Here is a 57,490-nt window from a genome sequence, read left to right as displayed (position 1 = left end):
CCAGCCCGGCACCGCGCCGATCGTGCCCAGATGGGCGAGGTCGAAGAGCGAGGTGTCGGAGACGATCACGTCGTCCTCGCCGCGCACCCAGGTCACCGGTGGCTTCGCGGGGAGCCCGGCGAGAGCGGTGTGCAGGTCGTCGAGGCGGAAGTGGGTCGGGGCAAGGCAGTTGAGCACGCCGCGCGTGCCCGGGGCGACGCCGGGCCAGGCCTCGCTGGGCTTGCTGTCACCGGGGTAGTGGTCGTCGCCGAGCCGGGTGCTCAGCATCGCCTCCACGTAGTCGTCCTCCCGGTCCGGCCGTACCGGCGGCCGGACGTAGCAGCGCGCGAGGACGCTGCGGGGCGAGAGCGGTGACTCCTCGCCCCGGTCGCCCTCCGCCAGCCGCCGCACGAACTCGGGGCTGGCTGTGCCACCGCCCGAACCGGCCCCGTCCGGCGCGTTGAGACGGCCCTCCACCCCCCTGGTGCCGCCGAAGCCGTACGGGGACACCGGGTTGACGAGTGTCAGGGACCGCACCAGGGTGGGCCGGTCCCGCATGTATTGCAGCACCACACCACCGCCCATGGACCAGCCGACGAGGTGTGCGCGCTCCATATGCAACGCCTCAAGGAGTGCCGCCAGGTCGTCGGCGTAGTCGCGCAGCCCACGGGTGGCGTCCACCGGCAGCGGATCGGTGCCGCCGAACCCGCGCAGGTCGACCGCGACCGGGCGGTAGCGCTCGGGCAGGGCGAGCATGGCGTCCTGCCAGAAGGCGGACGAGGAGACGTTTCCGTGCACGAAGACGACCGGTTCGCCCGCGCTCCTGGAGGCGTCCTCCAGGATGTGCTGGGTGAGCCGGGCGGTCGGTACCCGACGTGCGGTGAGCGGGGGCATACGGCCGTCCTTCGACTTCGGGCTCTCCTGCGGAGGCAGTGGTGGGGATGCGGCGGGACGGTGACGGGCTCAGCCCAGCCAGGTGGCGACCTGGGCCTGCGAGGCGCTGTCCCAGCCCAGTTCGAGGTGGTTGGCGCCGGTCACGGTCGCCTTGCCGCCGACGGTGGCGACACCGGTCGTGTCGAGCGCGCTGGAGACGAAGACGACCCCGTCGCTCGGGCCCCGGTTCTCGTTGAAGATGCCCACGACGTCGGGCGAGCCGCCCGCCAGCAGGTACGTGGTGACGGAGGCGGGGACTCCGGCCCGCTGCAACGGGACGACGAGCGAACCCGCGTCGATGGCCGGCTGGATGCCGTCGCCGGCCGTGTAGAAGCCCTGGCCTCCGTAGTACGTCGTGTACCAGTCCTGCGCCGCCTGGTCGACGCCGTACACGCCGTCCCAGCGGGCCAGCATCTGCCGCTGCCCGGGGTAGTCGTCGTAGCCGCCGGAGGGCGTCATGGAGAACTCGGGGTGCGCGGTGTAGGTCCCGTAGCAGGTCATCCGGGAGTGCGGGGAGGGCGCGTTGATCTTGCCGCCGCACTCCGGCCAGATCGAGAAGTCGTGCGCCCAGCCGTGGGCGTACGGGTAGTCGAAGCCGCCGTTGGGGCCGCCGAGCGTGATCAGCTTCCGTACGTCACCGGCGTAGGCGCGCCCCCAGGCCGGCTTGAGGGACGAGACGTACGCGCGCGCGGAGAGCTCCCCCTTGCTCCAGCCGACCAGATCCACGCGGGCGATTCCCAGCTTCGCCCTGATGAGGGCGACGGCGTCCCCGACGGCCTGCGCCTGCATCAGGTTGTCGCCCTGCTTGTGGGCGAAGCCGATGGCGAAGACACGGTGACCGCGGGCCGCGAGGTACTGCATCATCCCGGTCGAGGGGCACGACAGGGCGCCGCAGCCGTAGCCGCCGGACTCGCCGGGGTTGGCCCAGGCCCGGTCGGCGGAGTCGTTGGCACCGTGCACCAGCAGGACGGGGGTGGCCTTCGCGCCGGTGTTCCAGCCGGGCGCCGAGTAGAGCAGGAAGCGGTCCGAGGTGGGACGGGCGACGCCTCCGAAGTACGTGACCCGGACGCCGTCCTGGTTGCCCCGCCCGTCCGGCGGATAGCCCTCGGCGCCGGGCGTCTGGAAGCCCGGGGTGGTGTCGCGGTAGCGCTCGACCCTCTCCCAGCCGTTGGTGACCGTGCCGGAGCCGTAGGAGGCCTCCAGGGACAGGTACGAGGGCGGGGCGGCGGTGCCGCTCCCCGCGGCCGTGGCCCCGGCGGTGGCGGTGCTCGTGGTGGTGGCCGTGCTTCCGGCGGTCGCGGCCCCTCCGGACGCCAGGAGCGCGCCGAGTGCCGCTGTCACGGCCAGAGCCGCTCTCCATCCCCCACGGTGTCTGCTGCGCACGTCCGGGCCCCCTTGCCTAGGCTGATCTGGCTACGACCCTGACGCTAGGCAGGCGGTACGGGAGTACGGGATGTGTGCGCACCACATAAGCGGACCGGCGGGTATGGGGACGCTCACTTGGGGAGCCATCGGCCGGGGCCGGAGGGGCGGGTAGCCCGGCCGGCCGCGCACGGGATGCCCGGGTGGCGCCGAGCGGGCAGGGTGACGGTACTGACCGCCGTACCACCCGCCGTACTCCGTACAGACGAGGACCGCCCATGTCCGTGCCTGTGTCCCCGCCCGCGCCGCGCCCCGCCGAGCCGTCCCCGTCCACGGCCCGGCGCTCGCCCCGGCGGCGATCGGCGCCCGCCGGGCGGCTCGCCCTCACCGGCGGGGCCGCGCTCCTCGCGCTCGCCGCCTCGGCCTGCGCCAACCTCGACCGTACGGCGGTCGGCACCTTCTCGTACGCGACCTCGGCGGAGCGGGTCGTCAAGATCGGCAGTCCGCCCGTCAAGGGCTGTCACCGGATGGCGCCGACGGGTGCGACGGCTGTCCACAACAACACGCTGGCGGACGTCCGCCTGTACCGGACCCTTGACTGCCGCGGCAAGGAGATGACGTACGTCCCGAGCCGCCTCGGCGACAACATCGCCCCCAACACACCGCCCTGGCGCAGCTACGCGTTCGTGCACTGACGGCGCGGGGGCCACTGCCGGACATCCCGCCCGTCCGGCCGCCGGGTCACAGCTCGAACCATCCGTGGCCGCCGTACCAGTGCCCGCCCGCGAGCAGATGGCCCGCGACCGCGCGTTCCACGGCGGTCCGCTGGAGCAGGGTCTCCACGGGCAGGTCCGGATCCCCGAAGACGAAGAAGACCGGAGTTCCGTCGTCCGGATCCGTCTCCCGGTACGGGATGTGGAACCGGCGCTGGAAGCGGACGATGTTCGACCGCTCGGGCAGGTATCTGTCCAACTGTGTGTCCAGCAGCCATGAGTGGCAGACGGCGACGCGGTAGGACTCCTCCGGGTAGTGGAGCGCGAAGAAGTCCTTGGCCAGCGCGAGGGAGGCGTCGCACGCCTCGGGCGTCAGCGGTCCGCGGCAGCCCGGGATGTGGATGCTGAGGCACGGGTCTCCGGGGCCGACCGGCAGCCCGGCGGCCCGCACCGCCTCTCCGGTGCGCCGGCCCAGCCGGGCGCGCTGGAACTGAAGCCGTCCCAGTTGGTAGAGCTCACCGCGAAAGTGGTGCCAGAGCCAGTGCGGCGCCATCAGGCCGGTGCTGCCGTGGCGCCGGCGGGTGAGGGCGAGGCAGCGTCCGAGGTCGGCGAGGGTGCGGCGGGCGATGTCCGCGGGCACGGCCCGTTCCTCGTGGTACGCGCGCGTATGCGGCAGTGCGGCGAGCAGCGTGAGGACGGGGAAGAGACGCCGGACCGCCGCCCCCGCCCCTTGTGCTCCCCCCAGATCCTCCGGAACCGGGGGAAGGTCCGGCTGGAATCCCACGTTCCCGATCTCCCGGACGAGCGCCCGCACGGACTCCCCCAGCAGCCTGCGGGCGTCCGGGTCGCCCTCCATCCGCCGCGCGACGCCCACCAGTTCGTCGATGTCCTCGTGTGGCACGGCGAGGTCGAGCAGCGTCTCGGGCAGCTCGTCCCCCGCCGGTAACCGGGCGTCCTCGTCCACCATGCGCGTCACCCTATGCGGGACACGGGTGAGGAAGGGGCGGATCACCCCGGAAGCCGGCTCACACCGGACCGCTCGAACCAGCCACCTCACGGGTAAAATCTCCCTGGAAGAGGCGATGGCCATGCGCACTGGGAGTGAACCCTCGACCGCACGCAGTCCGCTGCGGATGCGGTTCTGGCTGAGCGTGTGGGGTCTGATCTGGGCCCTGGCGGGCACGGCGGGCTTCGCCCTGGAGGGCCGCCCCGGGTGGACGGCCGCGTGCGCGGCCCTCGCCCTGCTGGTCACCATCGACCTGGCGATGATCGTTCACCACATCCACCAGGGACCCCACTACCAGCCGGGCCCGGACATCCCCCCGTACGAGCCGCCGCGACGGCGTTAGCCCTCGTCCGTGTCGAACCGGGCCGCCTCCACGTACTCCGGCTTGGGGTCCAGGGCGGCGGCGAGGCGGAAGTGGCGGACGGCCTGGTCCGGCCGGGCCGTCCGTTCGTAGGTGCGGGCCAGGGCGAAGTGGGCGAAGGCGTTGTCTGGTTCGCGCTCCAGGACCAGCTGGAACTCCAGCTCCGCCGCGCGCAGTTGCGCCGAGGCGAAGAACGCGCGGGCGCGCAGGAGACGGGCCGCGGTGTTCTCCGGGTGGGCCGCGATGACCGAGTCGAGGAGCTTCACCGCGCCGCGAGGGTCCCGGGCGGCCAGCAGCTGCTCCGCCGCGCGGAAGTCGATGACGTGCGTTTCCGGGGTGCTCTCGGCCACGGTCGAGTCCTTTCCCTCGCTGCGCGTTGACAACGCACTGCCCAGTTCCCGTATTCCGTACTCCTTCTCTCCGTCACGGAGTGCCAGGCCCGCTCACAGCGCGGCGACCGCCAGGATCAGGCCCACTGCCGCTACGGCGGCTCCCGCCGCTATGAACGTACGGTCGAGGCCGGTTCGTTCCCGGCCCAGCAGAACGACCTCGCGCGGGTCGGCCGGGTCGTAGGAGAGGTGGACGCGGCCGCCGGGCGTCAGCGGCTCGCGGCGCGTGGGCGGTACGGGGGACGGCAGCTCCAGGACGCGGCCGTCGGCCGTCTCGTACTGGAGGAGGGGGCGCCCGGACCCGGGCGGGGCGGGCTTGACCAGCGCCCAGACGGCGTCGCCCGCCGCCGCGAGGCGCCGGGTCTCGCGCAGTCCGTACGCACCGGCCAGCAGCGCCACCAGCCCGCCGAAGACCGTGAAACCCGCCAGTACGAAGAGCACACCGGGATCGTAATCCCGGGAGGCGCGGCGGTGCGGCGATTTGAGACTTCCCGCCGACGGGTCCTAGCGGGCGTCGGCGCGCTCCACGAGCTCGGCCCACACCTTGGCGACCTGCGGCTCCAGCGCCTCCAGGGGGCCGTCGTTGTCGATGACCAGATCCGCCACGGCGAGGCGCTGTGCACGCGTCGCCTGGGCCGCCATCCGGGCCTCGGCCTCGGCCTTCGCCATGCCGCGCAGCCGGGTCAGCCGGTCGAGCTGGGTTGCGGGCGCGGCGTCGACGACCACCACGAGGTCGTACAGGGGCGCCAAGCCGTTCTCGGTCAGCAGCGGAACGTCGTGGATCACGACCGAGTCCGGGCCCGCGGCCGCCTCCAGCTCCGCCGAGCGCGCGCCCACCAGCGGATGGACGATGCCGTTCAGGACCGCGAGCTTCGCGGGGTCGGCGAAGACGATCGCGCCCAGGGCGGGACGGTCCAGGGTGCCGTCCGCCGCGAGGATCCCGCCGCCGAACGCCTCGACCACCGCCGCCAGGCCCGCCGTTCCGGGCTCGACGACCTCTCGGGCGATCTTGTCGGCGTCGATCAGCACCGCCCCGTAGGAGACGAGCATCCGCGACACTTCGCTCTTGCCGGCGCCGATTCCGCCGGTCAGGCCCACCTTCAGCATGAGCGGCAGCCTAGGGGATACCGCCGACGCCATCGGTAAGAGGTCCGCGGGTGGCACGACCCGCGGACCTCTCGCCGACTACGGCGGTCATCGCCCGGCCCTCGTCAGAGGTCTCCCTCGCGCTCCGCGAGGAACCGCTCGAACTCCCGGCCCAGTTCGTCGGCGGACGGCAGGTCCGCCGGTTCGGCCACCAGGTTGCCCCGGGTCTCGGCGCCCGCGACCGCGTCGTACTGGTGCTCAAGTCCCTGCACCAGCGTGACGAGTTCCTCGTCGCCCTCGCCGATCTGGCGCTCGATCTCCGTCTGGGTGCGCTGCGCCTCGGTGCGCAGCCCGTGGGCGATGCTCGGCAGCACCAGGCCGGTGGCGGCCGTGATCGCCTCCAGGGCGGTCAGCGCCGCGTCCGGGTAGGCGGAGCGCGCCACGTAGTGCGGGACGTGCGTGGCCACGCCGAGGACGTCGTGCCCGGCCTCCATCAGGCGGTACTCGATCAACGACTCGGCGCTGCCGGGCACTTGCGCCTCGTCGAAGGGCGAGCGGTGACCGGGCATCAGATCGGTGCGATTGCCGTGCGGCGTGATGCCGACGGGGCGGGTGTGCGGAACGCCCATCGGGATGCCGTGGAAGTTGACCGAAAGGCGTACGCCGAGGCGCTCCACGATCTGCCGTACGGCGACCGCGAACCGCTCCCACTCCACGTCCGGCTCGGGGCCCGACATCAGCAGGAACGGCGCGCCCGTGGCGTCCTGCACCAGGCGCACCTCGATCGCGGGCGTCTCGAAGTCGGCCCAGCGGTCCCGCTTGAACGTCAACAGCGGTCGGCGGGCGCGGTAGTCGACGAGTCTGTCGTGGTCGAAGCGGGCCACCACCTGGTGGGGCAGGCTGTCCAACAGCTTCCCGACGATCTGCTCGCCGGTCTCACCCGCATCGATGTATCCGTCGAAGTGGTACAGCATGACCAGGCCGGCCGACTCCTGCGCGAGCGCCATGTCGACGACTGCGAGGCCCTTCGGCTCCCATTCGTACAAACCCTGCGGATCAAGCACGATTACCGCTCCTCCTCGTGTTCGTAGGGAAGAACGCCCCATGCGACAGCGGCATTCCCGCGCGCGTCCGTTTCACATGCTGTTCTCACTGCGGCCGGTGCGGGACCCCGGCCGCGATTTCCGGCCGCTGGTCCGGACCTTGACATGCCCACACGGAAGGCGTCCCGCAGGGCCGTGGGGCGGGAACGAGTAAGGCCCGCTCCCCCATGGGGAGCGGGCCTTACCTTCGGCTATCTACCGACCGGGGTCAGAGCGTCAGCTCTGGCCGCCCGCCAGCTTCTCGCGCAGGGCAGCCAGGGCCTCGTCCGACGCCAGGGCGCCGGAGTTGTCGTCCGACTCCGAGGAGTACGAACCACCCGAGATGCCGGCACCGGCGTTGCCACCGGCGGCCGGGGCGGCAGCGCCCTCGGCAGCGGCGGCCTCGTCGGCCTCGCGGGACTTGATGACCTGGGCCTGGTGCTGCTCGAAGCGCTGCTGCGCCTCGGCGTACTGGCCCTCCCACGCCTCGCGCTGGGTCTCGTAGCCCTCGAGCCAGTCGTTGGTCTCGGGGTCGAAGCCCTCGGGGTAGATGTAGTTGCCCTGGTCGTCGTAGGACGCGGCCATGCCGTACAGGGTCGGGTCGAACTCGACCGACGCCGGGTCGGCACCGAAGGACTCGTTGGCCTGCTTCAGGGACAGCGAGATCCGGCGACGCTCGAGGTCGATGTCGATGACCTTGACGAAGATCTCGTCGTTGACCTGGACGACCTGCTCCGGGATCTCCACGTGGCGCTCGGCCAGCTCGGAGATGTGGACCAGGCCCTCGATGCCCTCGTCGACGCGCACGAACGCACCGAACGGAACGAGCTTGGTGACCTTACCGGGGACGACCTGCCCGATCTGGTGCGTACGGGCGAACTGCTGCCACGGGTCCTCCTGCGTCGCCTTCAGCGACAGGGAGACACGCTCGCGGTCCATGTCGACGTCGAGGACCTCGACGGTGACTTCCTGGCCGACCTCGACAACCTCGGACGGGTGGTCGATGTGCTTCCAGGACAGCTCGGAGACGTGCACGAGACCGTCGACGCCACCCAGGTCCACGAAGGCACCGAAGTTGACGATCGAGGAGACGACGCCGGAGCGGACCTGACCCTTCTGCAGGGTGGTGAGGAACGTCTGGCGAACCTCGGACTGGGTCTGCTCGAGCCAGGCGCGGCGGGACAGGACCACGTTGTTGCGGTTCTTGTCCAGCTCGATGATCTTCGCCTCGAGCTCCTTGCCCACGTAGGGCTGGAGGTCGCGGACACGACGCATCTCGACGAGAGAGGCCGGCAGGAAGCCACGGAGGCCGATGTCGAGGATGAGACCACCCTTGACGACCTCGATGACGGTACCGGTGACGATGCCGTCTTCTTCCTTGATCTTCTCGATCGTGCCCCAGGCACGCTCGTACTGAGCGCGCTTCTTGGACAGGATCAGACGGCCTTCCTTGTCCTCCTTCTGGAGAACCAGGGCCTCGATCTCGTCGCCGACCTTGACGACCTCGTTCGGGTCGACGTCGTGCTTGATCGAGAGCTCGCGGCTCGGGATCACGCCTTCGGTCTTGTAACCGATGTCGAGCAGGACCTCGTCCCGGTCGACCTTCACGATGACGCCGTCGACGATGTCGCCGTCGTTGAAGTACTTGATCGTCTCGTCGATCGCGGCGAGGAAGGCTTCCTCGTTACCGATGTCGTTGACCGCTACCTGCGGAGTGGTAGAGGTGGTCTCGGTGCTGCTCGTCATGTGGGAAAGGGCTCCGGTTACGGACAGAAAGTCGTAGGTACTGCCACGCCGAGAGCCCGTATCGCCTCTGCAGAAGCCGGACAGCCTGGGAAGCGCCTATCCGGGTCGGTCCGGATGGCGCCTCGACAACCGAGGGGACATACAACAGATGGAAGCGCGCCTGCTAGGTCTGAGGTGCGCAGGCTCGCAGCGCAACTTGTAGCATACGGGGGCAGCCGGACAGGGTCAATGCGCGAAGGCGCACACCCGGGGAGGATCCCCGCATTCCCGGCACAACTGAGGTTCTCCGAGGCCACGCTGACCCATAAAGGCCCAGCAGAAGTCGTTGGGCCGAACACGTGCTCGCGCTCTGCGCAAACTACAACGACGGACACGATGATCCAAGAGTACGAGGCCGAATACGAGCCGGACGCGACGCGGCGTGACGCCGACGACGCGGAGAGCAGCCGGGCGAGCCGGGGCTGGTGGGACCGGAACGCCGACGAGTACCAGACCGATCACGGAGCGTTCCTCGGGGACGACCGTTTCGTCTGGGGCCCCGAGGGGCTGGACGAGGCGGACGCGGCGCTGCTCGGCCCGGCGGAGTCGCTGAAGGGGCGGGACGTCCTGGAGATCGGCGCCGGGGCGGCCCAGTGCTCGCGCTGGCTGGCCGCCCAGGGCGCCCGGCCGGTCGCCCTGGACCTCTCGCACCGCCAGCTCCAGCACGCCCTGCGCATCGACGGCGGAACGATTCCGCTGGTGGAGGCGGACGCGGGCGCCCTCCCCTTCGCGGACGGCTCCTTCGACCTGGCGTGCTCCGCGTACGGGGCAGTCCCGTTCGTCGCGGATCCCGTGCGGGTCTTCCGTGAGGTGCGGCGGGTGCTGCGTCCCGGCGGCCGCTGGGTCTTCAGCGTCACGCACCCCATCCGCTGGGCGTTCCCGGACGAGCCGGGGCCGGAGGGGCTGAGCGTGGCGGCGTCCTACTTCGACCGCACGCCGTACGTGGAGCAGGACGAGGCCGGGCAGGCGGTGTACGTCGAGCACCACCGGACGCTGGGCGACCGGGTCCGGGACGTGGTGGCCGGCGGTTTCCGGCTGGTCGACCTGGTCGAGCCGGAGTGGCCGGCGTGGAACACGCAGGAGTGGGGCGGCTGGTCCCCGCTGCGCGGGAACCTGATCCCGGGCACGGCGATCTTCGTGTGCGAGCGGGACTAGGCGCGTCCGTTCCCCGGCGGCGGAGGGCGCGACACCGCGGATGACGCGGACAACGCAGATACCGCAGGCACCGCAGATACCGCAGACGACACAGCCCCTTCAGTCATACAAACCCACAAACCAGCTGGTCTGTGGATGACCGGCGACGGGGCCGGGCCGGGACGTACGAGACTGTGGTCGTGATCCGAACCGACGCGATCGAGCGTCTTCCCGTTCGCCATGCCGTGCCCGAGCTGCTGAGCGCACTCGACGGGCGCGGCACGGCGGTCCTGTCCGCGCCCCCGGGCACCGGCAAGACCACGCTGGTGCCGTTGGCGCTGGCCGGGCTGACCGGGGCCGGGCCGCGGCGGCGGGTGCTGGTGGCCGAGCCGCGGCGGATGGCGGTCCGGGCCGCCGCCCGCCGGATGGCCTGGCTGCTGGGCCAGGAGGTCGGCGACGCCGTCGGATTCTCCGTGCGCGGGGAGCGGCGCACCGGACCCGGCACGGTCGTCGAAGTGGTGACCACCGGCGTCCTGCTGCAACGGCTCCAGCGCGACCCGGAGCTCGCGGGGGTGGACGTGGTGCTGCTCGACGAGTGCCATGAGCGCCACCTCGACGCGGACACCGCGATCGCCTTCCTCGTGGACGTACGGGACGCCCTGCGCCCGGAGCTCCAGCTGATCGCGGCGTCCGCCACCAGCGACGCGGAGGCCTGGTCGCGACTTCTGACGGTCGCCGACGGCTCGGGGCCCGCCCCGGTGGTGCGGAGTACGGGACAGGGCCATGGGGCGGCGATCCGCTACGCCCCGCCGCCCGCCGGGATCCGCCCGGCCCACGGCACCTGGGTGGACCCGCAACTGCTGCGCCATGTCGCGGCGACGGTCCGGCTGGCCCTGGAGGAGCACGAAGGCGATGTCCTCTGCTTCCTGCCGGGCACCGGCGAGATCGCCCGGACGGCCGGGATGCTGGACGGGGTGGACGCGGAGGTCCTCCAGTTGCACGGGCGGGCTCCTGCGGCGGTCCAGGACGCGGTGCTGCGGGGCGGCGAGGGGCGCCGGCGGGTGGTCCTGGCGACCTCCGTGGCCGAATCCAGTCTGACCGTGCCGGGGGTACGGATCGTGGTCGACTCGGGGCTGGCCCGCGAGCCGCGCGTGGACCACGCCCGGGGCCTCGGGTCGCTGGCGACCGTGTCGGTGTCGGACGCCGGGGCGACCCAGCGCCTCGGCCGGGCGGGCCGGGAGGCGTTCGGCACGGTGTACCGGTGCTGGGCGCCGGCCGACGACGTCCGGCGCCCTCGTTTCCCCTCCCCCGAGATCAAGATCGCGGACCTGGCGTCCTTCGCCCTGCGGGCGGCGTGCTGGGGCGATCCGAGCGCACAGGGGCTGGCACTGCTCGACGCCCCGCCGGCCGGGGCGATGGCCGCGGCCCGTTCCGTCCTGACCGCGATCGGTGCGGTGGACGAGGACGGCCGGGCCACTGATCGGGGCGTACGGATGGCGAGGCTCGGGGTGCATCCCCGGCTGGCCCGCGCGCTCCTCGACGGCGCGGCCGAGGTGGGCGCGCGCCGGGCGGCCGAGGTGGTGGCGCTGCTGAGCGAGGAGCCACCGAGGGAGTACGGGGACGACCTGGCGGCGGCGTGGCGCACGGCCCGCCGGGGCGGCGACGGATACGGGGCGCGCTGGCGCCAGGAAGTACGGCGGCTGACGTCTGCGGTCACGGGGGCGGGTTCCCTGTCACCGTCCGCCGGGAACCCCGGCTCCGGCAGCCCGCCGGGGCCGGCATCCGGTCAGGGGCAGGGGCCCGGCGCGGGTGCGGAGGCGGGGTCGGCGTCGTCGGGGACGGGGACGGACGATGCCGTCGCTGGGCTGGTCACCGCGCTGGCGTTTCCGGAGCGGGTGGCCCGGGCTCGGGGTGAGGGCTCGTTCCTGATGGTGTCCGGCACCCGGGCCGAGGTGGGCCAGGGGTCCGGGCTGCGCAGTGCGGAGTGGCTGGCGGTGGCCGTGGCGGACCGGCCGGTGCAGGCCGCCTCGGCGCGGGTGCGGCTGGCCGCGGTCGTGGACGAGGGCATCGCACGGTCGGTGGCCGGACCGCTGGGGGTGGAGGGTGAGGAGGTGCATTGGGAGGACGGCGACGTGGTCGCCCGTCAGGTGGCGCGGCTGGGTGTGGTGGAGCTGTCGGTGCGGCCGCTGAAGCAGCCCGACCCCGCTCTGGTGCGCCAGGCGCTCCTGGACGGCCTGGCGAGGGAGGGCACGGGCTTGCTGCGGTGGTCGCGGGATGCCGTGGGGCTGCGGGAGCGGTTGGCGTTCCTGCACCGGACGCTGGGCGAGCCGTGGCCGGACGTGTCGGAGGAGGCACTGCTCGCGCGGGCCGAGGAGTGGCTGGAGCCGGAGCTGTCCCGGGCACGGCGCCGGGCGGACCTGGGACGGCTGGACGCCGGGCAGGCGCTGACGCGGCTGCTGCCTTGGGCGGGCGGCGAGGCGGCGCGGCTGGACGAGCTGGCCCCGGAGCGCATCGAGGTGCCGAGCGGGTCGCGGATCAGAGTGGAGTACGGGGGCGCCCAGCCGGTGCTCGCGGTGAAACTCCAGGAGATGTTCGGGTTGGAGGGGACGCCGGAGGTCGCCGGGGTGCCCGTGCTCATACATCTGCTGTCCCCGGCGGGCCGGCCCGCCGCCGTCACCGCCGACCTGGCGAACTTCTGGCGGGAGGGGTACCGGGCGGTCCGCGCCGAGCTGCGCGGGCGCTATCCCAAGCACCCCTGGCCGGAGGACCCCTCTCAGGCTCGGCCGACGCGCCACACCAACGCCCGGCTCAAACGCTGACCTGTGAAAACACGGGCGGGGCTTCCCTGGCGGCCGACGGGGGCCGGGTTCACGCGCCGACCGGCTCGGGTTCGGTGCGGGGGGTCGGGGCCGAGGTGGCGAGGCGGCGGCCGCGGGCCTCCAGCCACAGGGAGAGGGCGAGCAGGGCGCCGCCGAGTCCGGCGAAGCCCCAGGGGAGGTAGGAGGTGAGCAGCAGGACCAGGGTGCGGTTCTTCTTGATCAGCGCGACCGTGTGGTCGACGTAGTCCTCGCGCATCTTCACATGACCGGAGAAGGCGGTGATCTTGTCTTGGCCGAACAGAGCCGTGGCGTTGCGGAGCTCCTCCTGGTGGATCTCCTCGCCGTTGACCGGTCCACCGGTCACGGGGTCGATCCAGAACATCCGCTTGGTGGAGTACCACCGGGTCAGACCGGTCTGCTTGGCGACCTCGGGGGTGACGCCGAGGGGCATCGCCTTGGGGAAGGGGACCTGGGTCCAGGGGACGGTCTGCTCGAAGTAATAGACCTTCAGGCCGTGGAAGGTCGTCGTGCCCCTGTAGTGGATGGGGGCGGTGGTGCGGGTCTGGGCGTCGAAGTACTCGTAATCCCGTTTCTCGGTGAGGAAGGGCCACTTGAACTCCAGTCCCTCGCGCCTGACCGGGTCGCCGTCGACCATCTCGCCGGTGGCGTGGACGGGGGCCTGGCTGTGGGCGTCGAAGACATAGCGCTCGGGGATCTTGGAGACGAACTGGCCCTTGTCGTCGAGGACATACGTCAGCGAGTCCCATACGACGACGTCCCTGCCCGCGGTCTTCTCGATCTTCCGGGACTCCTCGACGTCGCCCTTGAGGGTCTGCACGATCGTCACCTTGGGGACCGTCACGGACCTGAACCGCTGGTAGTCGATGAGGGTGGCGTTCCTGGCCTCCAGGACCGTCTCCTGGTACTGGCTGGGCGGGACCTTGGCGAGCCGGGGGAAGGCATACCAGCGCAGCAGCGGTGAGAGGGCCGCGAAGAAGACGGCGAGGGCGAGCAGGATCAGGCTGGCTTTGCGTCGCATGCGGCCGGCTCTCCTCTACGTCTTCTACTGCTTCTACTTCTTCTACTGCTTCCCGGGCGGGACGGCCCCGGGGGCGGTGGGGACGGTGGTGAGAAGGGGCTTGGGCGAGGTGGTGCCCTCGGGGCCGCCGATCGCGGTGACGGTCAGGACGATGGCGAGGGCGGCGGCGAGCCCGATGGCCGCGGCGACGAGGGCGCGCATGCTCGGCCTCCCGGAGCTGATGGAGCGTCAGGATTGGGGCACGGTAGCAACGCGGGGGTGAGATGAGAACACGTGGGACCGCCCCCGCTGCACTGGCGGCAGCGGGGGCGGTCCGTGGACGACGGCGGCGGGAGGCCGCGGGAGGCGAGGCGGTCAGGCGACCTTGAGCTGGACGTCGAGGGTGCCGCCGCCGGGGGTGGTGAGGCGGAGCACGAAGGTCCCGGTCTGGCCGTCCGCGTAGATCTTCGGGAGCCGCAGCACACCCTTGGCGTCGGTCTTCAGGTCCTTGAGGGACCGGAGGGGGTTGCCCTTCTCGTCCTTGAAGTAGGGGCCCTTGTCGTTGACCTTGGCGTCGGCGACCGGGGTGCCGGCGGCGGGCGCCTCGGGCGTGACGATCATCGCGGCGGAGACGGCGATACCGGGGACGACGGCTCCCTTGTACGTGGCCTTGACCTCCACGTAGTTGGCGAACTCCGCGCCGGGGGCGGCCGTCAGCTCCTTGGTGTCGGTGCGCGCGAGGGCGTCCGCCTGGCGGGCGTTGACGGTGGCCGTCCACGTGATCTCGGGCAGGCCGGTACCGGCGACGGTGGCCCGGACGGTGAAGGTGCCGCTCTGCTCGCCCGCCAGCAGGGCGGGGGCGGTGGCGCGGCCGTCGGCTCCGGTGGTGACCGTGACCTGGGTGGCGCCGTCCGGGAAGCGGGCGTCGGTGGTGCCGGTGATCTGGAAGCGGACGGTGGCCTTGCCCATCGGCCGGCCGAACTGGTCCTTGACCCGTGCCGTGGGCCGGGCCTCGAACGAGGTGCCCGCGGTGGCGGTCAGGGACGCGGTGCCCGCGTCCTCGAACGTGCTGGCCTTCTTCGACGGCAGCGGCCTGGGCGAGCTGGGCTCGCTCGGGGTCGGCTTGGCGGGCTCCGGGTGCGTCGGCTTGGGGCTCGGCCTGGACGGGCTCGGCTTCGGCGTCGGGGTGGGGCTCGCCGGGTGCGGAGCCGGGGTCGGGACCGTGCGGGCGGGGCGGCGGGCCGGGGTGTCGCTGCGGCTGCCGGGCAGCACGCCCGTACCGTTCGGGATCTCGTGCGTGCCGCGCTTGTAGTAGTCGAACCACGACTGGACCGTCGTCAGGTACGTCCGCGAGTGGTTGTAGCTGAGAATTGCCTCGTCCAGCTTGGACTGGACGGCGAGGTCGCGGTTGCCGCACAGGTAATAGGCGGTGGCCAGCGAGGCGTCATAGATGTTGTTGGGGTCCTTGCGGCCGTCGCCGTTGCCGTCGCGGCCGGAGCTCGCCCAGGTGGAGGGGATGAACTGCATGGGGCCGACGGCGCGGTCGTGGACCGCGTCACCGTCGTAGACGCCGCTGTCGGTGTCGGTGATGTTCGCGAAGCCGGCGCCGTTGAGGACCGGGCCCAGGATCGGGCTGAGGGTGGTGCCGTTGGCGTCGACCTGACCGCCGTTGGCCTGGCCGGACTCGACCTTGCCGATGGCCGCGAGTATCTCCCAGGGGAGGTGGCAGGAGGCCCGGTCGCGGGCGAGCTCGGCCTCGGCCTTCTTGTAGGCGTCGAGGATGGTCGCGGGTATGCCCTGCTGGTCGGCGCCGAGGACGGGCGAACCGGTACTCGGGGTGGCCGGCGGGTTCGGGGAGACGAGGGGCGGGAGGTCCGTGTAGTACGGCGAGTTGCCGCTGGCCGGGGCTCCGGGGGGAGGCGTCGGGGTGCCGGACGCCGCGTGTTCACCCGCCGGGCCGTCGGCCAGGACTCCGGGGCCCTGGGAGGCGGAGAGCGCCGCCACCGCCGCCGCGGCCACAGCGGTCGTGGTCGCCCCCTTGCGCAGCCGTCGACCGATCTGCGGTGCCATGTGTCCAGCCCCTCCCCGTGGTCAGCAGTTCGCGCTCCCCAGCGCAGGCTCCTGGAGACCCTAACGGACCCACCGGGTGCCGCGACACCGCCCCTTGACCCTTATTCACCTTTTCACCGCTTCGTCACCCCTGAGCCGCCGGGATATGGCGAGGAATCGGTTGTCGCTCGACCTCTCCGTGGGCTATCGCGCCAGGGCGTCCGCGCGGCGGCTGCCGTGCGGCGGCCTGCCCGCCGGGTGCGGCTCCCGGCGGGCAGGTCCTCTTGTCTCCGGCGCTCTCGGCCCCGTGCTCAGTGCGCGGCGGACTCCCAGTCCGCGCCCGCGCCCACCGACACGTCCAGCGGGGCACGCAGCGACACCGCGGCGGCCATCTCCCGGCGGACCAGCGCCTCGACCTTCTCGCGCTCGCCGGGGGCGACCTCCAGGACGATTTCGTCGTGCACCTGGAGCAGCAGCCGGGAGTCGAGGCCCGCCTCGGTCAGCGCCCGGTCCACCCTGAGCATGGCGACCTTGACGATGTCCGCCGCCGTGCCCTGGATCGGGGCGTTGAGCGCCATCCGCTCGGCCATCTCGCGGCGCTGGCGGTTGTCGCTGTTGAGGTCCGGCAGATAGCGGCGGCGGCCCAGCATCGTCTCCGTGTAACCGGTCGCCCTGGCCTCCTCCACCACGCGCTGGAGATAGTCCCGTACGCCGCCGAAGCGCTCGAAGAAGGTGTCCATCAGGCCGCGCGCCTCGGCCGCCTCGATGTTCAGCTGCTGGGAGAGGCCGAACGCGGAGAGGCCGTAGGCCAGGCCGTACGACATGGCCTTGATCTTTCGGCGCATCTCCGGGTCGACCTGGGTCTTGTCGACGCCGAAGACCTGGGAGGCGACCGTGGTGTGCAGGTCCTCGCCCGAGGTGAAGGCCTCGATGAGGCCCGCGTCCTCCGAGAGGTGGGCCATCACCCGCAGCTCAATCTGGCTGTAGTCGGCGGTGAGCAGCGACTCGAAACCCTCGCCGACCACGAAGCCGCGGCGGATGGCGCGGCCCTCGTCCGTACGCACCGGGATGTTCTGGAGGTTGGGGTCGGTGGAGGAGAGGCGGCCGGTCGCGGCGACCGTCTGGTTGAAGGTGGTGTGGATGCGGCCGTCCGCCGCGACGGTCTTGATCAGACCCTCGACGGTGACGCGGAGCTTCGCCTGCTCGCGGTGGCGCAGCATGATGACCGGCAGCTCGTGCTCGGTCTGGGCGGCCAGCCACGCCAGCGCGTCGGCGTCCGTCGTGTAGCCCGTCTTGGTCTTCTTGGTCTTGGGCAGGGCGAGCTCGCCGAAGAGGACTTCCTGGAGCTGCTTGGGCGAGCCCAGGTTGAACTCGTGGCCCACCGAGGCGTGGGCCTCCTTCACGGCCTGCTGCACCGCGCCCGCGAACTGCTGCTCCATCGCCTCCAGATGGGCGCGGTCGGCCGCGATGCCGTACCGCTCCATCTTGGCGAGGAGGGCGGAGGTGGGCAGCTCGACGTCGTGGAGCAGTTCGGCGGCGCCGACCTCCTTGAGCCGCTCGGTGAAGGCCTCGCCCAGGTCCAGGACCGCGCGCGCCTGGGTCATCAGGGCCTCGGCCTCGGCCTGGTCGTCGGTGCCGAAGGCGAGCTGGCCGTCGACGGCTGCCGGGGCGAGCTCGCGCCCCAGGTACTCCACGGAGAGCGCGTCCAGGGCGAAGGAGCGGCGGCCGGGCTTGACCAGGTACGCGGCGAGCGCCGTGTCCATGGTGACGCCCGCGACGCTCCAGCCGTGCTCGGGGAAGACCCGCATCGCGGCCTTGGCGTTGTGCAGGACCTTCGGCCGGGCGGCGTCCGCGATCCAGGCGGCGAAGGCGCGCTCGTCCGCCTCGTCGAGCTCGGAGGGGTCGAACCAGGCGGCCGGACCGTCGGCGGCGGCCAGCGCGATCTCGCTCACACTGCCCGTGCCGAGCGCCCAGGCGTCCACGGTGGCCAGGCCCAGCGGCCCCGAGCCGTGCTCGGCGAGCCAGGGGGCGAGCTCGCCCGCGCCCAGCACCGCGCCGTCCAGCTCCACACCGGCGGCGGGGGCCGGGGCCTCCTGCTCGCCCTCGCCCGGGTCGACCGCGAGCAGCCGCTCGCGCAGCGAGGCGTTGCGGATCTCCAGCACGTCCAGGACGCCGATCAGCGCCGTCCGGTCGTACGGCAGGCGCTCCAGGTCGGCGGGGGCCTTGGGCAGCTCCACGTCGCGCACCATCTCGGTGAGGCGGCGGTTGAGGCTGACGGACTCCAGGTGGTCCCTGAAGTTCTGCCCGGCCTTGCCCTTGACCTCGTCCGCGCGCGCGACCAGCTGCTCGAAGGAGCCGAACTGGTTGATCCACTTCGCGGCGGTCTTCTCGCCCACGCCCGGGATGCCCGGCAGGTTGTCGGACGGGTCGCCGCGCAGCGCCGCGAAGTCCGGGTACTGCCGCGGGGTCAGGCCGTACTTCTCCTCGACCTTCTCCGGGGTGAAGCGGGTCAGCTCGGAGACGCCCTTGGTGGGGTAGAGCACGGTCACGTGCTCGGAGACCAGCTGGAAGGCGTCGCGGTCGCCGGTGACGATGAGGACCTCGAAGCCCTCGGCCTCGGCCTGGGTGGCGAGCGTCGCGATGACGTCGTCGGCCTCGAAGCCCTCGGTCGCGAAGCGCGGGGCGTTCATCGCGTCCAGGAGCTCGCCGATCAGCTCGACCTGGCCGCGGAACTCGTCGGGGGTCTTGGAGCGGTTCGCCTTGTACTCGGGGAACTCCTCGGAGCGCCACGTCTTGCGCGACACGTCGAACGCCACCGCGAAGTGCGTGGGCGACTCGTCACGCAGCGTGTTCGCCAGCATCGACATGAAGCCGTACACGGCGTTGGTCGGCTGACCCGCGCCGGTCGTGAAGTTCTCCGCGGGCAGCGCGAAGAACGCCCGGTACGCCAGGGAGTGCCCGTCCATGAGGAGCAGGCGCGGTCGGTTGTCAGGGGTCTTCTTCGATGCCGTCTCAGCCACGTCCCCGATCCTGCCACGCCCCACTGACAATCCCCGCCAGTGTGCGGCGGGGACCGCGCCGGGGCCGTTGTCAGTGGTCCGTGACAGGATCGGAACCGTACGTATCGCACACGTCGCTCGAAGGGGAGCGCCATGGCCACCAAGCCGCCCGCAGGGGACCCGGTTCAGGACGCGCCGCAGGTCGAGCCGCCCAAGCACGCCGCCGCCGGGCTGCCCGCGATCGGGTACACGGCACTGGTGGCCCAGCAGCAGATGGGCGTGGCCCGGGCGACGCGGACGCTGCTGAAGGTCAACCAGAAGGACGGCTTCGACTGTCCGGGCTGCGCCTGGCCGGAGGGCGACAAGCGGCACGTGGCGGAGTTCTGCGAGAACGGGGCGAAGGCGGTCGCCGAGGAGGCGACGCTGCGCCGCGTCACCCCGGACTTCTTCGCCGCGCACCCCCTCTCCGACCTCGCGGGCCGCAGCGGGTACTGGCTGGGACAGCAGGGCCGGATCACCCACCCGATGTACCTGCCGGAGGGCGCCGACCGGTACGAGGCGGTGACCTGGGAGCGGGCGTTCGAGATCATCGCGGACGAGCTGAAGGCGCTGGACTCGCCGGACGAGGCGCTCTTCTACACCTCGGGGCGCACCAGCAACGAGGCCGCGTTCCTGCTCCAGCTCTTCGCGCGCGAGTTCGGCACGAACAACCTGCCGGACTGCTCCAACATGTGCCACGAGTCGTCCGGCTCGGCGCTCACCGAGACCATCGGCATCGGCAAGGGCAGCGTCTCCCTGGAGGACCTGCACCAGGCCGACCTGATCATCGTCGCCGGGCAGAACCCGGGCACGAACCACCCCCGGATGCTCTCCGCCCTGGAAGAGGCCAAGCGGGCGGGCGCGAAGATCATCTCGGTCAACCCGCTGCCCGAGGCGGGCATGGAGCGCTTCAAGAACCCGCAGACCGCCAAGGGCCTGGCGCTCGGCGGCCAGAAGCTCAACGACCTCTTCCTCCAGATCCGCATCGGCGGCGACCAGGCGCTGTTCCGCCTGCTCAACAAGATGATCGTGGAGACCGAGGGGGCCGTGGACGAGCTGTTCGTCCGCGAGCACACCCATGGGTACGCGGAGTTCGCCGAGGCGGCGCGGGCCGCCGACTGGGACGAGACGCTGGCCGCGACGGGCCTCACGCGCGCGGAGATCGAGCAGGCGCTGTCCATGGCGCTCGCCTCCCGGCGCACCATCGTCTGCTGGGCGATGGGCCTCACCCAGCACAAGCACGCGGTCGCGACCATCCGGGAAGTGGTCAACTTCCTTCTGCTGCGCGGCAACATCGGCCGCACCGGCGCCGGTGTGTGCCCGGTGCGCGGCCACTCGAACGTCCAGGGCGACCGCACCATGGGCATCTTCGAGCGGCCCGCGCCCGCGTTCCTCGACGCCCTGGAGAAGGAGTTCGGCTTCGCGCCGCCGCGCCACCACGGCTACGACGTGGTCCGCGCCATCGAGGCGCTGCGCGACGGCAGGGCCAAGGTGTTCTTCGCGATGGGCGGCAACTTCGTGGGCGCCACGCCCGACACGGAGGTCACCGAGGCCGCGATGCGCCGCGCCTCGCTCACCGTCCATGTGTCGACCAAGCTCAACCGCTCCCACGCGGTCACCGGCCGGCGCGCGCTGATCCTGCCGACGCTCGGGCGCACCGACAAGGACGTACAGAAGAGCGGCAAGCAGTTCGTCACCGTCGAGGACTCGATGGGGCTGGTGCACTCCTCGCGCGGCAACCTGCGGCCCGCGAGCCCGCACCTGCTCTCCGAGCCCGCCATCGTCGCCCGCCTCGCGCGCGCCACGCTCGGTGCGGGATCGACGGTGGAGTGGGAGGAGTTCGAGAAGGACTACGCGCGGATCCGCGACCGTATCGCGCGCGTGGTCCCCGGCTTCGAGGACTTCAACGCGCGCGTGGCGAAGCCCGGCGGCTTCCGGCTGCCGCACGGGCCGCGCGACGAGCGCCGCTTCCCCACCGCCACCGGCAAGGCCAACTTCACGGCGGCGCCGGTGGAGTATCCGAAGGTGCCCGAGGGCCGGCTGCTGCTCCAGACCCTGCGCTCGCACGACCAGTACAACACCACGATCTACGGCCTGGACGACCGCTACCGGGGCATCAAGGGCGGGCGCCGGGTGGTCCTGGTGAACCCGGAGGACGGGCGGGAGCTGGGCTTCGCGGACGGGGCGTACGCGGACCTGGTGAGCGAGTGGACGGACGGGGTGGAGCGGCGGGCGCCGGGGTTCCGGGTCGTGTACTACCCGACGACGCGGGGGTGCGCGGCGGCGTACTACCCGGAGACCAACGTCCTGGTGCCGCTGGACTCCACGGCGGACACCAGCAACACCCCTGCCAGCAAGTCCGTGATCGTGCGTCTGGAACAATCGGCGACCGTCTAAGCGTTCGCTCAGACAGGTCGGCGTGGCCGCCGGCCACGGAGACGGAACCGGACCACCACGATCGGAGTCCCGCGCCATGGGTGAGCAGAGCAAGGTGAAGTTCCCGCAGGGGGTCGTCGACGAGTACGCGGCGCTGGGCATCGACCTGCCCGCGCTGTTCTCCGCGGGGCACCTCGGCACCCGGATGGGCGTGCAGGTCCTGGAGGCCTCCGCCGAGCGGGTCGTCGGCACGATGCCGGTCGAGGGCAACACCCAGCCGTACGGGCTGCTGCACGGCGGGGCCTCGGCCGTGCTGGCCGAGACGCTCGGGTCCGTGGGGGCGATGCTGCACGGGGGGATCACCAAGATCGCGGTGGGCGTCGATCTGAACTGCACGCATCACCGGGGGGTGCGCAGTGGGCTGGTCACGGGGGTGGCTACGCCGGTGCATCGGGGGCGGTCCACGGCGACGTACGAGGTCGTGATCACGGATGAGGACGGTAAGCGGGTGTGTTCGGCTCGGCTTACTTGTCTGCTGCGGGATGCGGAGGCGCCTCGGGGGTGAGGGTTTTGCCCCCGCCCCGCCCCTTCCCCCAACCCTCCGGGGGTGGGCGGGGGGGGAGGCGGGTTTCCCGGGGGCTGCGCCCCCGGGGCCCCGTTGCGGGGGCTGCGCCCCCTGCACCCCGCTCCGTGTTGATCCGCGGGCCCGTGGGGGCTGGTCGCGCAGTTCCCCGCGCCCCTGAAGTCCTCGGCCTCCGGCCCTCGGACACCTCCCGCCCGAGGAAGTGAACCTGCGGCGCACCGAAGCACCCAAAGGCCGCGGGCCCAACAGCCCCCACCCCACTCGCAGCCCCCCCCAGGGGCGCGGGGAACTGCGGGGGTGACCCACCACCGGCCCGCAGACGGACAGCAAGCCCCCCGGCCCCCACCTCCCCCCAGACAAAAGCCCGGCCCAGCAGGGGCGCGGGGAACTGCGGGGGTGACCCACCACCGGCCCGCAGACGGACACCCCCCCGGCCGCCCAGGGGCGCGGGGAACTGCGCGGGTGACCCACCACCGGCCCGCAGACGGACAGCAAGCCCCCCCCCACACCCCCACACCCACCCGCAGACGAACCCCAGTCGGCGGCATCGGCGCGTCCCACTCAAAAAACCCAACCCCCTCCCCCCGCACCCCAGTTGTGTCACCGATCGTGACCCCCCTACCGTTCCCGTCATGGTGAGCCCATCGGGAATCGGACACCGCGTCGCGCGGCGGTGCATACCGCTCCGGTTCGGGGTCGGTGTGTTCGCCGCCGGGGCGCTTCTCCTCGGTGGCGGGGTCGCCGGGTGTTCCTCTGGGGGATCGCGCGCCACTGTCGTCACAGCCGTCCCCGCCCCCACCACCAGCACCCCCGAAGAGGACTGCCGGCAGCTGGTCGGCTACTGGGCCCGGGCCGTGATCCAGAACAACCGCTGGTCGGGGCTGGACTGGGAGCAGAAGGGGTTCTCGATCGACCAGCACGCGATCCATGAGCGGATCGTCGCCGCGGCCCGGGACGAGCAGCGCGCGCACGGCACCGCGGCGGCGTTGCGGCTGGTGGACCGCCGGGCGCGGGAGGAGTGCACCGTGCGTCACGGAGCGATGGGGGGTGGTCGCCACTAGCGCCGCGCCCGGTCCGCACCCGGTCCGCACCCGGTCCGCATCCAGCCCGTGTCGCGGGGACGGGGCCACACCGCTCTTCCGGCCACTCCCGATCGTAACGCTCCGTAACTCGGGCGAAAGGGATGAACGGGATCCGCGCTCCCGGACCGTATTCACAAGATCATTACGAAAATCCGCGACAGGGACAACGCCGCAGGTGGGGCGGGTACCCCCGACAAACCCCCCTGTCAGTAGCAAGATCCGCTCAAGCCCCTTAGCGGAACTGGGAATTCTCAGTATGTGGGCGTTCTTCGGGCGCACCAATGCCCCCATCTGTCCACAGAGCTCCCCTCGGCGTGTCCGCTCGTCATAACAAGAAAGTCACATCCTGACCTTCCCTGGTCCCCGACTCCGCCACCTGCGCCTAGAGTCACGGCCAGTCACCGCGCCGCCGGGCGCGTCTGCTGCACGGCCCCTGTACCACCCCCAGTACGGCCCGGCGAGTCACACGACGCCTCAGCGGAGGCGTCGCGCCAGGGAGAGGACATATCGTGCGACACCGTTCCTTGCTCATACTCACCACCGTGCTCACCACGGGGGCTCTCACCCTCACCGCGTGCGGTTCGCGCGACAAGAAGGACGACGAGGGCGGCGGCAAGACGACGACCGTGGTCATCGGTGTCGACGCCCCGCTCACCGGCCAGAACTCGGCCACCGGCCTCGGCATCCAGTACGGCGTGCAGATAGCCGTCGACGACGCCAACGCCAAGAACCTGGTCCCGGGCGTGAAATTCGCGGTCAAGGCGCTGGACGACAAGGCGCTGCCGCCGACCGGCCAGCAGAACGCCACGGCCCTCGTCGCCAACAAGGACGTCCTCGGTGTGGTCGGCCCGCTGAACTCGGGCGTCGCCCAGACGATGCAGCAGGTCTTCGCCAACGCCAACCTCGTCGAGATCTCCCCCTCGAACACCAACCCCACCCTGACCCAGGGCAAGGACTGGGCGGCCGGGAACAAGACCCGCCCGTTCAAGACCTACTTCCGTACCGCCACCACCGACGCCATCCAGGGCGGCTTCGCGGCGGACTACGCGGTCAACACGATGAAGAAGAAGAACGTCTTCGTCGTCGACGACAAGCAGACCTACGGTGCCGGTCTGGCCGCCCTCTTCAAGCAGGGCTTCACCAAGGCCGGCGGCAAGGTCGCGGGCGAGGACCACGTCAACGTGGGCGACAAGGACTTCGCCACCCTCGTCACCAAGATCAAGAATTCGGGCGCGGACCTGGTCTACTACGGCGGCCAGTACGACGAGGCGCAGATCGTCACCAAGCAGCTCAAGGACTCCGGCGCGAAGATCCCGCTCTTCGGCGGTGACGGCATCTACAGCGACACCTTCATCACCACCGCCGGCAAGGCGGGCGAGGGCGACCTCGCCACCTCGGTCGGTGTCCCGGTCGACACCCTCCAGGCCGCCAAGGACTTCATCCAGAAGTACAAGGACAAGAAGTACCCGGGCGACTACGGCACCTACGGGGGCTACTCGTACGACGCGGCCACCGCGATCATCAAGGCCATCGGCAACGTGGTGAAGGACGGCAAGGTCCCGGCCGACGCCCGCCAGCAGGTCGTCGCCGAGGTCCAGAAGACCAACTTCGAGGGCATCGCCGGCAAGGTCTCGTTCGACGAGTTCGGTGACACCACCAACAAGCAGCTGACCGTCTACCAGGTCACGGACGGCAAGTGGAAGGCCGTGAAGAGCGGCACGTACAACGCCGGCTGATCCCAGCCCGCTCCTGTACGACCCGCTCCACCCGCTGCACCTGTTCCACCCGCTGCACCTGTTCCACCCGCTGCACCTGTTCCACCCGCATCACCGTTTCACAGCACCACCGCACCACCGCACCACCGCACCACCCGCACGACAACAGGGCCGCGCGGCCACGACAACCGTCTACCGCGCGGCCCGACGTCTACTCCCCTTGCACTCACTCCCCATCCACATGGAGGCCATGCGGTGCACACCCTGCCGCAACAGCTGGCCAACGGGCTGCTCCTCGGCTCGATGTACGGGCTGATCGCCATCGGCTACACGATGGTGTACGGCATCGTCCAGCTCATCAACTTCGCCCACGGCGAGATCTTCATGACCGGCGCCTTCGGCGGACTCACGGTCTACCTCTACGTGCTGCCCGACGGCATATCCATGTGGATAGCCCTCCCCCTGATGCTCATCGGCGGCGCACTCGTCTCCGTGCTCATCGCCCTGGGGGCGGAACGCTTCGCCTACCGGCCCCTGCGCGGCGCGCCACGCCTGGCGCCACTGATCACCGCGATCGGCCTCTCGCTCGCGCTCCAGCAGGCGGTCTTCAACTGGTACCCGAAGGCCAAGAACGACGAACCGTTCCCGCAGCTCCCGGGCGGGCCGTTCCACGTCGGCTCGATCACCTTCGGTTCCGGTGACATCTTCCTGATCACCGCGGCCCCGCTCTGCATGGCGGCGCTCGCGCTCTTCGTCCGCTCCTCGCGCACCGGCCGCGCCATGCAGGCCACCGCGCAGGACCCGGACACCGCCCAGCTCATGGGCATCGACACCAACCGCATCATCATGATCGCGTTCGCCATCGGCGGCATCTTCGCCGCCGTCGCGGGTGTCGCCTGGGGCCTGAAGTACGGCTCCATCAAGTACGAGATGGGCTTCCAGGCCGGCCTCAAGGCGTTCACCGCCGCCGTCCTCGGCGGCATCGGCAACATCTACGGCGCCATGATCGGCGGCGTGGTCCTGGGCCTCGCCGAGACCATGGCCAGCGCCTACATCTCCGACGTCCCCGGGATGCAGCAGCTCGGCGGCTCCGGCTGGGCCAACGTCTGGGCGTTCGTCCTCCTCATCCTCGTCCTGCTCTTCAGGCCACAAGGCCTGGTGGGCGAACGCGTCGCGGACAGGGCGTGATCCACATGACCACCAGCACCACCACCACCAGCAAGGCCGCCCCCGCGGCCGAGCCGCGCGGCATCCTCCCGCTGCCCGCGTCCGCCGCCCGGCTGCTCGTCGCGGTCGGCGCCGTCGCCACCATCGCCTCGACCTTCCTCGCCTGGACCTGGACCTCCGAGTTCCCCGGTGACCTCACCGTCACCGGCTATCCGGCCGGCCTCCAGACCCTCACGCTGATCGCCGGCGTGCTCACCCTGCTCTACGCCCTCGCGGGCTACGGGGTGCGGGGCCTGGGCTGGGTCAACCCCGGCCGCACCAACAACCCGGTGCTGCTCGCCGCGGTCTCCGCGTTCGCCGTCGTCTGGTACACCGCGATCGCCATCGCGTACGACCTCGGCGGCCTCGCCAACCTGGAGCCGGGCGCGTTCGTCGCGGCCGTCGCCTCCCTGCTGCCGGTCGTCGGCGCGCTCGCGCTGCCCCGTCCGGGCCGCTCGCTGCGCGACCACATCGCCAAGCCCGACCGCATCCCGGCCGCCGCCCCGGTGCCCAGCTGGGTCCAGCGGCTGATCATCTCGCTGGCCACCGCGCTCGGCCTGGTCGTCTTCACGTACGGCATCGGCATCGACGACGAGGAGAGCGAGACCTTCATCGGTCTGCTGCTCCTGGTCCTGTTCGCCTCCATGGCGCTGTTCGCCGCCGGCCTCTTCGACCGGTTCACCGAACTCAACGCCCGGCACAAGGGATTCGCCACCACCGCGGTCTTCCTCGCGGCCGTGATCTTCCCCTTCACCCAGAGCGAGGACCACAACGCCAACCTCGGCGCCAACATCCTCATCTTCGGCACCGTCGCCCTCGGCCTCAACATCGTCGTCGGCCTCACCGGTCTGCTCGACCTCGGGTACGTGGCCTTCCTCGGCGTCGGCGCCTACGCCGCCGCCCTGGTCTCCGGCTCCGAGTTCTCCCGCTTCTCCGGGGTGCAGGTCCCGTTCTGGGCCGCCGCGCTGATCGGTATGGGAGCGTCACTCGTCTTCGGCGTGATCATCGGCGCACCGACACTGCGGCTGCGCGGTGATTATCTGGCCATCGTCACCCTGGGCTTCGGAGAGATCTTCCGGATCACCGTCAACAACCTCGACGGCCACTCCGGTCCCAACCTCACCAACGGCCCCAACGGCATCTCCCAGATCCCCGACCTGGAGATCTTCGGGTTCAACCTGGGCGCCGCGCACGACATCGCCGGACGCACCATCGGCCGCTTCGGCAACTACCTGTTCCTGATGCTGCTGATCACGGCCCTCATCGTGCTCGTCTTCAACCGCGCGGCGAACTCCCGTATCGGCCGCTCCTGGATCGCCATCCGCGAGGACGAGACCGCCGCCACCGCCATGGGCATCAACGGCTTCCGGGTCAAGCTCATCGCCTTCGCCCTGGGCGCCTCCCTCGCGGGTCTCGCGGGCACGGTCTTCGCCCACGTCAACTACAGCGTGGTGCCCACCCCGTTCCAGTTCGCCGGCGCGGCCCCGCCCAACTCGGCCTTCCTGCTCGCGGCCGTCGTCCTCGGCGGCATGGGCACGGTCAGCGGCCCGCTGCTCGGCGCCTCGATGCTCTACCTCATCCCCGAGAAGCTCAGCTTCCTCAAGGAGTACGAGCTCTTCGGCTTCGGTGTCGCCCTCATCCTGCTGATGCGGTTCCGCCCCGAGGGCATCGTCGCCAACCGGCGCCGCCAGCTCGAATTCCACGAGACCGGCCAGCTGGACGTCCCCGAAAAGGGCCTTCCGGACACCACCGTCGGCGTCACCAAGGCGGAGGCGTAACCACGATGACCGCACAGACCATCACCACCGCCCCCAGCCCGGTGCTCCAGGCGTCCGGTGTCACCATGCGGTTCGGCGGACTGACCGCCGTACGCAACGTCGACCTCACCGTCAACAGCGGCGAGATCGTCGGTCTCATCGGCCCCAACGGCGCCGGCAAGACCACCTTCTTCAACTGCCTCACCGGGCTCTACGTCCCCACCGAGGGCAAGGTCTCGTACAAGGGCACCGTGCTGCCGCCCAAGCCGCACCTGGTCACCCAGGCCGGTATCGCGCGCACCTTCCAGAACATCCGGCTCTTCGCCAACATGACCGTTCTGGAGAACGTGCTCGTCGGCCGCCACACCCGCACCAAGGAGGGCCTCTGGTCCGCCCTGCTGCGCGGCCCCGGCTTCAAGAAGGCCGAGGCCAAGTCCCGCGAGCGGGCCATGGAACTCCTGGAGTTCATCGGCCTGGCGCACAAGGCGGACCACCTCGCCCGCAATCTGCCCTACGGCGAGCAGCGCAAGCTGGAGATCGCCCGGGCGCTGGCGAGCGAGCCGGGGCTGCTGCTCCTGGACGAGCCGACCGCCGGTATGAACCCGCAGGAGACCCGGGCCACCGAGGAGCTGGTCTTCGCCATCCGGGACATGGGCATCGCCGTCCTCGTCATCGAGCACGACATGCGCTTCATCTTCAACCTGTGCGACCGCGTGACGGTGCTGCTCCAGGGCGAGAAGCTGGTCGAGGGCACGTCCGACGTGGTGCAGGGCGACGAGCGCGTCATCGCCGCCTACCTCGGCACCCCGTTCGAGGGGGCGCCCGGGGACGAGGAGGTCGCGGAGGTGGAGGCGGCGGCCGCCGCGGCGGCGGGTTCCGCCGAGGCCCCGGCCCCCGCGAAGACCCTTGCGGAGACCCCCGCGAAGACCCTTGCGGAGACCCCCGCGGAGACCCCTGCGGCTCCGGCCGAGTCCGAGGCCGAGGCCGAGTCAGGCACCGCCGCGGCCGCGTCCGGCGCCGCTCCGGCCGAGGCCGAGGCCGACGCCGGTACGGACGCCGGCGCCGGCGCCGACGCTCCACGTAAGACCCGTACCGAAGGAGACTCCCAGTGACCGCTCTTCTGGAAGTCGAAGACCTCCGTGTCGCCTACGGCAAGATCGAGGCCGTCAAGGGGATCTCCTTCAGCGTCGAGGCGGGCCAGGTCGTCACGCTCATCGGCACCAACGGCGCCGGCAAGACCACGACCCTGCGGACCCTGTCGGGCCTGCTCAAGCCCTCCGGCGGACGGATCACCTTCGACGGGAAGCCGCTGGCCAACATCCCCGCGCACAAGATCGTGTCGCTGGGGCTGGCCCACTCCCCCGAGGGCCGGCACATCTTCCCGAGGCTTTCCATCGCCGAGAACCTCCAGCTCGGAGCGTTCCTGCGGAACGACAAGGAAGGCATCGAGAAGGACATCCAGCGGGCGTACGAGCTGTTCCCCATTCTGGGCGAGCGGCGCAAGCAGGCGGCCGGCACGCTGTCCGGCGGCGAGCAGCAGATGCTCGCGATGGGCCGGGCCCTGATGTCCCAGCCCAAGCTGCTGATGCTGGACGAGCCGTCGATGGGCCTCTCCCCGATCATGATGCAGAAGATCATGGAGACCATCGTCGAGCTCAAGGCCCAGGGCACCACGATCCTGCTCGTCGAGCAGAACGCCCAGGCCGCGCTGTCCCTGGCGGACCACGCCCATGTGATGGAGGTCGGCGAGATCAAGCTCTCCGGCTCCGGGCAGGACCTCCTCCACGACGAGAACGTCCGCAAGACGTACCTCGGCGAGGACTAGCAACGGTTACGCGTACGGGCCGCGCCACGAAGAGTGGCGCGGCCCGTACGTGTTGAGGGGCGCGGGGAACCGCGCGACCAGCCACGGATCACCCGCCGGCGAAGACCGGGCCGCGTCTACCCCTTCGCCGCCTTCTTCTCCTCCGCGTCCTCGATGACCGCCTCCGCCACCTGCTGCATCGACAGGCGCCGGTCCATCGACGTCTTCTGGATCCAGCGGAACGCGGCGGGCTCGGTCAGCCCGTACTGCGTCTGGAGGATCGACTTCGCGCGGTCGACCAGCTTGCGCGTCTCCAGCCGCTGCGAGAGGTCCGCGACCTCCTGCTCCAGCGCCTTCAGCTCGGTGAAGCGGGAGACCGCCATCTCGATCGCGGGCACGACGTCGCTCTTGGAGAACGGCTTCACGAGGTACGCCATCGCACCGGCGTCCCGCGCCCGCTCCACCAGGTCGCGCTGCGAGAACGCGGTGAGCATCAGGACCGGGGCGATGGACTCCTTGGCGATCTGCTCGGCCGCCGAGATGCCGTCCAGGACCGGCATCTTCACATCGAGGATGACCAGGTCGGGGCGGTGCTCCCGGGCGAGCTCGACGGCCTTCTGCCCGTCCCCGGCCTCTCCGACGACCGCGTAGCCCTCTTCTTCGAGCATCTCTTTGAGATCGAGGCGGATGAGGGCCTCGTCCTCGGCGATGACGACGCGGGTCGTCAGCGGCGGGACGTGCGACTGGTCGTCGTCGGCGACGGGCTGGGGCGACTCGGGGGCGGTCACGGGGGCTCCTTGTTGCGGGGCAGGCACTGCTTCCCAAGAGCGTACCCAGCTGCGGTAAGGTGTGGTCACGGCGGGTAGCCGCCTACCTTTGGTTCCAAGGATGCCCCGGTAGCCCAGCGGTAGAGGCAATGGTCTCAAACACCATCCAGCGTCGGTTCGAATCCGACCCGGGGTACTTTTCGTGCGAATCCATGGTCACGCACCGTTGAGGCCGGCCCCGTCGGCGCCCGCCCTTCGAAGCCGGGCCCTGGGGTGGTCCCCCTCCGGCCCGGCCTCCGTTCCCGCCGCCGTGCGGTTCAGCCCGTGGGGCTGTCGTCCTCGCCGATGTGGTGGACGCGGACCAGGTTCGTGGAGCCCGCGACGCCGGGCGGGGAGCCCGCCGTGATGACCACGATGTCTCCGCGCCGGCAGCGGCCGATCTTCAGGAGTTGTTCGTCGACCTGCGCCACCATCGCGTCCGTCGACTCCACGTGCGGCCCGAGGAAGGCCTCCACGCCCCAGGTGAGGTTGAGCTGGGAGCGGGTGGCGGGGTCGGGGGTGAAGGCGAGCAGCGGGATCGGGGAGCGGTAGCGGGAGAGGCGCTTGACCGTGTCGCCGGACTGGGTGAAGGCGACGAGGTACTTGGCGTTCAGGAAGTCGCCCATCTCGGCCGCCGCGCGGGCCACCGCGCCGCCCTGGGTGCGGGGCTTGCTGCGTTCGGTGAGCGGGGGCAGTCCCTTGCCGAGGACGTCCTCCTCGGCCGCCTCGACGATGCGGCTCATGGTGCGGACGGTCTCCACCGGGTACTTGCCGACGCTCGTCTCGCCGGACAGCATCACCGCGTCCGTGCCGTCGATGACGGCGTTGGCGACGTCGCTGGCCTCGGCCCTGGTGGGGCGGGAGTTGTCGATCATCGAGTCGAGCATCTGGGTGGCGACGATGACCGGCTTGGCGTTCCGCTTGGCGAGCTTGATGGCCCGCTTCTGGACGATCGGGACCTGTTCGAGGGGCATTTCGACGCCCAGGTCGCCGCGCGCGACCATGATTCCGTCGAAGGCGGCCACGATGTCGTCGATGTTGTCGACGGCCTGCGGCTTCTCGATCTTGGCGATCACGGGGACGCGGCGGCCCTCCTCGTCCATGACGCGGTGGACGTCCTCGATGTCGCGGCCGCTGCGGACGAAGGAGAGCGCGATGACGTCGGCGCCGGTGCGCAGGGCCCAGCGCAGGTCCTCGACGTCCTTCTCGGAGAGCGCGGGGACGGAGACGGCGACGCCGGGGAGGTTGAGCCCCTTGTGGTCGGAGACCATGCCGCCCTCGACGACGCGGGTGCGTACGCGCGGGCCCTCGACGCCGACGACTTCCAGGGCGACCTTGCCGTCGTCGACGAGGATGCGCTCGCCGGTGGTGACGTCGTCGGCGAGGCCGGAGTAGGTGGTGCCGCAGGTGTGGCGGTCGCCCTCGATGTTCTCCACGGTGATGGTGAACTCGTCGCCGCGTTCAAGCAGTACGGGACCTTCGCGGAAACGTCCGAGGCGGATCTTCGGGCCTTGAAGGTCGGCGAGCACTCCCACGCTGCGGCCCGTCTCGTCGGCGGCCTTGCGCACGCGGTGGTAGCGCTCCTCGTGGTCCGCGTACGTGCCGTGGCTGAGGTTGAAGCGGGCGACGTCCATTCCGGCCTCGACCAGTGCTTTGATCTGGTCGTACGTGTCGGTGGCGGGCCCCAGGGTACAGACGATCTTTGCTCGACGCATGCTTCGAGCCTAGGGCTTACCGGCCGGTAGAGAATTGGTCCGGCATGACTACTCAACAACCTTTGCATGAAGGGTTATTGACAACTGTTGAATTGTGCGCGGGGGTGCTCCGATGAGCGGGTGGCGCCTTGCCCCGAGCCCGGCGCAAACCCTTGACATGTTCAGATCTCAACGCTGGAATATGTGCGTTTTCGTTTGAGCTCGTTGAATTTGGCGTTCCTACCCCGACGGAGCCGCACATGTCATCGCTCAAAGGACTCACCAGGCTCAGAACAGCCGGCAAACGGGCCGGCACAGCCTTAGCCGCCCTGCCCCTCCTCGCGGGCGGCCTGGTCGCCCTCGCCGCCACGGCGGCGCCGCCCGCCGCCGCCGCGCCTTCCGCAGCGACCGTGGGCAACGGGCTGGCCCGGACCCCCCAGATGGGGTTCAACAACTGGAACTCCACGCACTGCCGTGCCGAGTTCAACGAGACGATGGTCAAGGGGATCGCCGACACCTTCGTCTCACAGGGCCTCAAGGACGCCGGGTACACCTACGTCAACCTGGACGACTGCTGGGCCCTGCCGAACCGGGACGCGAGCGGCAACCTCGTCCCCGACCCGGTGCGCTTCCCGCACGGGATCAAGGCCGTGGCCGACTATGTGCACGCCAAGGGCCTGAAGTTCGGCCTCTACTCCAGCGCGGGCACCAAGACCTGCGACGGCCAGGGCTTCCCCGGCGGCCTCGGCCACGAGCAGCAGGACGCGAACCTCTGGGCCTCCTGGGGCGTCGACTACCTCAAGTACGACAACTGCAACAACGCCGGCGTCGACGCCAGGCAGCGCTACAAGGCGATGGGCGACGCGCTGACGGCCGCCACCCGCTCCACCGGCCGCCCCATCCTGTACAGCATCTGCGAATGGGGCTCCAACCAGCCCTGGACCTGGGCTCCGGAGATCGGCAACTCCTGGCGGACCACCGGGGACATCAGCGACTCCTGGTCGAGCATGATCTCCATCGCCCACCAGAACCAGCCGCTCGCGCCGTACGCCGGTCCGGGCGCCTGGAACGACCCCGACATGCTGGAGGTCGGCAACGGCGGGATGAGCGACACCGAGTACCGCACCCACTTCAGCCTCTGGTCGCAGATGGCCGCGCCGCTGCTGATCGGCAGCGATCTGCGCACCGCGAGCCCCTCGACGCTCGCCATCCTCAAGAACACCGACGTGATCGCGGTGGACCAGGACCCGCTGGGCCGGCAGGGCACGGTCGTCTCCAGCTCCGGCGGGCTCGTGGTGATGGCGAAACCGCTGGCCGACGGCGGCCGTTCGGTCACGCTCACCAACGAGACCACCTCCACCAGGACGATCTCCACGACGGTGCGGGACATCGGCATCGGCGGGGCGTCCTCGTACACGCTGAAAGACCTCTGGTCGAAGGCCACCAGCACCACCACCAGCGCCATCAGCGCCTCGGTGCCCGCGCACGGCACGGTCATGTTCCGGGTGACGCCGGGCAGTCCGGTGCCGCCGCCGACCGGCCTGAACCAGCTGAGCGATCTCTCCTGGACCTCGGCGACGGGCGGCTGGGGCCCGGTGGAGCGCGACCGCAGCAACGGCGAGCAGGCGGCGGGCGACGGGCGCGCGCTGAGCATCGGCGGCACGGCGTACGCCAAGGGCCTCGGCACCCACGCGCCCAGTGAGATCACGTACCACCTGGGCGGCGTCTGCACCTCCCTCGGGGTGGACGTGGGCGTCGACGACGAGTCCGTGAGCCAGGGGTCGGTGCGGTTCCAGATCTGGCGCGACGGCACGCTGGCCGCCGACAGCGGGGTGCGGACCGCCGCCGACGGACCCAGGCACCTGAGCGCCGACCTGCGGGGCGGTACCGCGCTGCGGCTGGTGGTCACCGACGCCGGTGACGGCACCGCCTACGACCACGCCGACTGGGCCGACGCCAAACTGGCCTGCGGCAGCGGCCCCTCGGCCGGTACGCACGACCTCAGCGACCTGACCTGGTCCTCGGCCGCCAACGGGTGGGGCCCGGTCGAGAAGGACCGCAGCAACGCCGAGCAGGCGGCGGGCGACGGCCGGCCGCTCACCGTGGGCGGGACGGTGTACGCGAAGGGGCTCGGCACCCACGCGGCTTCCACCGTCGCGTACTACCTGGGCGGGGGCTGCTCCTCGCTGACCACGGCGGTGGGAGTGGACGACGAGGTCACCACCAAGGGGTCGGTGGTGTTCCAGATCTGGCGGGACGGGAAGCTCGCCGCCGACAGCGGGAAGCTGACGTCGGCGGACGCGGCGCGGCCGCTGAGCGCGGACGTCACGGGCGCCATGGAGGTACGGCTGGTGGTCACCGACGCCGGTGACGGCGTCGACTACGACCACGCCGACTGGGCGGGTCCCCGGGTGACCTGCGGATAGGTGGAGGGGGCGCGGTTCCGGGTGGCGAGGGCCGCCCGGGACCGCGTGTTTTCCGGTGGTCATCCGATCGAAACCCGCCAGGGGTGTTGCGGATGGCCGGTTCTACGCCAAAATCCTCTCGACCTTCTACGCGCGTCGAGGACGTCTACGCGCGTAACACCTCGTCAGGGAGTGCATCACATGCCGCTGAACCGTAGGACGTTCCTGGGCACCACGGCCGCCGCCGGAGCCGGTGCGGCCATAGCCGGGGGCGTCGCCGCCCCCGCCGAGGCCCATGAGCGCGGGCACGGGCACGGCCACGCGCCGAAGCGGTACTCGTTCAGCGTCATGGGCACCACCGACCTGCACGGCAACGTCTTCAACTGGGACTACTTCACGGACAAGGAGTTCGACGACAAGGCCCACAACGACGTCGGCCTCGCCAAGATCTCCACCCTCGTCGAGCAGGTCCGCAAGGAAAAGGGCCGCCACAACACCCTCATGATCGACGCGGGTGACACCATCCAGGGCACCCAGCTGTCGTACTACTACGCCAAGGTCGACCCGATCACGGCCAAGCACGGCCCGGTCCACCCGATGGCGCAGGCCATGAACGCGATCGGCTACCACGCCGCCGCCCTCGGCAACCACGAGTTCAACTACGGCATCCCGGTGCTGCGCAAGTTCGAGGAGCAGTGCGACTTCCCGCTGCTCGGCGCCAACGCGCTGGACGCGAAGACCCTGAAGCCGGCCTTCCCGCCGTACGTCATCAAGCGGCTGTGCACCCCGCACGGGCGAGACGTGAGGGTCGCGGTCCTCGGGCTGACCAACCCGGGCATCGCCATCTGGGACAAGGCCAACGTCAGCGGCAAGATGGTCTTCCCGGGCCTGGAGGAGCAGGCCGCGAAGTGGGTGCCGAGGCTGCGCTCGATGGGCGCGGACGTGGTGGTCGTGGCCGCCCACTCGGGCTCCTCCGGCACCTCCTCCTACGGTGACCAGCTGCCGTACATCGAGAACGCGGCCGCGCTGGTGGCCCAGCAGGTGCCGGGGATCGACGCGATCCTGGTCGGGCACGCGCACACGGAGATCCCCGAGTACCGGGTGGCGAACAAGGAGACCGGCAAGGAGGTCGTGCTCTCCGAGCCGCTGAAGTGGGGACAGCGGCTGACGGTCTTCGACTTCGACCTGGTGTGGGAGAAGGGCCGCTGGACGGTCGAGAAGGCGGGCGCGAAGGTCCTGAACTCCAACGCAGCCGCCGAGGACCCGAAGATCGTCCGGCTGCTCTCCGACGAGCACAAGAAGGTCGTGGCCTACGTCAACCAGGTCATCGGCACGTCGAAGGCGGCGATGAGCACCGCCGAGGCGGCCTGGAAGGACGAGCCGATCATCGACCTGATCAACGCGGTCCAGATGGACACGGTGAAGGCGGCGCTCGCGGGCGGCGCCTACGCGGCGCTGCCGGTGCTGTCGCAGGCCTCCTGCTTCTCGCGCACGGCCGTCATCCCGGCCGGCCGGGTCACCATCAAGGACGCGGCCGGGCTGTACCCGTTCGAGAACACGCTGGAAGCGCGGGTGCTGACGGGCGCGCAGCTCAAGGACTACCTGGAGTTCTCGGCGCGGTACTACGTGCGGACGCCGGCCGGGGCGCCGGTGGACCCGGCGAAGCTGACGAACGCGGAGAACACGCCGGACTACAACTACGACGCGGTGTCGGGGCTGGTGTACGACATCGACATCGCGCAGCCGGCCGGCTCCCGGATCGTGAACCTGTCCTTCCAGGGCAAGCCGCTGGACCCGGCGGCGCAGTTCGTGCTGGCGGTGAACAACTACCGCGCCAACGGCGGAGGCAACTTCCCGCACGTCGCCGGGGCGAAGCAGGTGTGGGCGAACTCCGAGGAGATCCGCAACACGATCATCGCGTGGGTGAAGGCCAAGGGCGTCGTGGACCCCGCCGCGTTCGCCTCCGTGGACTGGAAGCTGGTCCGGGACGGGGTCGCCGTCTTCTAGGCCGCCCTTCGGGCGCGCCCGGGCTCAGCCCTCCAGGGGGATCAGGCCCTCGGGGGTCCTCGGGGCCGGGCGCGGTTCCTCCGGCCTGGCGAGGCCGAACGTCGTGAACGCCGTGCGGGCGGGGAGCGGATAGGGCTCCTTGCCCGTCAGGGTGTTCAGGATCGCCGCGCTGCGCCAGGCCGCCAGGCCCAGGTCGGGGGCGCCCACGCCGTGGGTGTGCTTCTCCGCGTTCTGGACGTAGACCGCTCCGGTGACCGAGCCGTCCAGGACCAGCCGGAAGTCGGCGTCCACGCGCGGGCGTTCGCAGGAGTCCAGGCGCATGTAGGGGTCGAGCCCGGACAGCATGCGGGTCAGGGGGCGCTCCCGGTAGCCGGTGGCGAGGACCACCGCGTCGGTGGTCAGCCGGGAGCGCACGCCCTGCTGGGCGTGTTCGAGGTGCAGCTCGACCTTGGTGGTGGCGACCCGGCCCGCCGTACGGACGTTGACCCCGGGGGTGAGGGTGGCGTCGGGCCAGCCGCCGTGCTGGGTGCGGCGGTAGAGCTCGTCGTGGATGGCGGCGATGGTGTCGGCGTCGATGCCCTTGTGGAGCTGCCACTGGCGGGGCAGCAGCTCGTCGCGGACGGGCTCGGCCAGGGCGTGGAAGTAGCGGGTGTAGTCGGGGGTGAAGTGCTCCAGGCCCAGCTTCGAGTACTCCATCGGCGCGAAGGTCTCGGTGCGGGCGAGCCAGGTGAGGCCCTCGCGGCCCGGCGGGCGGGCGCGCAGCAGGTCGAGGAAGACCTCGGCGCCGGACTGGCCGGAGCCGACGACGGTGACGTGGTCGGCGGCGAGGATCCGCTCGCGGTGGTCCAGGTAGTCCGCCGAGTGGATGACCGGCACGGCGGGGGCGTCCGCGAGCGGCTTCAGCGCCTCGGGGACGTACGGCTCGGTGCCGACGCCGAGCACCAGGTTGCGGGCGAAGGCGCGGCCCAGTGCCTCGGCCTGGCCGTGCGCGTCGAGCTGGGTGAAGTCGACCTCGAACACCTCCCGTTCGGCGTTCCAGCGGACCGCGTCCACCTGGTGCCCGAAGTGCAGTCCGGGCAGGTTCTCGCTGACCCAGCGGCAGTACGCGTCGTACTCGGTGCGCTGGATGTGGAAGCGCTCGGCGAAGTAGAACGGGAAGAGCCGCTCGCGGTGGCGCAGGTAGTTGAGGAACGACCAGGGGCTGGCCGGGTCGGCGAGGGTCACCAGGTCCGCCAGGAACGGCACTTGGAGGGTGGTGCCCTCGATGAGCAGGCCGGGGTGCCAGTGGAAGGCGCGGCGCTGTTCGTAGAAGGCGGTGGAGAGCCCGCCGGGCACGCCGTGGGCGAGTGCGGCGAGCGAGAGGTTGAAGGGGCCCACTCCGATGCCCACCAGGTCGTGCGGACGGTCGATGTCATGGGCGGGTGACGGTGCGGTCATCGCGGGGTGCTGCCTTCCACGGTCTTGAGGAGCTGTGCCAGGTCGCCGGTGGTGGTGTGGGGGTTGAGCAGGGTGGCCTTGAGCCACAGGCGCCCGTCGGCGCGGGCCCGGCCGAGGACGGCGCGGCCCTCGGTGAGCAGGGCGCGCCGGACCGCGGCGACCTCGTCGTCGGTGGCGCCCGCCGGGCGGAACAGGACGGTGGAGATCGCGGGGCGCGCGTACAGGTCGAGTCCGGGGTCCTGCTCGACGAAGTCGGCGAGGGTCCGGGCGCGTTCGATCGTGCGGTCGACGAGGGCGGCGAGGCCGGTGCGGCCGAGGGCGCGGAGGGTGACGGCGATCTTCAGTACGTCGGGCCGGCGGGTGGTCCGCAGGGAGCGCCCCAGGAGGTCGGGCAGGCCCGCCTCGGTGTCGTCCTCGGCGTTGAGGTAGTCGGCGGTGTGCGCGAGCGGGGCGAGGCGGGCGGGGTCGGGGACCGCGAGGAGCCCCGCGGCGACCGGCTGCCAGCCGAGTTTGTGCAGGTCGAGGGTGACGGAGTGGGCGTGCTCCAGCCCGTTCAGCAGGGCGCGGTGGGTATCGCTGAAGATCAGCGGTCCGCCGTACGCGGCGTCGACGTGCAGCTCGGCGCCGTGCCGGGCGCACAGGGCGGCGACCTCGGGGAGCGGGTCGACGGCTCCGGTGTCGGTGGTGCCGGCGGTGGCCGTGACGAGCAGGGGCCGGTGCAGGTCGGTGAGGGCGTCGTCGAGGGCGGCGAGGTCGAGGGTGCCGGAGGGCGCGGGGACGGTGACGGGTTCCGGCAGGCCGAGCAGCCAGGCGGCGCGGGCCAGCGAGTGGTGGGCGTTGGCGCCCTGGACGACCTGGACGGCGCCGTGCCGTTCGCGGGCCAGCAGCAGGGCGAGCTGGTTGGACTCGGTGCCGCCGCTGGTGACCAGCGCGTCGCCGCCGGGCCAGAACGCGGCGGCCAGCTCCCGGGTGACGAGGGCTTCGAGCTCGGCGGCGGCGGGGGCCTGGTCCCAGGAGTCCAGGGAGGGGTTGAGGGCGCAGGCGGCGAGGTCGGCGGCGGCCGCGAGCGCCAGCGGCGGGGTGTGCAGATGGGCCGCGCAGCGCGGGTCGGCGGGGTCGGCCGCGCCTTCGGCCAGGGCCCTGACCAGGGTGGTCAGCGCCTCTTCGGCGCCGGTGCCGTGGGCCGGGAACACCTCCCCGACGGCGGCCCGGACCCGGACGGCCACGGCCTCGGGACCGCCGTGCGGCAGCGGGCCGCCCCGGGCCACCGCGCCCTCGCCCAGCGCGTCGAGGACGACGGCGAGGAGGGGGCGCAGGGCGGCGGGGCCGGTGGGGCCGCCGGCGAGGGGCGGGGTGTGCATGCGGGGGGAGTCCTTCGGGTACGCGAACGACGGCTCCCCCAGCGTGCGGCGTCCCGGCGCGGTCGGACCGCCGGGCGGGGCGATCTCAACCCGAAAGTGGTACTTGGCCCCCGGAGGCGGGGTGCCGGGGGGTGGCGCGCTGGTATGAGCACGCCACCCCCGTCACCGGACCTCCCCGATCAGGCGCCGGCCGGGCACGCCTCGCCCAGGACCACCCCCTGGACGTCCCGCGTCACGCGTTACGGACTTGCGGCGCAGGGCCCGGAGGAGGTCGTCGCGGGACAGGCACGCCTCCCCCAGGGCCCCCCGGGCCTCCCCCGTCACGCGTTCCGGACCGCCAGCGCCCGGCGCAGGTCGTCGACCTGGTCGGTCAGCTTGCGGCGCAGGGCCGGGAGGAGGTCGTCGCGGGACAGGCACGCCTCGCCCAGGGCCACCGCCTCCTCGTCGACCGCGAACTGCGGGAAGGCGTAGCGGCCGGCGGCCTCCGCGATCGCGGGGCCGCGCCGGGCGGCCAGCGGGACGGCGTCCACGTAGAAGGCCGCCACGTACTCCCGTACGAGATCGGCCTGTTCGGGCTGCCAGAAGCCCTGGGCGGTGGCGGTGAACAGGTAGTTGGAGAGGGTGTCCCCCTCGAACATCGCGGCCCACGCGGCCGTCTTGGCCGACGGGTCGGGCAGCGCGGCGCGGCAGCGGGCCGCGCCCTCCTCGCCGGTGGCGCTGTGGTCGCGGGCCAGCTCGGCGTCGATCTCCGCCTCGGAGACCGCGCCCAGGACCGCGAGGCGGGTCAGGACGCGCCAGCGCAGCTCCGGGTCGAGCTCGGGGCCGCCGGGCACGCTGCCGTCGGCCAGCCACTCCTGGATGGTGTGGGGCTGGGCGGCGCAGTCGATGAAGTGGCGTACGGCGATGAGGCGCAGGCCCGGGTTGTCGCCGTCCTCGGTGCGCCGCAGCAGGTCCCGGGTGAGGTCGCCGAGCAGGGTGAGGGCGGCGGGGCGGGCGCTGTCCGCGAGGTAGCGGCCGGCGACGTGGGCGAGGGCGAAGCCGAGGACGCCCTGGACGACGGCGAGGTCCGACTCGTACGGGAGGTGGGCGCGGGCGGCCTCCAGATAGGCGGCGGGCGCCAGCTGGCCGTCGCGGACCATGTCGCGGGCGGCGTTCCAGACGACGGCGCGGCCGAGGGGGTCGGGCAGCCCGGACAGGGAGCGCAGGGCGGTCTCCCAGGACTCGGTGTCCAGGCGCACCTTGGCGTAGGTGAGGTCGCCGTCGTTGAGGAGCACGAGCGCGGGGCGGGCGCCGGGGCGGGTGAGGGGCGTGCCGGGGACGTCGATCTCGAAGCGCTCGCGCAGGACGAGGCGCCCGGGCCTGGCGGGGTCGGTGTCGTAGGCGCCGACCGCGATCCGGTGCGGGCGGTCCCCGTCCTGCTCGACGGCGAGCGTCCAGGAGCCCTCGGCCTCGCCGACCACCGGCGTGAGGGTGTCCACGCCCGTGGTGCGCAGCCACTTCTCCGCCCACGCGTGGACGTCGCGGTCGGTGGCGGAGGCCAGGTTGTCGATGAAGTCGGCGAGGGTGGCGTTGCCGAACTTGTGCCGCTGGAAGTGGGTGTTGATGCCCGCGAGGAAGTCCTTCTCGCCCATCCAGGCCACCAGCTGGCGCAGCGCGGAGGCGCCCTTGGCGTAGGAGATGCCGTCGAAGTTGAGCATCGCGGAGGCGGTGTCGGGCACGGCGTCGGGGTCGGGGGCGACGGGGTGGGTGGAGGGGCGCTGGTCGGCGTCGTAGCCCCAGGCCTTGCGGACGATGCCGAAGTCCACCCAGGTGTCGGTGAAGCGGGTCGCCTCGGTGAGCGTCTGGTAGCCCATGTACTCGGCGAAGGACTCGTTCAGCCAGATGTCGTCCCACCAGCGCAGGGTGACCAGGTCGCCGAACCACATGTGGGCCATCTCGTGCGCGACGACCATGGCGCGGGTCTGGCGCTCGGTGTCGGTGACGGCGGAGCGGTAGACGAACTCGTCGCGGAAGGTGACCAGGCCCGGGTTCTCCATGGCGCCCGCGTTGAACTCGGGGACGAAGGCCTGGTCGTAGGAGTCGAACGGGTAGGGCTCGTCGAACTTCTCGTGGTAGCGGTCGAAGCACTGCCGGGTGATCTCGAAGAGCTCCTCGGCGTCGGCGTCGAGGTGGGGGGCGAGCGAGCGGCGGCAGTGCAGGCCGAAGGGCAGGCCCGCGTGCTCGGTGGTGATCGAGTGCCAGGGGCCGGCGGCGAGCGCCACGAAGTAGGTGGAGAGCAGCGGTGTGGTGGCGGCCTTCCAGCGGCCGCCGCCCTGGTGCTCGGTGACGCCGTTGGCGAGCACGGTCCAGTTCTCGGGCGCGGTGACGGTGAGGTCGAAGACGGCCTTGAGGTCGGGCTGGTCGAAGGCGGCGAAGACGCGCTGCACGTCCTCCATGAAGAGCTGGGTGTAGAGGTAGGTCTCGCCGTCGGCCGGGTCGGTGAAGCGGTGCAGGCCCTCGCCGGTGTGCGAGTACGTCATCTCCGCCTCGACGCGCAGCTCGTGCGGGCCCTGGGTGAGGCCGGTGAGCGCGAGGCGGTTCCCGGCGAGCGCGGCGGGGTCCAGCGGCTCCCCGTCGAGGGTGACCGAGCGCAGGGTGGCCGGCTTGACCTCGACGAAGGTGTCTCCGGCCGCGCGCGCGGTGAAGTGGATGACGGTGTGGGAGTCGAAGGTCTCCTCGCCGGTGGTGAGATCGAGGGCGATCTCGTACCGCTGGACGTCGAGGAGCCGGGCACGGGTCTGCGCTTCGTCGCGCGTCAGTACGGACATGGAGGCCATGCTGCCCGATGTGCCCCGGTCGGCACATCGGGATGGTGTTGCGCTCTCAGCGCACGCGCCGTGCGGGTGCGCCGCGGCTCACGAGGACTTGGCGATCGTCTCGTGGTGCCTGATCACCTCCGCGATGATGAAGTTCAGGAGCTTCTCGGCGAAGGCCGGGTCCAGCTTGGCGTTCTCCGCGAGGCGGCGCAGCCGGTCGATCTGCTGGGCCTCGCGCGCGGGGTCGGCCGGCGGCAGCTTGTGCTCGGCCTTGAGGTGGCCGACCTGCTGGGTGCATTTGAAGCGCTCGGCGAGCATGTGGACGACGGCCGCGTCGATGTTGTCGATGCTGTCCCGGAGCCGGGCGAGTTCCGCCTGCACGGAGGGGTCGATCGTGGTCATGGTCGTCGAGCTTACGTGGCCGGGCCGGGGATCGTCGGAGGGTGTTCAGGATCCGGGATCCTCTCGCTCCAGCCGCCGGGGACGGCCCGTCCCTGCTGCTCGCGGAAGCGGACGGGGGCGGTGCCGACACGCCGGGTGAAGAGGCGGGAGAAGTACGCGGGGTCGTCGTAGCCCACCCGGCGGGCCACGGCGGCGACCGGCAGCTCGGTGGCGGCGAGCAGCTCCTTGGCCCGGCCGAGGCGGATGCCGAGCAGATAGTCCTTGGGGCTGCACCCCGCGCCCCGGCGCACCGCCGTGCGCAGCTCGGCGGGGGTCATCCCGTGCCGGGCGGCGTGCTCGGCCACCGACAGCGGCCGGAAGGCGTCGCGGGCGAGCGCCTGGAGGACGGGGTCGCCGTCGGGCGCCAGGTCGGCGCGGGCGCGGCGCAGGGCGACGAGGAGTTCGTGGACGGCGGCGGCCGTCTCGACCTCCAGGAGCGGGTTGCCCCGGCGGGCCGCCCGGGCGATCCGGCCGACGGCGGCGCGGGCGCCCGCGGTGTCGGCGAGCGGGACGACGGGCCGGTCGGGCTCGATGTAGCCGAGCTCGGTGTAGGTGGCGGTGGCGGGTCCGGCGAAGTCGACGAACGACTCGTCCCAGCCGGTGGCCGGGTCGGGTCCGTAGTGGTGGGGGACGCCCGGGGTGAGCCAGAGCAGCGCGGGCGCGGTGACGGTGAGCCGCCGCCCGTCCGGCCCCTCGAACCAGCCGCCGCCCGCCCCGATGACCACGGCGACGTGGTGGTCCAGGGTGCGCGGTCCGACGCTGGGCAGGGCGCCGTGCTGCATCCCGACGCCGAGGCAGACAAGGCCGAGCCGGTGGTGGACCTGGCTCGGCGTGAAGTAGCGCATCCAGGTGTGGTACATGCCGCCCCCGCCGCCTCCCGTCACCTCTTTGCGTCCAATCAGCGCCGATCTTTGTCCATGGACCGGGGCCCGCGCCAGGGGTGAGGGTGGCGGGGGCGGAACGAGAGACGGGCGGGCCGATGGCTGACTTCACCGTGGGTGAGAGGGACTTCCTGCTGGACGGGCGGCCGGTGCGGCTGCTGTCGGGGGCGCTGCACTACTTCCGGGTGCACGAGTCGCAGTGGGGCCACCGGCTGGCGATGCTGCGGGCGATGGGGCTGAACTGCGTCGAGACGTACGTGCCGTGGAACCTGCACGAGCCCGCCCCGGGCCGCTTCCGGGACCCGGGGGCACTCGGGCGGTTCCTGGACGCGGCGCACGCGGCCGGGCTGTGGGCGATCGTGCGCCCCGGTCCGTACATCTGCGCCGAGTGGGACAACGGCGGGCTGCCGCACTGGCTGACGGGGGCGCTGGGGCGGCGGGCGCGCACCCGGGACCGGGAGTACCTGGGCCAGGTGGAGCGCTGGTTCGGTGCGCTGCTGCCGCAGGTCGTGGCCCGGCAGGTCGACCGGGGTGGCCCGGTGCTCATGGTGCAGGTGGAGAACGAGTACGGCAGCTACGGCACGGACCGGGTATATCTGCGGGCGCTCGCGGACCTGCTGGGCGAACTGGGCGTGACCGTGCCCCTGTTCACCTCCGACGGACCCGAGGACCACATGCTGAGCGGCGGCTGCGTCCCCGGGCTGCTGGCCACCGTCAACTTCGGCTCGGGCGCCCGTGAGGGCTTCGGGGTGCTGCGCCGCCACCGGCCCGGGGGGCCGCTGATGTGCATGGAGTTCTGGTGCGGCTGGTTCGCGCACTGGGGCGCGGAGCCGGTGGCGCGGGACGCCGGGGAGGCGGCCGGGGTGCTGCGCGAGATCCTGGAGTGCGGCGCCTCCGTCAACCTCTACATGGCCCACGGCGGCACCAGCTTCGCCGGGTGGGCGGGCGCCAACCGGGACGGCGGGGAGCACCTGGGCACGCTGCGCCCGGACGTCACCTCCTACGACTACGACGCGCCCGTCGACGAGTACGGCCGCCCGACGCCGAAGTTCTGGGCGTTCCGCGAGGTGCTCGCCGAGTACGCCCACGGCCCGCTGCCCGAGCCGCCGCCCGCGCCCGCGCGGCTGGGCGCCCCGGTCACCGTGCCGCTGACGGAGTGGGTGGCGGCCGAGGACGTCCTGGAGGCGCTGGGGACGGCGGAGGAGGTGTACACGGTGCCGCCGACGTTCGAGGAGCTGGACGTGGACCGGGGGGTGGTGCGCTACCGGTTCGAGGTGCCCGGGCCTCGGCAGCCGTATCCGCTGCGGGTGCTGGGCCTGCGGGACCGGGCCGTCGTCCTCGTCGACGGGGTGCGGGCGGGGGTGCTCACCGAGGACGACGCGGTGCTGCCGGCGCCGGTGGCGGGGCCCGCCGAGGTCGAGCTGTGGGTGGAGTCGCTGGGGCGCGTCAACTACGGGCCGACGCTCGGTGAGCCGAAGGGCATCACCGGCGGGGTGCTGCACGAACGCCAGTTCCTGCACGGCGTACGCGCGCGTGGCCTGCGGCTCGACGCCTTCGAGGAGGCGTTCGGGGACCCGGCGCTGATGCGGCGGCTGTCGCCGCGTGCAACTGCGGAGGCGGGACGGGGACTGTTTCGGGGCACCTTCGACGCCCCGGAGCGGGGGGACGCGCGGCTGGAACTGAGCGGCCTGGTCCGGGGTTTCGTCTGGGTGAACGGCGTCAACCTCGGGCGTTACTGGAATACCGGACCGCAGCGGTCCCTTTACGTCCCGGGCGCGGTGCTGCGGGATCTGGCCAACGAGGTGTGGGTGTGGGAGGTCGAGGTTGAGGACGCGACGGGTCCGGAAGTGACTTTCCATTAGCCTCGAAGAGCGCCCAAGAAAGCGCGTTCTCCCTTTCCGACGCACCCTTTGAGGTTGACATGAAGGATCTCATCAGCCGATCCCGCATCGCCAAGTTGGCCGCCTCTGGAGCCGCCGTGGCAGCCACCCTGCTGCTCGCCACTCCCGCGTCCGCCGCGACCACGATCTCGGTGACCCCCAACACGGGGCTCTCCGACGGCCAGACCGTCTCGGTGACCGCTTCCGGTTACACGCCCGGCGCCGCCGTGAACGTCGGCGAGTGCGCCTCCGCCACCGTCTGTTCCAACGACGTCAAGTACCTCACCGCCGACGCCGACGGCGCCATAGCGGTGACCCTCGACGTGAGGAAGGCCTTCACCGCCAAGGACTGGTCCACCGGCCAGGACGTCTCCGTGGACTGCGCCGCCGCGCAGTGCAACATCACGGCCTGGGAGCAGACCACCGGCAACACCGTCCAGACCATCTCCTTCGGCTGAGCAGGCCGCCGCCCCGCCTCCCTGCCGGGGGGCGGGGCAGCCCCTTGTCCCGTCCGGCTACGCCTCCCGCACCTCGAACGCGTCCAGCGTGAACTCCGCCGTCCCGTCGTCCCCGGTCTTGCGCAGCCCGACCCACGCCTCGCCGCTCGCGGGGGCGGTGAACTCGTAGTCGAGGACGGCCGGAGCGGTCGCCTCGCCGAACACCTCACGGGTCAGCTCGCGCGTGCCGGAGCCCTCGTCGACGGCGGTGACCCACGCGTACTGCCCGGCCTTCTCGCACGCGTAACGGAAGGTCACGCGGTAGCGCTTACTGGGGAGGAAACGGACGGTGAACGGCACGGTCCGGTAGACCAGGCCCTCGTTCTCGCCGCGTGACTTGAGCGACTGGCCGCCGTCGAGCACGTCGTCGATCGCCTTCCCGTTCCAGCCCCGCTGGGTGTACGGGGCGTGCCGCTGCGCGATGTGGGTGCGCGGGTCGGTGGCGCCGCCCGCGTCGCCCTTGACGAAAACGCCCCAGCCCTGCGGCACGTTCTCGAAGTCCTCGTACACCAGCGCGCCCTCCTTGGCGGTGGGCCGGGCGGGCACGATCCGGACGTTGTCGAACCGCACCCGGGCCTCCCCCGCCTCGGCGCACAGGCGCAGCTCGACCGGGCCGCCGCCCTCGGGGACCGTGAAGGGGGTGAACATCCGCTGGAAGCGGGTGCCGTGCTTGCGGTCGGCGGCGACGAAGTTGACGGCCGTGGAGGTCGCCGTCCAGGTGCGGGCGGTCACCCCGTCGGCGGTGCGCACCTCCAGCGCGGCCACCCGCCGCTCCCCCGCCCGCTCGCCCACCTCCACCTGTACGGAGGCCGCGTAGGTGCCGGGCGCGAGGCGGGCCGCCCGCTGACCGGCCGAGGCCGCCGCGCCCGGGCCGATCACCAGCTCGTAGTCGCCGAGCGCGCTGCGCCGGACGGAGGCCGGGCCGCTGACCGTCCAGCCCGCGAGGGAGCCGGAGTGGAACCCCGGGTCGTACAGCCCGGTGCCCTGGCCCCAGCGCGGGTCGCGGGCGCGGGCCCGTTCGCGCAGGACGACATAGGGCTGCCCGGCCGCAGCGCCTTCGATGGTGACCGTGCCGGAGCGGACCGGCAGCTCGCGCGCGTCGGCGCGGCCCTGGTCGGTGAGCCGGTACAGGACGACGGTACGGGCCCCGGACCAGCCGCGCGGCAGCCGCCAGCGGGTCGTGCCGCCCGCCGGGTGGTAGTGGTAGAGCTTGGCCGGGTCGGTCGCGCGGCGCGGCTCCCAGGGCAGCAGATAGGCGCCCCCGTCGTACACCACGCGCCCGTCCGTGGTGATCCGGCGGGTGCCGTCGGCGTCGGAGACCGCGGTGGCGCCGGGCCCGAAGAAGGTGATCTCGTGCTCGTCCCAGCGCCGGATCGGGTACGCCTGGAGGTACTTGGCGGGCAGCGAGTGCGTCCAGATCAGCTCGTGGAACGCCGTCCAGTCGGTCTTGCCGACCCATCCCTCGAAGGTGCCCATCCGGGCGTGGCCGAGCAGGGTCGGCCACTTGTCGGCGAAGACGTCCTTCTGGTGGTGGCGGATGAACCGGATCAGCCGGGAGTTGATCCCGCGCGAGGTGTCGCCGCCGTAGTCGGTCTCGTTGGCCCAGTGCGACCAGAGCGAGGAGCGCTCCAGGCCGTGGCCCCACTCGGAGGCCACCAGCCAGCCCTGGGCGCGCAGTTCGCGCTGGAGGCGGTCGGAGGTCCAGCCGGACTCGCGGAACACGTCGATGTACAGGGCGTTCAGTGCCGGGTCCGTGTCGCGGCGCAGGGCGGCGAACCGCCGTGCGATGTCACCGGAGACCAGGTCGCGGCGCTGGTCGATGCGGTAGGACTGGTCGAGCCAGTCCCACTGCTCGTTCGTCTTGTCGACCAGGGTCTCGGAGAAGGCGTGGGCGACGGGGTAGGACTCGGTGGCGTTGACGTGGACGGCGAAGTCGCTGTTCCACTTCTTCCCCTCGCGGACCAGGTGGTTGAGGTCGTCGAGACCGCCGGCGCGCTCGTTGTAGTTGCCCGCGTAGTCGGGGTGGGCCGAGTCGTGGCCCTCGGACTGGTAGCCCTTGAGGAGCGTGTACTGGCGCAGGCCGTCGGTGGCCAGTGAGATCCGCTTGACGTTGTCGAGGGTGGCGAGGAACGGGTTGGTCGCCTGCGAGGCGAAGTTGAAGGGGATGTGCGGGACGACCCGCAGGTGCTGCTCGTCCGCGCCGAGCGGATCGGCCATGATGTCGCGGAAGGCGATGGCCGCGTCCTGCCAGTCGACGGTGCCGTCGCCGCCCCGGTCCCCGGTGATGATCACGGTGGCGTACGGCAGGGGCTCGGTGTCGTCCACGGCGGCGGTGGCGGCCCGGTGCGTCCACTCGCCCGGGACGAGCCGCGCTTCGACGTCACCCTCACGCCGTACGGTCTGGCGCCACAGCCGCCCGTTCTCCCAGGTGGTCCCGGCCGCGCTGTCGGGCTTGTCGTAGACGGTGTTGGTCTCGACGGCGCCGCCCAGCGTGTCGTGCGCCACTACGGCGTAGGCGCAGCCGACGGGCGCCGCGTCCGGTGCGGTGTCCGCGGTGACCCGGACGAGCGTGTCGCCGCTCTTGGCCTTGTCCAGCTGGATCCGGGCGGCGTAGAGGGTCGCGCCCGGCTGGTCACCGCGTACGGAGAGCAGGGCGAGGCCGGGGATCCGCAGGGTGCCCACGCGCAGGGCGGGGGTGTCGTGGATCCGGGTGACGCGCCAGTGGACGCGGTCGGCGTCGACGCGGATCTCCACGTCGACGCGGGTGCCCGTGCCGCCGAAGGCGAGGGTGTACGCGACGTGGTCGCGGGCCGTGCGCGCGGTGACGGCGGGGGTGTGGGCCACACCGTCGACCAGCATGGTCGTGACGGGGTCCTGCTGCCCGTAGAGCTTCGCGCCAGTGGGGCGGTGGGTGTACGCGATGACGCGCGGGAAGGCGGTGTCGACCCTCACCTCCAGGTGGGGCGAGCGGATGACGCCCTCGCCGGTCGCCGCCGCGCGGGCGGTGCCGGGCGCACCGAGCGCGGCCCCCGCCCCGGCGAGCGCGGTGGCCGCGACCACGGTCCTCCGCTTCGGTCCGCGTGTCTCTTCGGCGTTCACGACAGCCTCCTGGGGTGCGACGGGGTGTCTCGTGCCAGGTCACGATGGGCTGGGCGGGTGGGGTGCGCCCATGGACAAATGGGCGGGGTTGTTGGACTCAGCGGCTCGTCCGGGGGCCGGTGGGTGGCGGGTCGCGCGGTTCCCGCGCCCCGGAAAGCCCTTGGCCGCGCCGGTTCCGCGGCTGCGGCCGGCCACCTCGGGGGCGCCGGGGACCGTGTGCGCGAGCCGGCACGGCCCGCGCACGAACGGGGGGTCGCACGGGCCGGCCGGGACCGGCGCGCACCGGTCCGGGACGGCCCGCACCGAGTCCTGGCCGGCCCGCGGAGCTACAGCGTCGCCGCCGCCCTCGCGATGTCGGCCGCGAAGGTCGAGACCTCGCTGTAGACGCCGGGGTAGCCGGGCTCGGCGCAGCCCTGTCCCCAGCTCACGATGCCGACCTGGATCCAGGCGTTGTCGTTGTCCTTGCGGAACATGGGGCCGCCGGAGTCGCCCTGGCAGGTGTCGACGCCGCCCTGGTCGACGTAGCCGGCGCAGATCTCCTCGCCCGGGACGAGGTCGCTGCCGTACGCCTGCTGGCACTGGGCGTCGGAGACGAAGGGGACCGTCGCCTTGTAGAGGTAGCGCTGCTGGCCGCCGCCCTCGCGGCGGGCGCCCCAGCCGGCGATGGTGAAGGCGCCGTTGTTGTACTGGGTGGTCGTGGCGATCTTGAGGGTCGGCTGGCCGACCGGCTTGGCGAGCTTGATCAGCGCCCAGTCCTTGCCCTTGCCGTCGTAGCCGGGCGCCTGGAGCACCCGGGTCGACTTCACCTTGACGGCGCTGCTGCTCTGGAGGTCGACGACGCCGGTGGTCGCGGTGATGGAGGTGTTGGCGCCGGAGCCGTCCACGCAGTGGGCCGCGGTGAGGACGATCTGCTGGGTGTAGAGGGCGCCGCCGCAGCCCATGGAGAGGCGGACCATGAACGGGAACTCGCCCTGGGCGGCGCGGGTGCCGCCGACCACGGGCGTCGGGGACGCCGAGGCGCCGGTGGCGGGCTGGAGGGTGAAGGCGGCGAGGGTGACCGCGGCGACGGCGACGCATCTCTTGAGGGCGCGCGCGAGTGTGTTCGTCAAGGGACTGCCCTTCGTGGGGGGTGGACGTCCGCGCGCCGACACACCGTGGGGATGACATGGGCGCGTCAATGCGCGTGCTGTGGATTATGAGAGCCGCCCGGGAAGGCGACAAGGAGGGCTTTCCGGCCATGCGCGCACGGACGGCCGATGAGGCCAACTCCCGTACAGTGAAGGCTCGTTCACCGTCCTGCGGGGGTGGCAGCGTGACCCACGAGAGCGCGGGCGGACCGGAGGGCGGACCGGCGCCGAGTCCGGTCGTCCACGGGTTCCCGCACATCGAGACCGTGCGGGCGGCGATCACCGCGCTCCACCGGCGATTGTCGTACGACGGCGTCCAGGGGTACGCGACGAGCGTCCTGCCCGCCGACGTCGCCTTCGCCGACCACGACGACCTCCATCTGGGCGCCCAGCGCGTCGCCCGGGCACTGGTGGGGCATCTGCGCCTGCCGGACGCGCGGATGATCGTCGGGTTCCGCGCGATGCGGCACGCGGCCTCGGTCGAACTGGCCGCGGGCCCCGAGTACTTCATCGAGCTCAACGACCGCTTCCGCGCCCACCGCCGGGACATCGGGGCGGCGCTCGCCCACGAGATCACCCACGTGCTGCTGCACCGGCTCGGCCTCGCGTTCCCCGGGACGCGGGACAACGAGATCCTCACGGACACGGTGACGGCGTATCTGGGCGCGGGGTGGCTGCTGCTCGACGCGTTCCGGGAGGACGGGGTGTCCAGCCAGAAGCTCGGGTACCTGACGCCGGAGGAGTTCGGGTACGTGCTGGCGAAACGGGCCGCGGTGTTCGGGGAGGACCCCTCGCCGTGGTTCACCAGCCCCCAGGCGTACCCCGCCTACCGGGCCGGCCTCGCCCGCGCCCGCCGCGACGGGGAGCAGCCGCCGCTGGTGGCGGCCGGGTGGGTGGGGCGGCTCCGGTACGCCAAGGACCGGCGGGAGGCGCGGGAGCGGGGCGGGGCGTGGGCGGCCGCGGGGGTGCCGTACTCCTTCGAGGAGGAGGGCGGGGCGCTGCGGGTGTGCTTCCCCTGCCCGACGTGCGGGCAGCGGATCCGGGTGGGGGTCCGGGGGCGGGTGCGGGTGCGGTGCGCGGTGTGCCGGACGGTCCTGGCCTGCGACACCTAGCCCCGCCCCGCGTCCGGGGCCGCACCCCGGACCCCGCCCTCCGGCCGCGGGCCGCGGTGAGGCGCTACGGAGGTCAGCAGCCGAAGTCGACCAGGTCGAACGTCCCGTAGTGGTCCGAGGTGTAGTAGTCCTCGTCCGCCTGGCGGCCCGTGACGATGCGGCGGGCGCCGCGGGTCGGGGAGTTGGGGGTCTTCACCGTGTACTCGTGGTAGTAGCCGCTCGACTGCGACGGCAGCACGTGCTCGCGGTTGGAGAAGACGACGCCGTCCTGCGCGTACGGGAACGGGCCGCCCGCGTCGATGAGCCGCAGGGTGTCGTGCGCCTGCGGGGGCAGGGCCGAGGAGCAGATGCTTCCGGTGCTCTGCACGGACGCGGTGGACGCCGTGGCCTGGACGGCGGTCGGGCCGAGGAGCAGGGTGGCGGCGACCGTCAGGGCCGCGCCGAGCGTGGTGAGGCGTGGGGGGATTCTCATGACGGTCATGATGACGCGCGTAGAGCGAGGACGGTCAAGACCGATCCCCTTGAATTTTCCACGAGTTAACCTGCGGCACCGCCCCGTAACGGGAGCGCCCACCGGCCTTTGCCCTCATGGACAGATTTTGGCCATTCTTTCGTTTCGGCGAACTAACGGCCTTGCTACTCTCCCCGCCATGGACCACACCATGGACCACAGCCTCGCTGCCGACCGCGCCAAGGCGGTCGAAGACCTTCTCCACGTGGCACGCGAACACAGCGGCGTCACGGTGATGTTCCACACCGCGATAGCCGAAAGGCAAGGCCTGGGAGCCTCCGAGACGAAAACACTCGACCTGCTGGAGCGGTACGGCCCCCTCACCGCCAAGGAGCTCTCCCAGCACACCGGCCTCGCCCCCGCCTCCGTCACCGGCCTCGTCGACCGCCTGGAGGCCAAGGGGTTCGTCCGGCGCACCAAACACCCCACCGACAAACGGCGCGTACTCATCGAGATCCGCTGGGAGAACCTCCACGGCCTGAAGCGGTTCTTCGTGGACTGGTCCCGCGAAGTGGCCGAGTTCTGCGGGGAGTTCACCACCGAGGAGCTGGTGACCGTGATCCGCTTCCTGGCCGGCAACAGCACCCTCCAGCGCGAGGCGGCGGCGAGACTAGGGCCGTGACCCGCTCTCCCGCCCCGCACTCCGCCGCGTGCCGTCCCCCGTTCACCCCGCCCCGTACACCGCTCCCGGCGCCTCGGCCTCCCCCAGAAGCCTGCGTACCGCCTCCCCCGCCTCCGCCGGGGTCCAGCGCGCTCCCTTGTCCGCCGCCGGGCCCGCACGCCAGCCCTCCATCACCGTGATGCGGCCGCCCTCCGCCTCGAAGACCCGGCCCGTCACCCCCTCGCTCGCGGCCGAGCCGAGCCACACCACCAGCGGCGACACGTCCTCGGGCGCGGCCGCCAGGCCGGTGAAGACCCGCTCGGTCATCCGGGTGCGGGCCGCCGGGGCGATCGCGTTGACCTGGACGCCGTAGCGCGCGAGTTCGGCCGAGGCCACCAGGGTCAGACCCACGATCCCCGCCTTGGCCGCCGCGTAGTTCCCCTGGCCCACGCTGCCCAGCAGCCCCGCGCCCGAGGTGGTGTGGACGACCCGGGCCACCGGGCGGCGGCCCGCCTTCGACTCGGCGCGCCAGTGTGCCGCCGCCTCCCGCAGCGGCAGGAAGTGGCCCTTGAGGTGGACCCGCACGACCGCGTCCCAGTCGGCCTCGCCGAGGTTGACCAGCATCCGGTCGCGCAGGAAGCCCGCGTTGCTCACCAGCGCGTCCAGGCGGCCGAAGTGGTCGAGGGCGGCCTCTACGAGGGAGGCCGCGCCCTTGGCCGTCGCGACGTCCCCGCCGTGCGCGACCGCCTCGCCGCCCGCCGCGCGGATCTCGGCGACGACCCGGTCGGCCGGGCTGCCGGGGGCCGGGGCGCCGTCGAGGCCGACGCCCAGGTCGTTGACGACGACCCGCGCCCCCTCGGCCGCGAACGCCAGGGCGTGCGCGCGGCCCAGCCCGCGCCCCGCTCCCGTCACCACGACGACCCGGCCCGCACTCATGTCCGACATCTCAACTCCCCTGCTCCGGTGGCTTGTTCACGGTGGCCGCGTCCAGGAACGCCGGCCGCTCACCGCCGCCGTGGACGAGGAGGGACGCGCCGGTGATGTACGCGGCCCGGGCGGAGGCGAGGAAGACGGCCGCCTCGCCCACCTCGTCCGGCTCGGCGAGGCGCCCCAGGGGGACGGTGGCGGCCACGGCCGCGACCCCTTCCTCGTCCCCGTAGTGCAGGGGCGCGAGCTCGGTGCGGACCATGCCGGGCACGAGCGTGTTGACCCGCACCCCGGGCGCCCACTCCACCGCCATCGAGCGGGCCAGGTTCTCCAGGCCCGCCTTGGCGGCGCCGTACGCGGCGGTGCCGGGCGAGGCGCGGGAGCCGCTGACGCTGCCGATCATCACCACCGAGCCGCCGGACGCCCGCAGATGCGGGTACGCGGCGAGCGAGGCGGTGAGCGGCGCGGTGAGGTTGAGCTCCAGCACGCGCGCGTGGCGCTCGACGGAGGTATCGCCCAGGAGGCGGTAGGGCGTGCCGCCCGCGTTGTTGACGAGCACGTCGAGACGCCCGTACGCCGTCGCGACCGCGTCGAAGAACTCCCCCACGGCCTCCGGTTCGCGCAGGTCGAGCGGGCGGAACGCGGCCTCGCGGCCCGCCGCCCGGACCGGCTCGTCCGGAGGTCTGCGGGCGCAGACCACCACCTCGGCGCCCGCCGCGAGGAACGCCCGCGCGATGCCCGCGCCGACGCCCCGGGTGCCGCCCGTGACGACCGCCGCCTTCCCGGCCAGCTCCATCCGCGCTACCTTCCTCACCTAACAAACGTTTGGTGGAAAGGTAGCTGATCCGCCCATGGGTGTCTCCACCACCGCCCCCGAGAAGGGCATGTCGCTCGTCACGGTCGACTTCCCGCCCGTCAACGCGCTGCCGGTACGCGGCTGGTACGAGCTGGCCGACGCCGTGCGCGCGGCCGGGCGCGACCAGGGCGTGCGCTGCGTCGTCCTGGCCGCCGAGGGACGCGGCTTCAACGCCGGCGTCGACATCAAGGAGCTGCGGCGCGAGAGCGGCCACAACGCGCTCATCGGCGCCAACCGGGGCTGCTACGAGGCCTTTGCGGCGGTCTACGAGTGCGAGGTGCCGGTGGTCGCGGCGGTCCAGGGGCACTGCCTGGGCGGCGGGATCGGTCTTGTCGGCAACGCCGACGTGGTGGTCGCCAGCGAGGACGCGGTCTTCGGGCTGCCCGAGCTGGACCGGGGCGCGCTGGGCGCCGCCACCCATCTGGCCCGGCTCGTCCCCCAGCACCTGATGCGCGCGCTGTACTACACCTCGCGTACGGCCACGGCCCGCGAGCTGCTGGCCCACGGGTCGGTGTGGAAGGTGGTGCGCCGGGCCGAACTCCTGGACGCGGCGCTGGAGCTGGCCCGTGAGATCGCCCGCAAGGACGGCACCCTCATCCGGCTGGCCAAGGCCGCCATCAACGGCATCGACCCCGTCGACGTCCGCCGCAGCTACCGCTTCGAGCAGGGCTTCACCTTCGAGGCCAACCTCAGCGGGGTGGCCGGCCGGATCCGCGACACCTTCGGCGAGGAGCCGGGGAAGGGGAGCGAGCGGGCATGACGGACAAGACCATGACGCCCGAGGACGTCGTCGCGCGGCTGCGCAGCGGGATGACCCTCGGCATCGGCGGCTGGGGTTCGCGCCGCAAGCCGATGGCGCTGGTGCGGGCGCTGCTGCGATCGCCGGTGACGGATCTGCGGGTCGTGTCGTACGGCGGCCCGGACGTCGGGCTGCTCGCGGCCGCCGGGCGGATCCGCGAGCTCGTCGCCCCCTTCGCCACCCTCGACTCCATCCCGCTCGAACCGCGCTTCCGGGCGGCGCGCGAGGCGGGGACCCTCGCCCTGACGGAGATCGACGAGGCGATGTTCATGTGGGGCCTGCACGCCGCCGCCAACCGGCTGCCCTTCCTGCCGGTACGGGCCGGGCTCGGCTCCGACGTGATGCGGATCAACCCGGGGCTGCGGACGGTGACCTCGCCGTACGAGGACGGGGAGACCTTCGTGGCGGTGCCCGCGCTGCGCCTGGACGCGGCGCTGGTCCACCTCAACCGCGCCGACCGGCTCGGCAACGGCCAGTACCTGGGCCCCGACCCGTACTTCGACGACCTGTTCTGCGAGGCCGCCGACAGCGCGTACGTCTCCTGCGAGCGGCTGGTGGAGCCCGGCGGCTTCGCGGACGCCGTCCCGCAGACCCTGCTCGTCGCGCGCCACGCCGTCACGGGCGTCGTCGAGGCGCCGAACGGGGCGCACTTCACGTCATGCGTACCGGACTACGGGCGCGACGAGCCCTTCCAGAAGCTGTACGCGACGACGCCCTGGGAGGACTTCGCGGCGCGGTTCCTGTCCGGGCCGGACGAGAAGCACTACCAGTCGGCCGTACGGGCCTGGCACGAGGAGGCGCGGTGAGCGGGCATGCCGCAGGGGCGGAAAAGGGGGCGGCGGACAACAGGGCGGCGGGGAACGGGGTTGCGGGGCAGGGGGTGCCGGGGGCGAGCCGTGCCGAGTACTGCGTGGTGGCCTGCGCCGAGGCGTGGCGCGGCGACGGGGAGGTGCTGGCCAGCCCGATGGGGCTGATCCCCTCGCTGGGCGCCCGGCTCGCCCGGCTGACCTTCGCCCCGGACCTGCTGCTCACCGACGGCGAGGCCACGCTGGTGGGGGCGGACGGGGCGGCGGAGGGCTGGCTGCCGTACCGCCGCCATCTGACGATGGTCACCGGGGGGCGGCGGCACGTGATGATGGGCGCGAGCCAGCTCGACCGGTTCGGCAACCAGAACATCTCCTGCATCGGCGACTGGGCCCGGCCCGCGCGCCAGCTGCTCGGGGTGCGGGGCGCGCCCGTCAACACCCTCAACAACCCCGTGAGTTACTGGGTACCGCGCCACTCCCCCCGGGTCTTCGTGCCCGCCGTCGACCTGGTGTGCGGGGTCGGGTACGACCGGGCGGCGGCCGTCGGGGCGCGCTACCACCGCATCCCCCGGATCGTCACCGACCTCGGCGTCCTCGACTTCGCCACGCCCGACCGCACCATGCGGCTCGCCTCGCTGCACCCCGGGGTGACGGTCGAGCAGGTGCGCGCGGCGACGGGCTTCGCGCTGACGGCCCGGGACGACGTCCCGTACACGCGCGACCCCACCGCCGGGGAACTGCGCCTGATCCGGGAGGTCCTGGACCCGCGGGGGCGGCGCGAGGGAGAGGTGCGCGGCTGATGGAGACGGCACTGACCCGGCTGGTGGGGGTGCGGCACCCGATCGTGCAGACGGGGATGGGGTGGGTGGCCGGCCCCCGGCTCGTGACGGCCACGGCCGAGGCCGGGGCGCTGGGCATCCTCGCCTCGGCGACGATGACGCCCGAGGCGCTGCGGGCGGCGGTACGGGAGGTCAGGTCGCGTACGGACGCGCCGTTCGGGGTGAATCTGCGGGCGGACGCGGGGGACGCGCGCGAGCGGGTGCGGATCATCGTGGAGGAGGGGGTGCGGGTGGCGTCCTTCGCGCTCGCCCCCTCACGGGAGCTGATCGCGGAGCTCAAGGACGCGGGAGTCGTGGTCGTGCCGTCCGTCGGGGCGCGGCGGCACGCCGAGAAGGTGGCGGCGTGGGGCGCGGACGCGGTGATCGTGCAGGGCGGGGAGGGCGGCGGGCACACCGGGGAGGTGGCGACGACGGTCCTGCTGCCGCAGGTCGTGGACGCGGTGGACATCCCGGTGGTGGCGGCCGGGGGCTTCCACGACGGGCGCGGTCTGGTGGCGGCGCTGGCGTACGGGGCGGCGGGGGTCGCGATGGGCACCCGGTTCCTGCTCACCTCGGACTCTCCGGTGCCGGACGCGGTGAAGGCGCGGTATCTGGCGGCCGGGGTCGGGGACGTGACGGTGACGCGGGCGGTGGACGGCCTGCCGCACCGCGTGCTGCGCACGGAGCTGGTGGCTTCACTGGAACGTGCCGGGCGGGTACGGGCCCTGGCACGGGCGGTACGGCACGCGGCCGCCTTCCGCTCCCTGACCGGCCTGTCCTGGCCCCGTCTGGTCCGGGACGGGCGGGCCCTGCGCCACGGCAAGGACTTGACGTGGAGTCAGGTGCTGCTCGCCGCGAACACGCCGATGCTGTTGCGGGCGGCGATGGTCCAGGGGCGGGTGGACGCGGGGGTGATGGCGTCCGGGCAGGTGGCGGGGGTGATCGGGGATGTGCCGAGCGTGGGGGAGGTGGTGGGGAGGGTGATGGCGGAGGCGGAGGCGACGCTGTCGCGGCTGCGCGGTCTCGCCCCCGCCCGACCCCTCCCCTGAACCCTCCGGGGGCGAAGCCCTCCCGGGGCGGCACTTTCGTGTGCGGGCCGGCGGGTGGCCGATCGCGCAGTTCCCCGCGCCCCCAGGCAGTCAGGGGCGCGGCTTCGCCCCCGCCCCACCCGCTCCCTGAACCCTCCCGGGGCGGGGCGTTCGTCCGCAGGCCGGTGGGGGGCTGATCGCGCAGTTCCCCGCGCCCCTCCATACCTAGGGGCGCGGGGAACTGCGCGAGCAACCCACCACCGGCCCGCAGACGAAACCCCGGCCCATCAGGGGGGGGGGGGAACGCGGGAGAAAACCACCACCC

Annotated in this window: 46 protein-coding genes and 1 tRNA gene (1 of these 47 only partly in view); 23 read left to right on the top strand and 24 right to left on the bottom strand. The window is 72.1% G+C overall.

Going from position 1 to position 57,490, the window contains the following annotated elements:
• On the bottom strand, window positions 1-873 hold the 5' portion of the coding sequence (locus tag AC069K_RS15570; protein ID WP_478616194.1) for an alpha/beta fold hydrolase. It extends 177 nt beyond the left edge of the window; the window shows 873 of its 1,050 coding nt (coding positions 1-873); its start codon is at window positions 871-873; its stop codon lies off the left edge, out of view.
• A 69-nt stretch (window positions 874-942) separates the two neighbouring features.
• A complete protein-coding gene (locus AC069K_RS15565; RefSeq protein ID WP_478616191.1) occupies window positions 943-2,253 on the bottom strand; it encodes an esterase/lipase family protein in 1,311 nt (436 codons plus the stop codon).
• Between the two features lie 299 nt (window positions 2,254-2,552).
• Between AC069K_RS15565 and AC069K_RS15560 the strand changes: the two genes are divergently transcribed.
• Window positions 2,553-2,969: a hypothetical protein gene (locus tag AC069K_RS15560; RefSeq protein WP_478616188.1), complete on the top strand. Its 417-nt coding sequence runs from the start codon at window positions 2,553-2,555 to the stop codon at window positions 2,967-2,969.
• Window positions 2,970-3,015: 46 nt separating this feature from the next.
• Here AC069K_RS15560 and AC069K_RS15555 read toward each other — a convergent pair whose 3' ends face one another.
• Window positions 3,016-3,954 (bottom strand): acyltransferase domain-containing protein, encoded by a 939-nt coding sequence (locus AC069K_RS15555; RefSeq protein ID WP_478616185.1) that lies wholly within the window; start codon window positions 3,952-3,954, stop codon window positions 3,016-3,018.
• A gap of 121 nt (window positions 3,955-4,075) precedes the next feature.
• Between AC069K_RS15555 and AC069K_RS15550 the strand changes: the two genes are divergently transcribed.
• Window positions 4,076-4,336 carry a DUF6343 family protein gene (locus tag AC069K_RS15550; RefSeq protein WP_365113558.1) on the top strand — a complete coding sequence of 87 codons (261 nt, stop codon included), beginning with the start codon at window positions 4,076-4,078 and terminating at the stop codon, window positions 4,334-4,336.
• Here AC069K_RS15550 and AC069K_RS15545 read toward each other — a convergent pair.
• The 5 genes from AC069K_RS15545 to rpsA all read right to left on the bottom strand — a co-directional run bounded on the left by AC069K_RS15545 (window position 4,333) and on the right by rpsA (window position 8,657).
• Window positions 4,333-4,704, bottom strand: a complete 372-nt coding sequence (locus AC069K_RS15545; protein ID WP_358834893.1) for a tetratricopeptide repeat protein — start codon at window positions 4,702-4,704, stop codon at window positions 4,333-4,335. The genes AC069K_RS15550 and AC069K_RS15545 overlap by 4 nt on opposite strands.
• Before the next feature lie 93 nt (window positions 4,705-4,797).
• The gene (locus AC069K_RS15540; RefSeq protein WP_365113560.1) at window positions 4,798-5,184 is read right to left on the bottom strand and encodes a DUF3592 domain-containing protein; all 387 of its coding nucleotides are present in this window, start codon (window positions 5,182-5,184) and stop codon (window positions 4,798-4,800) included.
• Between the two features lie 63 nt (window positions 5,185-5,247).
• Window positions 5,248-5,850: a dephospho-CoA kinase gene (gene coaE / locus AC069K_RS15535; protein WP_365113562.1), complete on the bottom strand. Its 603-nt coding sequence runs from the start codon at window positions 5,848-5,850 to the stop codon at window positions 5,248-5,250.
• Window positions 5,851-5,954: 104 nt separating this feature from the next.
• Window positions 5,955-6,836, bottom strand: a complete 882-nt coding sequence (locus AC069K_RS15530; RefSeq protein WP_467874631.1) for a PAC2 family protein — start codon at window positions 6,834-6,836, stop codon at window positions 5,955-5,957.
• Window positions 6,837-7,148: 312 nt separating this feature from the next.
• Window positions 7,149-8,657, bottom strand: coding sequence for a 30S ribosomal protein S1 (rpsA, locus tag AC069K_RS15525; protein ID WP_067157914.1), 1,509 nt, complete (start codon window positions 8,655-8,657; stop codon window positions 7,149-7,151).
• A gap of 375 nt (window positions 8,658-9,032) precedes the next feature.
• Here rpsA and AC069K_RS15520 point away from each other — a divergent pair, with 375 nt between their 5' ends.
• Complete coding sequence (locus AC069K_RS15520) at window positions 9,033-9,851, top strand: class I SAM-dependent methyltransferase (protein ID WP_365113567.1); 819 nt, start codon at window positions 9,033-9,035, stop codon at window positions 9,849-9,851.
• A gap of 179 nt (window positions 9,852-10,030) precedes the next feature.
• Window positions 10,031-12,649, top strand: a complete 2,619-nt coding sequence (locus AC069K_RS15515; protein ID WP_478616176.1) for an ATP-dependent RNA helicase — start codon at window positions 10,031-10,033, stop codon at window positions 12,647-12,649.
• A 49-nt stretch (window positions 12,650-12,698) separates the two neighbouring features.
• Here AC069K_RS15515 and pgfA read toward each other — a convergent pair whose 3' ends face one another.
• From pgfA to polA, 4 genes are all read right to left on the bottom strand, one after another.
• Window positions 12,699-13,688 carry a cell envelope lipid trafficking protein PgfA gene (gene pgfA / locus AC069K_RS15510; RefSeq protein WP_478616173.1) on the bottom strand — a complete coding sequence of 330 codons (990 nt, stop codon included), beginning with the start codon at window positions 13,686-13,688 and terminating at the stop codon, window positions 12,699-12,701.
• 42 nt (window positions 13,689-13,730) lie between these two features.
• A complete protein-coding gene (locus AC069K_RS15505) occupies window positions 13,731-13,889 on the bottom strand; it encodes an SPW_0924 family protein (RefSeq protein WP_358834886.1) in 159 nt (52 codons plus the stop codon).
• A gap of 153 nt (window positions 13,890-14,042) precedes the next feature.
• Complete coding sequence (locus AC069K_RS15500) at window positions 14,043-15,737, bottom strand: lytic transglycosylase domain-containing protein (RefSeq protein WP_478616169.1); 1,695 nt, start codon at window positions 15,735-15,737, stop codon at window positions 14,043-14,045.
• A 290-nt stretch (window positions 15,738-16,027) separates the two neighbouring features.
• A complete protein-coding gene (gene polA / locus AC069K_RS15495; protein ID WP_478616166.1) occupies window positions 16,028-18,736 on the bottom strand; it encodes a DNA polymerase I in 2,709 nt (902 codons plus the stop codon).
• Window positions 18,737-18,868: 132 nt separating this feature from the next.
• Between polA and AC069K_RS15490 the strand changes: the two genes are divergently transcribed.
• The 8 genes from AC069K_RS15490 to AC069K_RS15455 all read left to right on the top strand — a co-directional run bounded on the left by AC069K_RS15490 (window position 18,869) and on the right by AC069K_RS15455 (window position 29,298).
• On the top strand, window positions 18,869-21,151 hold the full coding sequence (locus AC069K_RS15490; RefSeq protein WP_478616163.1) for an FdhF/YdeP family oxidoreductase: 2,283 nt from the start codon (window positions 18,869-18,871) through the stop codon (window positions 21,149-21,151).
• Window positions 21,152-21,227: 76 nt separating this feature from the next.
• Entirely contained in the window at window positions 21,228-21,695 is a 468-nt protein-coding gene (locus AC069K_RS15485) for a PaaI family thioesterase (protein ID WP_365113579.1), read from the top strand.
• A gap of 650 nt (window positions 21,696-22,345) precedes the next feature.
• Complete coding sequence (locus AC069K_RS15480; protein ID WP_478616159.1) at window positions 22,346-22,774, top strand: hypothetical protein; 429 nt, start codon at window positions 22,346-22,348, stop codon at window positions 22,772-22,774.
• A 530-nt stretch (window positions 22,775-23,304) separates the two neighbouring features.
• Complete coding sequence (locus AC069K_RS15475; protein ID WP_358835141.1) at window positions 23,305-24,531, top strand: branched-chain amino acid ABC transporter substrate-binding protein; 1,227 nt, start codon at window positions 23,305-23,307, stop codon at window positions 24,529-24,531.
• 234 nt (window positions 24,532-24,765) lie between these two features.
• Complete coding sequence (locus tag AC069K_RS15470) at window positions 24,766-25,698, top strand: branched-chain amino acid ABC transporter permease (RefSeq protein ID WP_358835142.1); 933 nt, start codon at window positions 24,766-24,768, stop codon at window positions 25,696-25,698.
• A gap of 5 nt (window positions 25,699-25,703) precedes the next feature.
• On the top strand, window positions 25,704-27,494 hold the full coding sequence (locus AC069K_RS15465) for a branched-chain amino acid ABC transporter permease (RefSeq protein ID WP_365107284.1): 1,791 nt from the start codon (window positions 25,704-25,706) through the stop codon (window positions 27,492-27,494).
• A gap of 5 nt (window positions 27,495-27,499) precedes the next feature.
• Window positions 27,500-28,585, top strand: coding sequence for an ABC transporter ATP-binding protein (locus tag AC069K_RS15460; protein ID WP_478616153.1), 1,086 nt, complete (start codon window positions 27,500-27,502; stop codon window positions 28,583-28,585).
• Window positions 28,582-29,298: an ABC transporter ATP-binding protein gene (locus tag AC069K_RS15455; RefSeq protein ID WP_358835145.1), complete on the top strand. Its 717-nt coding sequence runs from the start codon at window positions 28,582-28,584 to the stop codon at window positions 29,296-29,298. The genes AC069K_RS15460 and AC069K_RS15455 overlap by 4 nt, the downstream gene beginning before the upstream one ends.
• A 116-nt stretch (window positions 29,299-29,414) precedes the next feature.
• Here AC069K_RS15455 and AC069K_RS15450 read toward each other — a convergent pair whose 3' ends face one another.
• On the bottom strand, window positions 29,415-30,065 hold the full coding sequence (locus AC069K_RS15450; protein WP_358835146.1) for an ANTAR domain-containing response regulator: 651 nt from the start codon (window positions 30,063-30,065) through the stop codon (window positions 29,415-29,417).
• Between the two features lie 102 nt (window positions 30,066-30,167).
• Here AC069K_RS15450 and AC069K_RS15445 point away from each other — a divergent pair.
• A tRNA-Leu gene (locus tag AC069K_RS15445) sits at window positions 30,168-30,240 on the top strand.
• Between the two features lie 121 nt (window positions 30,241-30,361).
• On the opposite strand, the gene pyk is transcribed toward AC069K_RS15445, so the two are convergent.
• Window positions 30,362-31,798: a pyruvate kinase gene (gene pyk, locus AC069K_RS15440; protein ID WP_365107278.1), complete on the bottom strand. Its 1,437-nt coding sequence runs from the start codon at window positions 31,796-31,798 to the stop codon at window positions 30,362-30,364.
• A 239-nt stretch (window positions 31,799-32,037) separates the two neighbouring features.
• Between pyk and AC069K_RS15435 the strand changes: the two genes are divergently transcribed.
• The gene (locus tag AC069K_RS15435) at window positions 32,038-34,203 is read left to right on the top strand and encodes an NPCBM/NEW2 domain-containing protein (protein ID WP_478616148.1); all 2,166 of its coding nucleotides are present in this window, start codon (window positions 32,038-32,040) and stop codon (window positions 34,201-34,203) included.
• 180 nt (window positions 34,204-34,383) lie between these two features.
• Window positions 34,384-36,189, top strand: a complete 1,806-nt coding sequence (locus tag AC069K_RS15430; RefSeq protein ID WP_478616145.1) for a bifunctional metallophosphatase/5'-nucleotidase — start codon at window positions 34,384-34,386, stop codon at window positions 36,187-36,189.
• Between the two features lie 24 nt (window positions 36,190-36,213).
• Here AC069K_RS15430 and AC069K_RS15425 read toward each other — a convergent pair whose 3' ends face one another.
• From AC069K_RS15425 to AC069K_RS15405, 5 genes are all read right to left on the bottom strand, one after another.
• The gene (locus AC069K_RS15425; protein ID WP_478616142.1) at window positions 36,214-37,626 is read right to left on the bottom strand and encodes a lysine N(6)-hydroxylase/L-ornithine N(5)-oxygenase family protein; all 1,413 of its coding nucleotides are present in this window, start codon (window positions 37,624-37,626) and stop codon (window positions 36,214-36,216) included.
• Window positions 37,623-38,987 (bottom strand): pyridoxal phosphate-dependent decarboxylase family protein, encoded by a 1,365-nt coding sequence (locus tag AC069K_RS15420; protein WP_478616139.1) that lies wholly within the window; start codon window positions 38,985-38,987, stop codon window positions 37,623-37,625. The genes AC069K_RS15425 and AC069K_RS15420 overlap by 4 nt, the downstream gene beginning before the upstream one ends.
• 320 nt (window positions 38,988-39,307) lie before the next feature.
• Window positions 39,308-41,794: an aminopeptidase N gene (gene pepN / locus AC069K_RS15415; protein ID WP_478616136.1), complete on the bottom strand. Its 2,487-nt coding sequence runs from the start codon at window positions 41,792-41,794 to the stop codon at window positions 39,308-39,310.
• 87 nt (window positions 41,795-41,881) lie between these two features.
• The gene (locus tag AC069K_RS15410; RefSeq protein WP_358836478.1) at window positions 41,882-42,184 is read right to left on the bottom strand and encodes a chorismate mutase; all 303 of its coding nucleotides are present in this window, start codon (window positions 42,182-42,184) and stop codon (window positions 41,882-41,884) included.
• A gap of 11 nt (window positions 42,185-42,195) precedes the next feature.
• Window positions 42,196-43,083 (bottom strand): helix-turn-helix domain-containing protein, encoded by an 888-nt coding sequence (locus AC069K_RS15405; protein WP_478616133.1) that lies wholly within the window; start codon window positions 43,081-43,083, stop codon window positions 42,196-42,198.
• A 119-nt stretch (window positions 43,084-43,202) separates the two neighbouring features.
• Here AC069K_RS15405 and AC069K_RS15400 point away from each other — a divergent pair, with 119 nt between their 5' ends.
• Together AC069K_RS15400 and AC069K_RS15395 are read left to right on the top strand one after the other, a co-directional pair.
• Window positions 43,203-44,966 carry a beta-galactosidase gene (locus AC069K_RS15400; protein WP_478616130.1) on the top strand — a complete coding sequence of 588 codons (1,764 nt, stop codon included), beginning with the start codon at window positions 43,203-43,205 and terminating at the stop codon, window positions 44,964-44,966.
• Between the two features lie 59 nt (window positions 44,967-45,025).
• On the top strand, window positions 45,026-45,442 hold the full coding sequence (locus AC069K_RS15395; protein WP_478616127.1) for an enediyne antibiotic chromoprotein: 417 nt from the start codon (window positions 45,026-45,028) through the stop codon (window positions 45,440-45,442).
• 57 nt (window positions 45,443-45,499) lie between these two features.
• Here the strand turns inward: AC069K_RS15395 and AC069K_RS15390 are convergent, their stop codons facing one another.
• Together AC069K_RS15390 and AC069K_RS15385 are read right to left on the bottom strand one after the other, a co-directional pair.
• A complete protein-coding gene (locus AC069K_RS15390; RefSeq protein WP_478616124.1) occupies window positions 45,500-48,580 on the bottom strand; it encodes an endo-alpha-N-acetylgalactosaminidase family protein in 3,081 nt (1,026 codons plus the stop codon).
• Between the two features lie 326 nt (window positions 48,581-48,906).
• Complete coding sequence (locus AC069K_RS15385) at window positions 48,907-49,689, bottom strand: S1 family peptidase (protein ID WP_478616121.1); 783 nt, start codon at window positions 49,687-49,689, stop codon at window positions 48,907-48,909.
• Window positions 49,690-49,892: 203 nt separating this feature from the next.
• On the opposite strand from AC069K_RS15385, the gene AC069K_RS15380 reads away from it, so the two are divergent.
• Window positions 49,893-50,819: a hypothetical protein gene (locus AC069K_RS15380; RefSeq protein WP_478616118.1), complete on the top strand. Its 927-nt coding sequence runs from the start codon at window positions 49,893-49,895 to the stop codon at window positions 50,817-50,819.
• Window positions 50,820-50,892: 73 nt separating this feature from the next.
• Here the strand turns inward: AC069K_RS15380 and AC069K_RS15375 are convergent, their stop codons facing one another.
• Complete coding sequence (locus AC069K_RS15375) at window positions 50,893-51,291, bottom strand: guanyl-specific ribonuclease (protein WP_365107244.1); 399 nt, start codon at window positions 51,289-51,291, stop codon at window positions 50,893-50,895.
• Between the two features lie 178 nt (window positions 51,292-51,469).
• On the opposite strand from AC069K_RS15375, the gene AC069K_RS15370 reads away from it, so the two are divergent.
• A complete protein-coding gene (locus AC069K_RS15370; protein WP_478616115.1) occupies window positions 51,470-51,952 on the top strand; it encodes a MarR family winged helix-turn-helix transcriptional regulator in 483 nt (160 codons plus the stop codon).
• Window positions 51,953-51,994: 42 nt separating this feature from the next.
• Here AC069K_RS15370 and AC069K_RS15365 read toward each other — a convergent pair whose 3' ends face one another.
• Window positions 51,995-52,876, bottom strand: a complete 882-nt coding sequence (locus AC069K_RS15365) for an SDR family oxidoreductase (protein WP_478616112.1) — start codon at window positions 52,874-52,876, stop codon at window positions 51,995-51,997.
• A gap of 1 nt (window position 52,877) precedes the next feature.
• Complete coding sequence (locus AC069K_RS15360; protein WP_478616707.1) at window positions 52,878-53,654, bottom strand: SDR family oxidoreductase; 777 nt, start codon at window positions 53,652-53,654, stop codon at window positions 52,878-52,880.
• A gap of 55 nt (window positions 53,655-53,709) precedes the next feature.
• Here AC069K_RS15360 and AC069K_RS15355 point away from each other — a divergent pair, with 55 nt between their 5' ends.
• From AC069K_RS15355 to AC069K_RS15340, 4 genes are all read left to right on the top strand, one after another.
• Window positions 53,710-54,474: an enoyl-CoA hydratase family protein gene (locus AC069K_RS15355; RefSeq protein ID WP_365107238.1), complete on the top strand. Its 765-nt coding sequence runs from the start codon at window positions 53,710-53,712 to the stop codon at window positions 54,472-54,474.
• A complete protein-coding gene (locus AC069K_RS15350; protein WP_358836686.1) occupies window positions 54,471-55,319 on the top strand; it encodes a CoA transferase subunit A in 849 nt (282 codons plus the stop codon). Before AC069K_RS15355 ends, AC069K_RS15350 begins: the two co-directional genes overlap by 4 nt.
• Window positions 55,320-55,393: 74 nt before the next feature.
• Window positions 55,394-56,119: a CoA-transferase subunit beta gene (locus AC069K_RS15345; protein WP_478616705.1), complete on the top strand. Its 726-nt coding sequence runs from the start codon at window positions 55,394-55,396 to the stop codon at window positions 56,117-56,119.
• A complete protein-coding gene (locus AC069K_RS15340) occupies window positions 56,119-57,186 on the top strand; it encodes an NAD(P)H-dependent flavin oxidoreductase (protein WP_478616107.1) in 1,068 nt (355 codons plus the stop codon). Before AC069K_RS15345 ends, AC069K_RS15340 begins: the two co-directional genes overlap by 1 nt.
• Window positions 57,187-57,490: the final 304 nt, after the last annotated feature.

This window comes from Streptomyces sp. NPDC043908, from assembly GCF_056435525.1.
This window is presented reverse-complemented; position numbering and strand designations above follow the sequence as displayed.

Bases quoted from the DNA above. Each gene is read 5' to 3' on its own strand.
- AC069K_RS15560 (WP_478616188.1), top strand. From the start codon at position 2,553: ATGTCCGTGCCTGTGTCCCCGCCCGCGCCGCGCCCCGCCGAGCCGTCC.
- AC069K_RS15555 (WP_478616185.1), bottom strand. From the start codon at position 3,954: ATGGTGGACGAGGACGCCCGGTTACCGGCGGGGGACGAGCTGCCCGAG.
- AC069K_RS15550 (WP_365113558.1), top strand. From the start codon at position 4,076: ATGCGCACTGGGAGTGAACCCTCGACCGCACGCAGTCCGCTGCGGATG.
- coaE (WP_365113562.1), bottom strand. From the start codon at position 5,850: ATGCTGAAGGTGGGCCTGACCGGCGGAATCGGCGCCGGCAAGAGCGAA.
- AC069K_RS15530 (WP_467874631.1), bottom strand. From the start codon at position 6,836: ATGGCGCTCGCGCAGGAGTCGGCCGGCCTGGTCATGCTGTACCACTTC.
- rpsA (WP_067157914.1), bottom strand. From the start codon at position 8,657: ATGACGAGCAGCACCGAGACCACCTCTACCACTCCGCAGGTAGCGGTC.
- AC069K_RS15520 (WP_365113567.1), top strand. From the start codon at position 9,033: ATGATCCAAGAGTACGAGGCCGAATACGAGCCGGACGCGACGCGGCGT.
- pgfA (WP_478616173.1), bottom strand. From the start codon at position 13,688: ATGCGACGCAAAGCCAGCCTGATCCTGCTCGCCCTCGCCGTCTTCTTC.
- AC069K_RS15505 (WP_358834886.1), bottom strand. From the start codon at position 13,889: ATGCGCGCCCTCGTCGCCGCGGCCATCGGGCTCGCCGCCGCCCTCGCC.
- AC069K_RS15500 (WP_478616169.1), bottom strand. From the start codon at position 15,737: ATGGCACCGCAGATCGGTCGACGGCTGCGCAAGGGGGCGACCACGACC.
- AC069K_RS15490 (WP_478616163.1), top strand. From the start codon at position 18,869: ATGGCCACCAAGCCGCCCGCAGGGGACCCGGTTCAGGACGCGCCGCAG.
- AC069K_RS15485 (WP_365113579.1), top strand. From the start codon at position 21,228: ATGGGTGAGCAGAGCAAGGTGAAGTTCCCGCAGGGGGTCGTCGACGAG.
- AC069K_RS15480 (WP_478616159.1), top strand. From the start codon at position 22,346: ATGGTGAGCCCATCGGGAATCGGACACCGCGTCGCGCGGCGGTGCATA.
- AC069K_RS15465 (WP_365107284.1), top strand. From the start codon at position 25,704: ATGACCACCAGCACCACCACCACCAGCAAGGCCGCCCCCGCGGCCGAG.
- AC069K_RS15460 (WP_478616153.1), top strand. From the start codon at position 27,500: ATGACCGCACAGACCATCACCACCGCCCCCAGCCCGGTGCTCCAGGCG.
- pyk (WP_365107278.1), bottom strand. From the start codon at position 31,798: ATGCGTCGAGCAAAGATCGTCTGTACCCTGGGGCCCGCCACCGACACG.
- AC069K_RS15435 (WP_478616148.1), top strand. From the start codon at position 32,038: ATGTCATCGCTCAAAGGACTCACCAGGCTCAGAACAGCCGGCAAACGG.
- AC069K_RS15430 (WP_478616145.1), top strand. From the start codon at position 34,384: ATGCCGCTGAACCGTAGGACGTTCCTGGGCACCACGGCCGCCGCCGGA.
- AC069K_RS15425 (WP_478616142.1), bottom strand. From the start codon at position 37,626: ATGACCGCACCGTCACCCGCCCATGACATCGACCGTCCGCACGACCTG.
- AC069K_RS15420 (WP_478616139.1), bottom strand. From the start codon at position 38,987: ATGCACACCCCGCCCCTCGCCGGCGGCCCCACCGGCCCCGCCGCCCTG.
- pepN (WP_478616136.1), bottom strand. From the start codon at position 41,794: ATGTCCGTACTGACGCGCGACGAAGCGCAGACCCGTGCCCGGCTCCTC.
- AC069K_RS15410 (WP_358836478.1), bottom strand. From the start codon at position 42,184: ATGACCACGATCGACCCCTCCGTGCAGGCGGAACTCGCCCGGCTCCGG.
- AC069K_RS15405 (WP_478616133.1), bottom strand. From the start codon at position 43,083: ATGTACCACACCTGGATGCGCTACTTCACGCCGAGCCAGGTCCACCAC.
- AC069K_RS15400 (WP_478616130.1), top strand. From the start codon at position 43,203: ATGGCTGACTTCACCGTGGGTGAGAGGGACTTCCTGCTGGACGGGCGG.
- AC069K_RS15395 (WP_478616127.1), top strand. From the start codon at position 45,026: ATGAAGGATCTCATCAGCCGATCCCGCATCGCCAAGTTGGCCGCCTCT.
- AC069K_RS15375 (WP_365107244.1), bottom strand. From the start codon at position 51,291: ATGAGAATCCCCCCACGCCTCACCACGCTCGGCGCGGCCCTGACGGTC.
- AC069K_RS15370 (WP_478616115.1), top strand. From the start codon at position 51,470: ATGGACCACACCATGGACCACAGCCTCGCTGCCGACCGCGCCAAGGCG.
- AC069K_RS15365 (WP_478616112.1), bottom strand. From the start codon at position 52,876: ATGTCGGACATGAGTGCGGGCCGGGTCGTCGTGGTGACGGGAGCGGGG.
- AC069K_RS15360 (WP_478616707.1), bottom strand. From the start codon at position 53,654: ATGGAGCTGGCCGGGAAGGCGGCGGTCGTCACGGGCGGCACCCGGGGC.
- AC069K_RS15355 (WP_365107238.1), top strand. From the start codon at position 53,710: ATGGGTGTCTCCACCACCGCCCCCGAGAAGGGCATGTCGCTCGTCACG.
- AC069K_RS15350 (WP_358836686.1), top strand. From the start codon at position 54,471: ATGACGGACAAGACCATGACGCCCGAGGACGTCGTCGCGCGGCTGCGC.
- AC069K_RS15340 (WP_478616107.1), top strand. From the start codon at position 56,119: ATGGAGACGGCACTGACCCGGCTGGTGGGGGTGCGGCACCCGATCGTG.